Below are 57,671 nucleotides of genomic sequence, written 5' to 3' on the forward strand. Positions count from 1 at the left end.
TGGACTGCATTGGGCGTGGGCTCGGCGATTTTCCTGCACGTGGGGTACTCGTTGCTCGGCATCGGCTTGATCGTGTCCCAGTCCATCGTGCTATTCAACGCACTGAAATGGGCGGCGGCGGCGTACCTGCTGTACATCGGCTTCAAGGCCCTGCGCGCACAACCGGCCAAACCTGCCGCCGCAGGCGAGTTGCACCGCGAAGTTGGCGAGCGCACTCCGCGCGGGGCGTTTACCGCAGGCTTTGTTACTAACGGTTTGAACCCCAAGGCGACGTTGTTCTTTCTGTCGCTGTTTACCGTGGTGATCAACCCGCACACACCGCTGGCGGTGCAGGCGGGTTATGGCGTGTACCTGGCGGTGGCCACGGCGCTGTGGTTCTGCCTGGTGGCGATGTTGTTCAGCCAGCAGCGGGTGCGTGCAGGGTTTGCGCGGATGGGGCATTGGTTCGATCGGACGATGGGAGCGGTGTTGATTGCGATTGGGGTGAAGTTGGCGTTTACCAGTATGAAATGAGTCGAACTCTCTTACGACCGGCACCAAGATGGAATATGGTTTTGTCCTTGGCGGAACCAGCGGGTTCGAAAGCCAATTTTTGTATAGGCGGCATCACCAGCTCTTGTTGGGGAAATCAACTTCACGTACTGGATGGGCGCTCTCCGGTAAGGGGTCGGTAAGCCCCTCGACATCCGTCTTCTCCTCGAATATTTGACCGTTGTTACCGACCAGCCTATAGCTATACGAAGGCAGTCTTTTCCCCCATTCGTCCACAATGAGGTAGCGCCCAAACCCTGGCTTATCCGGTTCTGGGAGCCAGTCGGGTAACAGCTGCGGGCGGGGGTCCCGACAATCGGCATAACGCCAGCGTGAAAAGCACTCGGGGGCACGTCCTGTGCGCAGGCTTTGTAGTTTCCAGAAGTCTGGCGTCGATTGACCATCTGCCACGACATTGCCGTCGGGATAGGTGAAAACGGTGTGGTTTCCCTCTTTTTTTTCCTTTGGCCCCGCCGAATAAACTATGAAATCGGAATGTATGACTGGTTCGAAATATACCTGCCGCGCCTGTAATGCTTGGTAACTGAGGTAAATGCTGCCCTCGCCGGCCAAGCCCACAGTTTTTTTATAAGGCCCCAAAAACTCTTCATCCACCCAAGGGTAGTAATCCTTCTTGATCGTCAGATCGCCTTCAACCTTGATATCAGCTCCTCCCCGTGGCGAGTCGTTGTAGTCAAATATCACAACCACGCCCCCGCCTCCCCCAGAGGTCACATTCTCGCCAAAACGCGTTGGATCAGCATAAACCACACCAAATGTCACATTCGCCAGATGCCAGCGGCACGCGCCACCGCCATCTTTCGGAAGTTCCACTTGGTAGAGATCACTCTGCCCCTGGCGCTCCAGTTCCTTGTAAACCGAGTGATGACCATCCCGTTCAGTGCGCTGGCCGCTGGCGCCGTAGTCGACACGCTTACAAATGGGCGAGCGATACATCACCCACATGGTTTCGGTTTTCAGCTCCTTGGGCAGTTTTACGGTGACGGTTATTTTTTCGCTGTTAGCAGGCGGGGCCAGGCTGTGGTCCTGACGGCATCCACTGAGACTAAAAAACATCGCGCACACAACAGTGAGCAGGCGCAGAAACCGGATTTTGTTCTTTCGCGTGTTGATCGGCTTAACCATAGGTTTTCTCGTAATAAGCTTTTGGGTCGGCAATGGCGTTAAAGCGCCGCAGCGCCTCGGCGCCACCTGCTACTTGCTGGGTGATATGCAGGGCGTGGTCTACCAGGCGCTGTAAGTCGAGGAACACGCGATTGCGGGCCAGTTCTTCCTCGTGAATGCTCCCGTAGTAATCCTTTAGCTGTTGTTCGAACTTGCGCCGTTGGACCTGTCGCTCCAGCAACGGATCGCGCTCGGCGTCAATCGATTCCAGTAATTGGTTATGGATATAGGGTTGGTATTGCGACATGAAGTGATCGCCAATACGCAGCATTCGACCCGTCGCCGGGTTGCTGTAACGAGGGAAGAACCGGGCCCGGCTTTCGGCGTTCAACGACGTGTTCAGGCACTGCGTGGCCTGCTCGACCTGCAGGTCACCGTCCTCGCTCAGGCTGGGGACCAAATACAGCTTGGCTTTTTCCGGCAGTTCGTAGGCGATAGTGCTGCGATAGGGCGTGCCATCGGGTTTTCGGTAAGCAGGGTATGGAGTGATCTCCTGTTGCTGGTGTTGCTCGGCACGGAAAAACATGGCGATCTCACCGTGATGGCTGAACGGGTCTTCATGTTTGAATACTGCGCTGGAGACGGCTTGACGTAGCGACCAACTAAACCCAGCGAGCAGGCCGACAGGGCCATAGGCGTCATATAGGTAATTGTCCAACGCGGCCTCGGGGGGCACGCGAGGAATGGCGTCCATGTCGTTGACATGGCGAAAGTGCCATAGGTCGCCCAAAAACTGTACGGCGTGGAGGGTAAAGGTGCGGGGCATGCCGTAGGTGTAGAGCAGGGGGTTATGGTTTTTCAGCGAGGCCGCGTGGATGAGGCCGAGGGCGCCGCCCAGGCTATGGCCGCAGATGAACAATTTTTTATCGCGAGCACCACCAAGAATCGTCTTGCCAAAATCAGTATCAAAAACTCTTCTCGCCACCTCAAAGGCATCGCGAAAGCCAAGATGCACATTGCCCACAGCAGTAAGGTCAGGGCAAGGAACCTTGGGCTCGCAAATCGCAGCGATCTCCGGTTTCACAGGACGAAAGGTCGCATCGGTGATGAGGTCAGCAAGCCCTTCCATCTCAGTACCGCGCCACGCCACCAACACCTTGGATGCATTGATAGCGTAAAACAGCTGGGTGTGACCTTCCGGCACGTCTGCCTTAGCGGTATCCAAGACTTTGATCGTCAAATAACGATCACTAAAAGGCACATCAACCACCACGCAGGGCCATGCCTGGCCGTTATCCCAAACCCGAGGTGTACGTGACAAATCCAGGCATTGCTGCTCGAAAAACTCGTTGACGGAACCCAGTTCGCGTTCATCCCGCGTGCTATACGCCAGAATACTCATCAAACCCAGGTTGTAGGCATTGACCAGGCTGTACCCAGGCTGGTGATGCAACATCAGAGACCAGGCGCGAAATGGGCAGACTTCCAGCACATGACGACGGTCCAGTTCATCGCCACTGACGGTGAAGCCGTTGAACTTTCGTTCCGGGAAATGAAACGTCGGTAGCTGATTCGAATCATTCAAGGGGGGCTGGAAGGTTGGTTGTCGGTCACATAATTGACCGATTCGCAGATAGTGGTAACAGCGCCCCGCAGCCAACGCCTGCTTCTCAATCGGCGAAAAGCCTGAGCGTTGCGGGCCATACAGCGGTGTACGATCCCCGATAACCGGCCGAGGGGGCTCTGCGCGTTCAGCACGCAAACGACGCGTTTGCAGTTGATCGGCCAAAGGGTTGGCCTCCATCAACAACGTGATAGACAGCGGATGCAAGCCCTCGATGCGAATCACCCCCTCGGCATCGCTGCGGCCAAGAAACTCCGGCACAACACGCTCACGAGTGGCCTCATTCATCGCACGGTAAGGCAGGTTCGCCAGGGGCTCGCCCTGTTCATCCAGCAATTGGAACTCTATCCAATGCCGTTTCTGTTTGCCGCCGATGAATTCCTTGTTCGGGTTGAGTGTGTCCGTGCGGTGCATGGGATCGTTGTGCATAGCGGTCCTTTAGCGATGGGTGCGACGAAAGTCCAAAGCGTAAAGAGTTGCTATCCGTGACGAATGTCGGAAGGTTCGCCTTTCAGCGAAGGGTGCTTCCTGATCTTATTTGCTTATGTCCCGAAGCGGATGCTGGCTCAAAGCTAGCATTCACAGGAGGCTGCAAATCATTCCTTTGGCTGATTTGGCCAGCACATAACGTCTCTACAGTGCAGGTCTTCAAGCCAAGACCGTGCAGTCATAAAAAGGGATTCGTATGTTGCAGACCCGTGTTATCCCGCCCGCCGAAGGTGCGTACCAATATCCGCTGTTGATCAAACGCCTGCTGATGTCCGGGGCCCGTTACGAGAAGACCCGGGAAATCATCTACCGCGACAAACTGCGCTACACCTACCCGACCCTGATCGAGCGGGTTGCTCGCCTGGCCAATGTGCTCACTGACGCCGGGGTCAAGGCCGGTGATACCGTCGCTGTGATGGACTGGGACAGCCACCGCTACCTGGAATGCATGTTCGCCATCCCGATGATCGGCGCGGTGATCCACACCATCAACGTGCGCCTGTCGCCCGAACAGATTCTCTACACCATGAACCACGCCGAGGACCGCTTTGTGCTGGTCAACAGCGAGTTCGTGGGGCTCTACCAGGTCATTGCCGGGCAGCTCACCACCGTCGACAAAACGTTATTGCTGACCGATGCGGCGGAGAAAACCGCCGAGCTGCCCAATCTGGTGGGGGAGTACGAAACCTTGCTGGCCGCCGCCAGCCCGAAGTACGATTTCGAGGATTTTGACGAAAATTCTGTCGCCACCACCTTCTATACCACCGGTACCACCGGCAACCCCAAGGGCGTGTACTTCACCCATCGCCAATTGGTGCTGCACACCATCGGCGTGGCGACCATCATGGGCAGTGTCGACAGCGTGCGCCTGCTGGGCACCAACGACGTGTACATGCCGATCACGCCGATGTTCCATGTGCATGCCTGGGGCCTGCCGTATGTGGCTACCATGCTGGGCCTGAAACAGGTCTACCCCGGCCGTTATGATCCGGAATACCTGGTGGAGCTGTGGCGCAAGGAGAAGGTCACCTTCTCCCACTGTGTGCCGACCATCCTGCAGATGGTGCTCAATGCCAAGGCCGCCCAGGGCGTGGACTTTGGCGGCTGGAAGATCGTCATCGGCGGCAGCGCCCTCAACCGCACGCTGTATGAAGCGGCCAAGGCCCGTGGGATTCAACTGACCGCTGCGTATGGCATGTCCGAGACCGGGCCGCTGGTGTCCTGCGCCCATCTTAACGATGAGCTGATGGCCGGCACCGAAGACGAGCGCACCACTTACCGCATCAAGGCCGGTGTGCCCGGGCCCTTGGTGGAAGCGGCGATCATCGACAGCGACGGCCATTTCCTGCCCGCTGATGGCGAGTCCCAGGGCGAGTTGGTGTTGCGTGCGCCGTGGCTGACCGAGGGCTACTACAACGAGCCGCAAAAGGGCGCGGAGCTGTGGGAAGGTGGCTGGATGCACACCGGCGACGTGGCGACTCTCGACGCGTTTGGGGTGATCGATATCCGCGACCGCATCAAGGATGTGATCAAGACCGGTGGCGAGTGGGTCTCGTCCCTGGCCCTCGAAGACCTGGTCAGCCGCCACCCGGCGGTACGCGAAGTAGCGGTGGTCGGCATCGCCGACCCGCAGTGGGGCGAGCGCCCGTTTGCCTTGCTGGTGGTGCGTGATGGCCATGTGATAGGGGCTCGCGAGCTCAAGGAACACCTCAAGCCGTTCGTGGAATTGGGCCACTTGAGCAAGTGGGCAATTCCAAGCCAGATCGCCATTGTTACTGAAATTCCCAAGACCAGTGTCGGCAAGCTCGACAAAAAACGTATCCGCATCGACATCATCGAATGGCAGGCCAACAACAGCACGTTCCTGTCCACCCTTTGATACCCTTCGCCGTGCTCGTTCGGGCACGGCAATGCTCTATCTCGCGGCTTCACTTGTGATTTGCCGATTTTCAGCCATCCTTGCCGCGTCGGCCTTCGTCGACGTGGCGAAAGGGCTGTGGCAGACGGGTCGGTGATGCAAATCACACTTTAGAGGGATCAAGCGGTACCCCCTGCTGGCTATAGTCCCTCTCAGAGTTTTTCAAGGATGTTGCACTTCGAGCCACGGGGGCTCGGTTGCCGGAGCGGCATTGGAATCGTTGTATTTCGGCCGTTACATGCATCACAGAAAGAACTCACTGCCATAACAATAATGCACATGGAGTAGCGTCGATGACCTCAGTAAACCAGTTCTGGCGCCGGGCAAGATTGCCCCTGGCTGTCAGTCTCGCCTCTACGCTCGCCGGGCCGGCATTCGGCGTCAGTTTCAACATTGGTGAAATCGAAGGTAGCTTCGATTCGTCCCTTTCCGTGGGAGCCAGTTGGTCGACAGCCAACGCCAACCGCGACCTGATCGGCGTCAACAATGGTGGCAAGGGCTTGTCCCAGACCTCCGATGACGGCCACTTGAACTTCAAGCGCGGCGAAACGTTCTCGAAAATCTTCAAGGGTATCCACGACCTGGAGTTGAAATACGGCGACACCGGTGTGTTTGTGCGGGGCAAGTACTGGTATGACTTTGAGCTCAAGGACGAAAATCGTGAGTTCAAGGACATCAGTGACAACGGCCGTCCTATGGGCGCCCGGTCTTCTGGCGGGGAAATTCTCGACGCATTCATTTATCACAACTACTCGATTGCCGATGAGCCCGGTTCCGTGCGTTTCGGTAAGCAGGTTGTGAGCTGGGGCGAAAGTACCTTCATTGGCGGCGGTATTAACTCCGTCAACCCGATTGACGTGGCGGCGTTCCGTCGCCCTGGCGCCGAAATCAAGGAAGGCCTGATTCCGGTCAACATGTTCTATGTGTCACAGACTCTGACCGAAAACTTGTCGGCGGAAGGCTTCTATCAGTTGGATTGGGAGAAGACAGTCACCGATAACTGCGGAACATTTTTCTCCCAGGCGGACGTCATTACGGGCGGGTGCAATGACAACCTGCGGTTGCTCAGCAAGCGCTCTGTCATAACCGCGGGCGGTGGTTTGCCGCTGATGAATCGGTTTGGCGTCGACATTAACGAAGAAGGTGTACTGGTCAAGCGCGGCGCTGATCGTGACGCACGCGATAGCGGGCAGTTCGGCGTAGCCATGCACTACAACTTCGAGCCGCTGGACACTGAGTTCGGCGCTTATTTCATGAACTACCATAGCCGTGCGCCGATTTTCAGCGCCAAGGGCGCATCGGCGGCGACTTACGCCGCAGCTAACGCATTGACGTCCACGCCAGCCAGTAGTCTGCGTCCACTCATCGTGGCCGGTAACTCCAGCTACTTCGTCGAATATCCAGAAGACATTCGCCTGTACGGTTTGAGCTTCTCGACGACCTTGCCTACCGGCACAGCGTGGAGCGGCGAGATCAGCTACCGGCCGAACGCACCGGTTCAGCTCAACACCACCGACATCTTGTACGCGGGCGTTACACCGCTGATTGGCTTGAATGGCGCCTCCCCGCTCAAGGGCGCCGCAGGTCAGGATCTGAATGGCTACCGCCGCAAGGAAATTACCCAGATCCAGACAACCTTTACGCACTTCTTTGATCAGGTCATGGGCGCCAGCCGGCTGACGCTGGTGGGCGAAGTGGGGATGACCCACGTCGGTGGCCTGGAAAGCAGCTCGAAAGCCCGCTACGGGCGTGATCCGGTATTTGGCCCTGGGGAAGGCCCACTGTGTGCGACGCTTAACGCGGGAACCATTGCGGGAGCAGGCGCAGGTACTGACCGCAGTAATCTGACGGCCAACTGCAACAATGACGGCTTTACCACCGCCAACTCCTGGGGCTATCGCGGCCGGGCAATCTGGGAATACCCGGATGTGTTTGCTGGCGTGAACCTCAAGCCCAACGTGGCCTGGTCCCACGACGTCAGCGGTTATTCGCCAGGCCCAGGCGGCAACTTCGAAGAAGGTCGCAAGGCTGTCAGTCTCGGCCTGGATGCTGAATACCAGAATACCTACACCGCGAGCCTGGCCTACACCAACTTCTTCGGCGGTAAGTATTCCACTGTAGACGACCGTGATTTCATCGCCCTGAGCGTCGGCGCCAACTTCTAAGCACACTGCATTTCAGGAAGAACCAGAACATGAAAATAACTAAAAGTCTGTTGCACGTTGGTGTGCTTGGGCTGTCGATCCTGGCGAGCAACGTCATGGCGGCGGTATCGGCGGATGAGGCCGCCAAGTTGGGCACGACCCTGACCCCGATGGGCGCCGAAATGGCCGGTAACGCGGCAGGCACCATTCCTAAATGGTCGCCACTGGCAACGAATGCTGGCGCCGTCGACGCCCGTGGTTTCCTGGCCAACCCTTACGCCAGTGAGCAACCGCAATTCACCATCACCGCGCAAAACGTCGAGCAATACAAAGACAAGCTGGCGCCGGGGCAGTACGCGATGTTCAAGCGCTACCCGGAAACCTTCAAGATGCCGGTCTACCCGACCCATCGCGGCGCCACCGTACCGGCCGAGGTGTTCGCCTCGATCAAGAAGAACGCCACCACCACCAACCTGGTGTCCGGCGGCAACGGCCTGGAAAACTTCGAAACCGCCGTGCCGTTCCCGATTCCGAAAAGCGGCGTTGAAGTCATCTGGAACCACATCACCCGCTACCGTGGCGGCAGCGTGACCCGTCTGGTGACCCAAGCCACGCCGCAAACCAACGGTTCGTTCAGCCTGGTGTATTTCAAAGACCAGTTCGTGTTTCGCGACAAGATGAAGGACTTCGACCCGAAAAACCCCGGCAACGTGCTGTTCTACTTCAAGCAGCAAGTGACCGCGCCGGCGCGCCTGGCCGGTGGTGTGCTGCTGGTCCACGAAACCCTCGACCAGGTCAAGGAACCGCGCTCGGCGTGGGTCTACAACGCCGGCCAGCGCCGTGTGCGCCGGGCGCCGCAAGTGTCTTATGACGGGCCGGGCACCGCCGCCGACGGCCTGCGTACCTCCGACAACCTCGACATGTACAACGGTGCGCCGGACCGCTACGACTGGAAACTGGAAGGCAAGAAAGAAATCTACATCGCCTCCAACAGCTACAAGATCGACGATCCGAAACTCAAGTACGCCGACATCATCAAGGCCGGCCACATCAACCAGGACCTCGCACGCTACGAGCTGCGCCGCGTGTGGCACGTGGTCGCGACCCTGAAGGAAGGCCAGCGCCACATCTACGCCAAGCGTGATTTCTTCATCGACGAAGACACCTGGCAAGCGGCGGTGATCGATCACTACGACGGTCGCGGCCAACTGTGGCGCGTCGCCGAAGCCCATGCCGAGAACTACTACGACAAGCAAGTGCCGTGGTACGCCCTGGAAACCCTTTACGACCTGCAGTCTGGCCGTTACCTGGCCCTGGGCATGAAGAACGAAGAGAAGCAGGCGTATGACTTTGGCTTCACCGCCACCACCAGCGACTTCACCCCAGCGGCCCTGCGCCAGGACGGTGTTCGCTAAGCTGTACGCGTAGCCAAATGTGGGAGGGGGCTTGCCCCCGATAGCGGTCTGACTGCCAATAAATTTATTGGCTGACCCAGCGCAATCGGGAGCAAGCCCCCTCCCACATTTTTTGTAGCAGTTCTTTTTCAGGCAAATGTTGCAAAGATCTACAAAGCCGCCGCTTTTACCGCTAGTCTGCGGACATCTGCAATGCCGACAACAGCCTTCTACAAGAGCCCGGCGATGACTGATTTGTCCCGAATCCAGGGGTCTGCCAGCGCGGTAATCCCGACCCTGGAAGGTCGCTTCTACAGGCCTCCGTTGCCTGACGGCTACGTGCTGCGACCGCGCCTGTGCGAACGGCTGAGCGCCGGCCTGGAAGGGCGATTGCTACTGGTCTGCGCACCCGCGGGGTTCGGCAAGAGTTCGCTGGCTGTCGAGTTCTGTCAGAGCCTGCCGGCCCATTGGCAAAGTCTTTGGTTGGGCCTGAGCCCACGGGATAACGACCCCGGCCGTTTCCTCGAGCGTCTGCTTGACGGCTTGCAGCAATATTTCCCGCAGTTGGGTGCCCAATCCTTGGGCCTGCTGAAAATGCGTCAGCGTCACCAGCCGTTTGCCTTTGAAGAATGGCTCGATGGCTTGCTCGATGAGCTGGCGCTGCATTTGTCCACGCGTGCGCCTTTGTTGCTGGTGCTGGATGACTACCATTTGGCCCAGGGCCCGGTGCTTGATCGCTGCCTGCAATTTTTCCTCAATCATTTACCTGATGGCCTGCTGGTGCTGGTTACCAGTCGCCAGCGCCCAGACTGGCACCTGGCGCGCTTGCGCTTGTCTCGGCACCTGCTGGAGTTGCATGAGCAAGACCTGCGCCTGACCCACGCCGAATCCTTGGCGGTGTTGGATCGCCACAGCAGTTCGCTGCGCGGCGAGGCGCTGGATAACTTGATCCGGCGCAGTGAAGGCTGGGTCGCAGGCTTGCGTTTCTGGCTGTTGGCGGCCTCCGAAGCCGGGAATGAAGGCGCCTTGCCGCAAAGCCTGCACGGCGGTGAAGGGTTGATACGCGACTATTTGCTGGAGGAAGTGATTGATTGCCTGCCGGCGGAAGTCCAGGCGTTCCTCTACGAAACCGCCTCGCAGGAACGCTTTTGCAGCGAACTGTGCGACGCCATACGCGACGCTCATGACAGCGCGGAAATCCTGCGTTACTTGCAGGCTCACCAGGTATTTCTGGTACCGCTGGATGAGCAGGGGCACTGGTTCCGTTATCACCATTTGTTTTCCGACCTGCTGCGCACCCGGCGCGCGAATAGCGCCGCGCTGCCGCCCGCCAGCCTGCACCTGCGCGCCTGTCGCTGGTTCAACGCCCAAGGGCTGATCGATGAAGCGGTCGAGCAGGCGTTGCGCGCCGGCCATCTGGATGTGGCGGCGAGCTTGGTGCAGAACCTGTCCGAGGAACAACTGCTGGCCGAGCAGAACGTCGGCATGCTCTTGCGTTGGAAAATGGACTTGCCCGACAGCCTGCTGATCAGCACACCCCGGTTGATCGTGCTGTATAGCTGGGCCTTGGGCCTGGCGTGCCAGTTGGATGCGGCGGAAGAACTGTCCGGCTACCTCAGCCGTTTCCTGCCGGCGCCATCGGCCACCGCGCAGAAGTCGATGCTGGCGCAGTGGCTGGCGCTGAGCGGGATCATCGCCCGGGGTCGAGGTGACCGCGAGTTAACCCAGCGCTATTGCAGCGAAGCCTTGGAAAGCCTGCCGCAGCGCCGTTACGGCCAGCGCCTGATGTGCCTGTCGACTCTCTCCAACCTGGCGATCGTCGACGCCGATCTATGGCGCGCCCGTGGCTTGAACCGCGAATCCCTCGAGTTGGCGCAGCGTGTCGGCAACCCACTGTTCGAGGCCCTGGCCCATTACGACCGCGCCCGGGTCTTGCAGGCGCGCGGTGAAATCCTGCGCTCGCTGGATGAAGTACGCCAGGGCCTGCAGCGCTTGCACGACCTGTCGCCCCAGCGGCTATACGCCGTGCGCGCCCGATTATCGCTTTACGAAGGCTACCTGCTGCTGGCGCGTTATCAGCCGGAAGCCGGCCTGGACCGCCTGCGCGCCGGCCTGGCCGAAGCCCGTGCTTGCCGGGATATCAGTGTGCTGATCGGCCATTGCGTGATTGCCAACGTCGAAGGGCGTCGCGGCGATTTCGCCAAAGCCTTCGCCGAATTGGCTGAGGCCGAGCGCCTGATGCACATCTGGGACGTGCCGCCGATTTACTACCTGGCAATGATCACCCTGATCAAATGCGAGCTCTGGTTAGCCCAGGGGCGTACCGACCTGGCCGATGCCTGGCTGACCCGCCTGGGGCAAACCTACAACGGTGAACACGCGGCGGCCGCCCCGGAGTTTCATCCGCATCTGCCACAGCATATCGAGCTGCAGCAGGCCGCGCTGGATGCCATCCGCCATCAACCGGCGGCGGCACTCCAGCGGCTCGAAGACCTGGCGCAACACGCCCACAGCAGCGGGCGCCAGATGATTGCCCTGATGGCGCTGACCCAGCAGGCGCAGTTGCTGCTGGAGAACGGCCTGGAGGCCAAAGCGCGAGAGGTGTTGGCCCGCGCACTTGAAGCCGGCGCCGGGGGGGCGCTGCAACCCTTCCAGCGATTGCTTGAAGGGTATCCCGACTGGATGCGCGATCAACTCGGCCAAGATCCCCATGGGGTATTGAGCCAGTGCCTGTTGGGGTTGCTGCCGGCCGTCGCGGTCAGCGAGCCGGCGCCCAACCATCAAACCCTGAGCGTCCGCGAGCTGGCGGTACTGCAACTGATCGCCCAAGGCTGTTCGAACCAGGAAATCAGTAAGCGACTCTTCATTTCCCTGCACACGGTCAAGACCCACGCCAGCCATATCAACAGCAAACTGGGGGTGGAGCGGCGCACCCAGGCGGTGGCGCGGGCGCAGGAGCTGCGGTTGATTGGTTAAAGAGTGAACGCCGTGACGAGCGAGCTTGCTCGCGGTGGGCTGCGAAGCCACCCCAGTCTGGTTTAATAGTGCAATTATTCTGGCGAGATTCGTCCGAAACTACCCTTCATTTGCACCCGAGGCCCGTTCATGGACACCGCAAAGCCGACCCTCATCCGCGAAACCTTCCCCGTCGGCCCGTTGCAGTGCAACTGCACCATCATCGGCGACCCCATCAGTAAAAAAGCCATCGTAGTCGACCCCGGCGGCAATCACGAACTGATCCTGGCGCGGCTCGATGCGCTGGGTCTCAAGGTGGTGAGCATCATTCACACCCACGCCCACCTGGATCACTTCCTGGCTTCCGGCCAGTTGAAGGAGAAGACCGGTGCAACCCTGCACCTGCACAAGGCCGACCAGTTTCTCTGGGACAACCTGGAGATGCAGTGTCAGATGTTTGGCGTGCCATATACGCCGGTGCCGTCCCCGGACCGTTGGCTGGCCGACGATGAAGAGCTGGCCTGCGGTTGCGGCGTAGCATTGCATACGCCGGGGCACACGCCGGGGTCGATGAGTTTCTGGTTTGCCGACGCCAAACTGCTGATTGCCGGGGATACGCTGTTTCGCCGGGGCGTGGGCCGCACGGATTTGTGGGGCGGGGACCAGGCGGCGATCGTGCGGTCGATCAAGCAGCGGTTGTATACGTTGGATGAGGCTGCGACGGTGGTGACCGGTCACGGGCCGGATACGCGACTGGGTGATGAGATGCGTGAGAACCCCTTTGTGCGCGCATGACTGCAGTGCAAGCGGTCAAGCCCTGTAGCAAAAAACTCAGCATGTGTTCAGCGTGCGTCTGCTACGGTTTGTGCCGCGACGGTAGTCCTGAATCTTTTGTTACAGGTCGGGATGTGTCCACGGAATTTTTACCGTTTGTCGCGTTCAAACCTCGGCAAAGATCCATTGTCCATGTCCTCTGCACCACAGAGTGCAAAAGTAGGAGCTCCTCCATGTTCACTCCGCGTCGTCTGCTAGTTGTCGCTACTGCCGTAGCCTTGTTATCTGGCTGTGCTTCACCTAATCCGTATGACGGTAGCAGTCAGGGACAGGCGAGTAATGAATCCGGTGGCATGAGCAAGACCGCCAAGTACGGCGGCCTCGGTGCCCTGGCCGGTGCGTTGGCCGGTGCGGCCATCGACCATAACAACCGTGGCAAGGGCGCGCTGATCGGTGCGGTCGTCGCGGGGGCAGGCGCAGCGGGTTATGGCTACTACGCCGACCAGCAGGAAAAGAAACTGCGCGAAAGCATGGCCAATACCGGTGTTGAGGTTCAGCGCCAGGGCGATCAGATCAAACTGATCATGCCGGGTAACATCACCTTTGCCACCAACTCGGACGCGATCTCCAGCAGTTTCTACATGCCGCTGAACAACCTGGCCAACTCGCTCAAGCAGTTCAGCCAGAACACCATCCAGATCGTGGGTTACACCGATAGCACTGGCAGCCGCCAACTGAACATGGACCTGTCCCAACGCCGTGCGCAGAGTGTGGCGAATTACCTGACATCCCAAGGCGTCAGCGCCGCCAACCTGAGCGCTCGCGGTGCCGGTCCGGATAATCCGATTGCCAGCAATGCCGACGTCAACGGTCGCGCTCAGAACCGGCGTGTAGAAGTGAACCTGGGCCCAATCCCAGGCCAGCAGTACGGCCAGCCTGCTGCCCAGCAACAGGCGCCACAGCAGAACAACCAGTTCCAGGGCAACCCGTACTCGCAATACCAGTAATCACCCGCTAATAAAAAGGGCGCCCTGCAGTGAATGCAGGGCGCCCTTTTTTATGGCTGTCGGTTACATCAATCGATGTACTCGAACACCTTCACGATCCGCTGCACGCCGGATACACCCTGTACCAGGTTCGCCGCACGGGTCGCTTCCGCCTGGGTCAGCAGGCCCATCAGGTAAACGATGCCGTTGTCGGTGACGACTTTGATGCGCGAACCGGGAATTGCGTTATCGGTCAGCATCTGCGCCTTGATCTTGGTGGTCAGCAGCGCGTCGTTGCTGATGGCCAGCAGGGTGATCGGGTCCATCACCTGCAATTCGTTGTGGACCTTCTTGACTCGCTGCACGGCCGAGGCGGCTTGTTCGGCCTGGGCCTTGAGGTCGGCACGCGGCGTTTGGCCGGCGAGCAGCACCACGCCGTTGAAGCTGGTCACGACGATGCGCGACGCGCCATTGCCCAGGTCCGTAGCGGCCTTGGCGACGTTGACCTCGACCTTGGTTTCGATCAGCGAGTCGTCAATCTTGCTGCCGAAGGTGCGGGTGCCCTTGTCGTCCTGGATAGGGGTGTCACGTGTCGCGGTGATTGCCGTGCTGCAGCCGCTGATGCCGAGGCACAGCGCGATCGCCAATAGGCTGAGGCGTTTAACGGTCATTCTTCACTCCCGAACAGTTGGCTGTCGATCAGATCGCACAGGCAGTGGATCGTCAGCAGGTGGACTTCCTGAATACGTGCGGTGACATTGGCCGGGACGCGAATCTCCACGTCCTCGGGCAGCAGCAATGAGGCCATGCCGCCGCCGTCGCGACCGGTCAATGCTACGACAACCATTTCGCGATCATGTGCGGCCTGGATCGCCTGAATAATATTCGCCGAGTTGCCGCTGGTGGAAATCGCCAGCAGCACGTCGCCCGGTTGGCCCAGGGCGCGGATCTGCTTGGAGAAGATTTCGTTGTAGCTGTAGTCGTTGGCGATCGAGGTGATCGTCGACGAGTCGGTGGTCAAGGCAATGGCCGGCAGGCTAGGACGCTCGCGCTCGAAGCGGTTGAGCAACTCGGACGAGAAATGCTGGGCATCGCCGGCCGAGCCGCCGTTGCCGCACGAAAGCATTTTGCCCTCGTTGAGCAAGGCGTTGACCATGACCTGACTGGCTTGCTCGATGTGCGGTGCAAGTACGTCCATCGCCTGTTGCTTGGTGTCGATGCTGGCCTGGAAAAGCTGGCGAATTCGGGATTGCATGTCCATCTGTGTGACCTTAAGTAGCGCGGCTATTTGGCACAGGAATGTGCAGCCCGCAAAGCAAAGAGCAAAAGTGTGTGGTGAAGATGTCCGGCGAATCAGCTGTCGAAGGCATCTTTGAGCCAGTTCAAATCAGCTTTGCCAGACGGTGTGCTTTCAATGGCAACCACATCGAAACGGCAGGGGGAATCAGCCCAGCGATGCTCCTTGAGCAGGAAAAACTGCGCGGCGAGTATCAGCTTCTGACGCTTGCGCCCATCGATACTGGCGAGCGCGCCACCCCATTGTGCGTGTTTTCTGTAGCGGACTTCGACGAATACTACTGTATCGCCGTCAAGCATGACCAGATCAAGCTCGCCGCGGTTACACAACCAGTTCTGCGCCAGAAGGCGCAGACCCTGTTGTCGAAGGTACTCAAGTGCTTGGAGTTCGGCATCCTTGCCGCTTTGTGCGCTGGACCTCTCGGGCATCAGCGTGGGGTATCGGGCAGACGCTGGACTTCGCCTCCGACGAACTTCGCCCAGGGCATCTGGCGGTCAACGCGCTGGTTGGCGCTGATGCCCAGGCTGCCGGAGAGGCCGTCAATGCGTGTGTCTGGCAATGCCTTGAGTTGGCCCACGCGTGGCGCCAGGCGGTATGCATCGACGCCCATCGCGTACAGGCGGCCAAGGCTGCCATTGGCTTGTGGCCATTGTGCGGCAACCTGGTTGCGCAGCGGGTCGGTGGTGTTGAGCAGCCAAGGGGTCTCGCAGAACATGACGTTGGTCATGTCCAGGTACTGGTTTTTGTCGCCGCTGGCGCTGAACACGTGGGATGTCGCATACACCGGCACGTCACCGGCGTACTGGAAGTTCAGGGTCGGCTTGATCTGCTGGGCCAGTTGCGGGGGGACGGCCATGAAGATGAACTCGATGTCCTGGCGACGCGAAGGCTGTGCGGCGACGTCGGTGCCGACGGCGCTTTGCAGGCTCTTGGCACGGCCTTCGCTTTTACGCAGTTGGAACAGATCGGCAATTTGCTGGGCGAGGGCGACCGGTTGGTCGACGTACTCGACGCCGACAACGGTGCCGCCGTTGGCTTCCCAATCCTGACGGAAGGCCTTGTAGACACGCTCACCCCATTCGCCACGGGGCACCATCGCGGCGGCGCGGTGCAGGCCGTCGGCACGGGCGCGGCGCGAGACTTCGCGAGCTTCGTCTTCAGCCGCCAGGCCGAACTGGAACAGTTGCGCCGGGTTTTGATCGGTCTCGCTGTAGTTCAATGCCAGGGTGGTAATCGGCAATTGCGGGCGCGCGCTGAGCTGTTTGACCAGCGGTTTTTCCAGCGGGCCGACGACCAGTTGCACGCCGGCGGCCTTGGCCTTGGCGTAGAAATCGTCGAGGGACGTCAGGCGCGAGCTGTCATAAAACTCGATGACCGGCGGCTTCTGCCCGGCTTGTTCAGCCTGGTAGTGCGCGGCCATGAAGCCTTCGCGTAGCGCTTTGGCAACGGCGGCCAGTGGGCCTTCCTGCGGCAGCAGCAGGGCGATCTTGTTCAGCGGCTGGCTCGCCAGCTCCTTGAGTTTGGTCAGCGGCGTCGGCAGTTGCACGGCCGCCGGGTGGCCTGGGTTTTGCGCGCGCCACGTGTCAATGGCGGCTTGCTGTTGCTCCAGCGTGCCGGCGCCCTTGACCGCCTGGGCCAAGGTGATCCAGCCGTCGAGCGTCGGGTTGCCGCTGGCTTGCAGTTGTTCGGCCGGCAGCGCGGCAATCAACGCCCAGATGGCTTCATGGTTGCTCTTCGCGGCGTCGCCTGTCAGCAGTGGCGCCATGGCCACACGCTCACGAGCGGCGGCCAGGGTCTGGCCGTCGGCTTCATAAGCACGCGCATGTACGGTGCCGGTGCGAACCTGCTGTTCGGCCGGCAGCTCCTTCAGGTTTTGCAGGCTGGGGTGGTTCAACGCCGTCAGCGCGGCCTTGGGCTGGTTGCGCGCCATGGCCAGTTCGGCGGCCAGGGTGCTGGCGAATATCTGCGCGGCGGGCTTGAGAGCATCCAGTGGCACCTGCGCAAGAATCTGCGACGAGCGGCCTGCGTTGTTCTGGTGGTAGGCCATGTCCGCCGCACTCAGGCGCAGCAGCGCAGCTTTTTCGGGCGTGTTGGCGGTGGTCGCCTGTTCGAGCAGTTGTTCGATACTGGCGTCCGGGGTCCGTGGCAGGTCGCCAAGGCTGGACGAGGGCGAGCTGGCACAGGCGCCCAGCAAGGCAGCGAGGCAGAGGGCGGAGAGCAGCCGCAGACAAGGGATCATGTAAATGTTCCTGATACCGATCAAATTAGCGTGGAATTGTACCCAAGCACTGGCCCAGGCGCGATGTTACTGGCGTGAAACCGTCAATTTAGATGGTGCAAATGTTGCGTTTGGGTGGGTGCGCCCGACCGACGGCTGAAACGGCATCCATCTCGATGGCATATTTCCAGGGCGCCTACGCGCTACAATGTGGCTTTTGCCAACCATCGAGGTGTGCGTTTTGACTGCTCCAGGTCCTTTGAATTCCACTGCAGGCTCGCTTTTTGTCGTGGCGACGCCCATTGGCAACCTGGACGACATCAGTGCCCGGGCGCTTAAAGTGTTGCGCGACGTTAAATTGATCGCGGCGGAAGACACTCGGCACTCACAGCGTTTGATGCAGCATTTTGGAATCAGCACGCCATTAGCCGCCTGCCACGAGCATAACGAGCGCGAAGAAGGCAGCCGTTTTATCACCCGCCTGCTGGCCGGTGACGATGTGGCGCTGATCTCCGATGCTGGCACCCCGCTGATTTCCGACCCCGGTTACCACCTGGTGCGCCAGGCGCGTGCCGCCGGTATCAATGTAGTGCCTGTTCCGGGCGCATGCGCGTTGATTGCGGCGTTATCCGCCGCGGGGTTGCCATCGGATCGTTTTATCTTCGAGGGTTTCCTGCCTGCCAAGGCGGTGGGGCGTCGCGCACGTCTTCAGGCGCTTAAAGAAGAGCCGCGCACGCTGATCTTCTATGAAGCCCCGCATCGTATCCTCGAATGCCTGCAGGACATGGAGCTGGTGTTCGGTGGCGAACGCCTGGCGCTGCTGGCCCGTGAGCTGACCAAGACCTTCGAGACACTCAAGGGGTTGCCGCTGGAAGCGCTGCGCGCGTTTGTCGAGGGTGACAGCAATCAACAGCGTGGCGAGTGCGTGGTGCTGGTGGCGGGTTGGACGGCGCCGGAACATGAAGACGCAGTCGGTGGCGAAGCCATGCGTGTCCTGGATCTGCTGCTCAAGGAGATGCCCCTTAAGCGAGCGGCCGCGCTGGCGGCGGAAATTACCGGCGTGCGCAAGAATGTGTTGTATCAGGCCGCACTGGATAAACAGAAAGCCGAATAGTTCCGGGGTTAGGCCGGTATTCCGTCTGGACGTGATGGCATTGCTGCACTTTTAATACTTGTCCTAAGCCCGTCGTGCCGTTAACCTTCGCGGCGGAGAGTCGATTGGACAGTCGCTGCCTTCTATGAAAATTAGGGGGGGGAGGAAAGTCCGGGCTCCATAGGGCGAAGTGCCAGGTAATGCCTGGGAGGCGTGAGCCTACGGAAAGTGCCACAGAAAATAACCGCCTAAGCACTTCGGTGCCGGTAAGGGTGAAAAGGTGCGGTAAGAGCGCACCGCACGTCTGGCAACAGTTCGTGGCTAGGTAAACCCCACTTGGAGCAAGACCAAATAGGGTCCCAAGGCGTGGCCCGCGCTGGGACCGGGTAGGTTGCTAAAGATGTCCAGTGATGGCCATCGTAGACGAATGACTGTTCAAGACAGAACCCGGCTTATAGATCGACTCTCCACCTTTTTTCCTTCTGTCCGAATCTCGGACAGAAACCCGGTAGTAACGCAAGAATCCTTCCCTGCCAAATGATTGGCAGATGCATCTTCGTAATACCAAAAAAATCTTACTCTTAATAAATTACTTTAACTTTGAGCCATAGCTCTTTGAGCTATTAGTGCTTATTGAGCCAAAAATACCGCCGAACTCTGGTTTCTCCTCCTTTTACGCTCCTAAATCTCCGTTCTGTAAGGCTTTTCCTTGAATCCGCGCCTTGACGGTGTGGTGGGCGCATTCCTATAGTGTGCGCAAGTGGCGGAAAGTGGCACAAAGTGGGTTTTTTGAACGTAAAACGCTAAAATTGGGAGAAACGCATCTGTGTTTCGCGGAGCCAACGCTATTAGTCTCGATGCAAAAGGCCGTCTCGCCATGCCGAGCCGGTATCGTGACGAGCTCATTTCGCGAAGTTCCGGACAGTTGATCATCACTATCGATGCCGTTGACCCTTGTTTGTGTGTTTACCCCCTCGATGAGTGGGAGTTGATTGAAACCAAGCTGCGCGCCCTGCCTTCATTGCGTGAAGAAAACCGCCGTCTGCAGCGTTTGCTGATTGGTAATGCCGTCGACCTCGAGCTCGATGGCAGCGGTCGTTTCCTGGTGCCACCGCGTCTGCGCGAGTACGCCAAACTCGACAAGCGCGCAATGCTGGTGGGCCAACTGAACAAGTTCCAATTGTGGGACGAAGATGCCTGGGATGCTGTTTCTGCAGCTGACCTGGCTGCTATTCAACAACCGGGCGCCATGCCTGATGAACTGCGTGATTTGATCCTGTGACTATTGATAGCGGCTTTAACCACATCACCGTACTGCTTGACGAAGCCGTTGAGGCTCTCGCCGTACGCGCGGATGGCTGCTATTTGGATGGCACCTTCGGCAGGGGCGGGCACAGTCGGTTGATACTTAGCCAGCTCGGGTCCGACGGTAAACTCCTCGGGTTCGACAAAGACCCCCAAGCGATTGCCACCGGGCAAGCGCTAGCGGCCGAAGACGGCCGCTTTGTCGTTGTACAACGCAGCTTTGCCGAGCTGGGTGCCGAAGTCGCCGAGCGCGGCATGGCAGGCAAGGTGGCCGGGGTTTTGCTCGACCTGGGCGTGTCTTCGCCACAGCTCGATGACCCGGAGCGCGGTTTCAGTTTCATGAACGACGGTCCGCTCGATATGCGCATGGACCCCACCCGTGGTGTCAGTGCAGCCCAGTTCATCGCCACCGCACCGGTGGAAGAAATCGCCCGTGTGTTCAAGGAATACGGTGAAGAGCGCTTTGCCGGCCGCATGGCGCGTGCTGTGGTCGAGCGCCGGGAAATCCAGCCGTTCGAGCGCACCGCCGACCTGGCCGAAGTGCTGAAAGTCGCCAACCCTGCCTGGGAAAAGGGTAAGAACCCCGCCACCCGTGCGTTCCAGGGCCTGCGCATTCACGTCAACAACGAATTGGGCGATCTGGAGGCGGGCCTCGATGCCGCGCTGGAAGCCTTGGAAGTGGGTGGTCGCCTGGTGGTGATCAGCTTCCACTCCCTGGAAGACCGCATCGTCAAGCTGTTCATGCGTCGCCTGGTCAAGGGCGAATCCGACAACCTGCCGCGCAACCTGCCGGTGCGTTTCGAAGCCTTCGTGCCGAAAATCAAAGTCCATGGCAAACCGCAGTTCGCTTCCGAAGCTGAACTCAAGGCCAACCCACGTTCCCGTAGCGCCGTCATGCGCGTCGCAGAGAAGTTGCGGTGAGCAGGCTTTTCGCCAAGCCCCTCCCGGGCGGTAGCTTCTTTATGTTGCTGCTGTATATCGGCGTGTTGGTGTCTGCGATTGCGGTGTCCTACAGCGCCCATTACAACCGCCAACTGCTCAATACCCTGTACGGGGAATTGAGCGTGCGCGATAAAGCGCAGGCAGAGTGGGGCCGGTTGATCCTCGAGCAAAGCACCTGGACTGCCCACAGCCGCATCGAAATACTCGCCACCGAACAGCTGAAGATGCACATCCCGAGCGCGGCCGAAGTGCGAATGGTGGCGCCATGATGAAACTCGAAGGCGCACTTTACCCGTGGCGCTTCCGTCTGATGCTCGGCTTGCTGGCCTTGATGGTCGGCGCAATCGCCTGGCGGATCATTGATCTGCAGGTAGTCGACCGCGACTTCCTGATCGGCGAGGGCAATGCCCGTAGCCTGCGGCATATTCCGATTCCTGCACACCGCGGCCTGATCACCGACCGTAACGGTGAGCCCCTGGCCGTCAGCACACCGGTGACCACGCTGTGGGCCAACGCCAAGGAATTGCAGGTGGCCAAGGACAAGTGGCCACAACTGGCTGCCGCGTTGGGTCAGGACCCGAAAGCCTTGGCCGAGCGCCTGGAAGCTCAGGCCAATAAAGAATTCATCTACCTGGTTCGCGGCCTCACCCCCGAACAAGGCCAGCAAGTGCTCGACCTAAAAGTCCCCGGTGTCTACGGCATCGAGGAGTTCCGCCGCTTCTATCCGGCCGGTGAAACCACCGCGCACATGGTTGGCTTTACCGACATCGATGACCATGGTCGCGAAGGTGTGGAGCTGGCCTACGATGAATGGCTGGCCGGCGTGCCTGGCAAGCGACAGGTCATCAAGGATCGACGCGGCAGACTGATCAAAGACGTCCAAGTCACCAAAAACGCCAAGGCCGGAAAGCCCTTGGCGTTGTCGATTGACCTGCGCCTGCAATACCTGGCCAACCGCGAGCTGCGTAACGCGATCATCGAGAACGGCGCCAAGGCTGGCAGCCTGGTGATCATGGACGTGAAGACCGGCGAGATTCTCGCCATGGTCAACCAGCCGACCTATAACCCGAACAACCGTCGCAACCTGCAACCGGCGATGATGCGCAACCGCGCGATGATCGACGTGTTCGAACCGGGTTCGACCATGAAAGCCATCTCCATGAGTGCCGCCCTGGAAACCGGGCGCTGGAAGCCCAGCGACAAGGTCGAGGTCTACCCAGGCACCTTGCAGTTGGGCAAATACACCATTCGTGACGTGTCCCGTACCGAAGGTCCGGTGCTGGATCTGACAGGTATCCTGATCAACTCCAGTAACGTGGGCATGAGTAAGGTTGCCTTCGATATCGGCGGCGAAACCATCTACCACCTGGCGCAAAAGATCGGCCTGGGCCAACCCACCGGCCTGGATTTCCCAGGTGAGCGCGTGGGCAACCTGCCTAACTACCGCGACTGGAAAAAGGCCGAGACCGCCACGCTCTCCTATGGCTATGGCCTGTCGGTGACAGCGATCCAACTGGCTCACGCTTTCTCTGTATTGGCCAATAACGGTCGAATGGTTCCTTTGAGCCTGATCCACGTCGACGAAGCGCCGAAAGCGACCCAGGTGATTCCGGAAAACGTCGCCAAGACCATGCAAGGCATGCTGCAACAAGTGATCGAAGCACCGCGCGGCGTATTCCGTGCCCAGGTGCCGGCGTATCACGTGGCTGGCAAGTCGGGTACAGCGCGTAAAACCTCGGTCGGCACCAAAGGCTATGCCGAGAACTCCTACCGCTCGCTGTTCGCCGGCTTCGGTCCGATGAGCGACCCGCGCTACGCGATCGTCGTCGTGATTGATGAACCTAGTAAAGCGGGCTACTTCGGTGGCCTGGTGTCGGCGCCGGTGTTCAGCAAAGTGATGTCCGGCACCCTGCGCCTGATGAACGTCACGCCGGACAACTTGCCGCCGACCCAACAAGCGAACGCCGGACCGCCGGCCGCCGCAGTAAAAGCCAATGGAGGGCGCGGCTGATGTCTCTTAGCCTGAACAAGATTTTTGCCCATGCCGGTCGCGATCTGCTGATCCGCGAGCTGAGCCTGGACAGTCGTAATGTACGCGCCGGGGACCTGTTCCTGGCGGTGCCTGGCGGCAAATACGATGGTCGTGCGCATATCGCCGATGCCCTGCAACGCGGCGCCGCAGCCGTTGCTTATGAAGTGGACGGCGCCACCGTGCTGCCAATCACCGACGTGCCGTTGATTCCCGTCAAAGGCCTGGCCGCGCAACTGTCGGATATCGCCGGGCGTTTCTACGGCGACCCGAGCCGCCACCTGAACCTGATTGGCGTGACCGGCACCAACGGCAAGACCAGCGTGACCCAACTGGTCGCCCAGGCCCTTGACCTGCTGGGTCAGCACTGTGGCATTGTCGGCACCCTGGGCACCGGTTTCTATGGCTCGCTGCAAAGCGGCCTGCACACCACGCCGAACCCGATCGCCGTGCAAGCGACCCTGGCCGACCTGAAAAAGGCCGGTGCCAAGGCGGTTGCCATGGAAGTGTCGTCCCACGGTTTGCACCAGGGCCGCGTTGCCGCACTGGCCTTCGATGTGGCGGTGATGACCAACCTGTCCCGCGATCACCTGGACTACCACGGCACGATGGAGGCCTACGGTGCCGAGAAGGCCAAGCTGTTTGCCTGGAATGACCTGAAGTGCCGCGTGGTGAACCTGGATGACGCGTTCGGCCGCGAGCTGGCTGCCCAAGACAGCGAAGCGCGCCTGATCAGCTACAGCCTGGAAGATTCCCGCGCCTACCTGTATTGCCGCGAAGCCCACTTCAGTGACGAGGGCGTGCGCGCCACGTTGGTGACGCCGCAGGGCGAGCACCATTTGCGCAGCACCCTGCTCGGCCGCTTCAACCTGAGCAACGTGCTTGCCGCCATCGGTGCCTTGCTCGGCCTGGACTACGCCCTCGATGAAATCCTGCAGGTGCTGCCGAAGCTGGAAGGCCCGGCTGGACGCATGCAGCGTTTGGGTGGCGGTTCGCAGCCGCTGGTGGTGGTCGATTATGCCCACACCCCGGACGCACTGGAAAAAGTCCTCTTGGCCCTGCGCCCGCATGCTAAAGGCAAGTTGCTGTGCCTGTTTGGCTGTGGCGGTGATCGCGATCGCGGCAAGCGTCCGTTGATGGCCGAGATTGTCGAGCGCCTGGCCGATGGCGTGCTCGTCACCGACGACAACCCGCGCAGCGAAGAGCCAAGCCAGATTTTCGACGACATCCGCGTCGGCTTTAAAGACGCGTCCAAGGCCAGCTTCGTTGCCGGTCGCGGCGCGGCCATTGCCCAATTGATTGCCAGTGCCAGTGCCGACGATGTCGTGGTCCTGGCCGGTAAAGGTCACGAGGATTACCAGGAAATCAACGGCGAACGCCATGCCTTCTCCGACCTGGTCGAGGCCGATCATGCCTTGACCGCCTGGGAGGTCGCCCATGCTTAAAGCGATGAAATTCAGCGAACTGACCCAGGCCCTCTCGGCGCGCATGCTGTCGGGTGATTGCAGTTTCAATGGCGTCAGTATCGATAGCCGCGCGATCAAGCCAGGCCAACTGTTTGTCGCTCTGGCCGGTCCGCGTTTCGACGGCCATGACTATCTGAATGACGTTGCCGCCAAAGGCGCGGTTGGTGCCCTGGTGCAGCACGAAGTGGCAGATTCGACCTTGCCGCAATTGCTGGTGGCCGATACACGCCTGGCCCTGGGTCAACTTGGCGCGCTGAACCGTGCTGCCTTCGATAAGCCCGTGGCAGCCATCACCGGCTCCAGCGGCAAGACCACGGTCAAGGAACTGCTCGCCGGTGTCCTGCGCACGCGCGGGCCGGTGCTGGCCACCCGTGGCAACCTGAACAACGATTTCGGCGCACCGCTGACCCTGCTCGAACTGGCCCCGGAACACACGGCGGCCGTGATCGAGTTGGGTGCTTCGCGTGTCGGCGAAATTGCCTATACCGTGGCGCTGACCAAGCCTCACGTGGCAATTATCAACAACGCCGGAACTGCCCACGTCGGTGAGTTCGGTGGCCCGGAAAAAATCGTCGAAGCCAAGGGCGAAATCCTCGAAGGCCTCGATGCCTCGGGCACTGCTGTTTTGAATCTTGACGACAAGGCCTTCGAGACCTGGCGTGTACGCGCCGCCGGTCGCAAGGTGCTGACGTTCGCCGTGCTGAATGCAGCGGCCGATTTCCACGCGTCGAACATCACGCTCGACGCCCGTGGTTGCCCGTCCTTTACCCTGCATACGCCGCAAGGCGAAGAGCCCGTGCAGTTGAATCTGCTGGGCAACCATAACGTCGCCAACGCCTTGGCGGCTGCGGCTGCGGCTTACGCCCTGGGCGTGTCGCTGTTCGGTATTGCCACCGGCCTGGGCGCGGTGCAACCGGTCAAGGGCCGTACCGTCGCGCAATTGGCCAGCAACGGCATGCGTGTGATTGACGACACTTACAACGCCAACCAGTCCTCGGTCTGCGCCGCCATTGACCTGCTCAAGGGCTTTGATGGGCGCAAGGTGCTGGTGCTGGGCGATATCGCCGAACTGGGCGACTGGGCCGAACAGTCCCATCGTGAAGTCGGCGCTTACGCTAGCGGCAAAGTCGACGCGTTCTACGCTGTCGGCCCGAACATGGCCCATGCCGTCGATGCCTTCGGCCCCGGAGCGCGGCATTTTGCGACCCAGGCTGAGCTGATCCAGGCGCTGCGTGCGGGCGAACAAAATAAACACACAACCATTTTGATCAAGGGATCGCGCAGCGCGGTGATGGAAAACGTCGTCGTGGCCTTGTGTGGCTCAAGTACGGAGAAACATTAATGCTGCTGCTGCTGGCTGAGTATCTGCAACAGTTCCACAAAGGCTTCGCGGTCTTTCAGTACCTGACCCTGCGCGGGATTCTGGGTGTGCTGACCGCGCTGTCGCTGTCGCTGTTCCTGGGGCCGTGGATGATCCGCACCCTGCAGAACCTGCAAATTGGTCAATCGGTTCGCAATGACGGCCCGCAGTCGCACCTGTCCAAATCCGGCACCCCGACCATGGGCGGCGCGCTGATTCTGTCGTCCATCGGTATCAGCACCTTGCTCTGGGCCGACCTGCACAACCGCTACGTCTGGGTAGTGCTGGCGGTGACCTTGTTGTTCGGCGCCATCGGCTGGGTCGATGACTATCGCAAAGTGATCGAGAAAAACTCCAAGGGCCTGCCAAGCCGCTGGAAGTATTTCTGGCAATCGGTCTTCGGCCTGGCTGCGGCGATCTTCCTCTACACGACTGCTCCAAGCGCGGTCGAGACTACCTTGATTATCCCGATGCTCAAGGATGCGAGCATTCCGCTGGGCATCGGCTTCGTTGTGCTGACCTACTTCGTCATCGTCGGCTCCAGCAACGCGGTGAACCTGACCGACGGCCTCGACGGCCTGGCGATCATGCCGACGGTGATGGTGGGCGGTGCGCTCGGCATCTTCTGCTACCTGTCGGGTAACGTGAAATTCGCTGAATACCTGTTGATCCCGTATGTGCCGGGCGCCGGTGAACTGATCGTGTTCTGCGGCGCGCTGATCGGTGCAGGCCTCGGCTTCCTGTGGTTCAACACCTATCCCGCACAAGTGTTCATGGGCGATGTCGGCGCACTGGCGCTGGGCGCGGCCCTGGGCACCATCGCGGTGATCGTCCGCCAGGAAATCGTGCTGTTCATCATGGGCGGTGTGTTCGTGATGGAAACCCTGTCGGTGGTCATCCAGGTGGCGTCCTTCAAATTGACCGGGCGCCGCGTGTTCCGCATGGCGCCGATCCACCACCACTTTGAACTCAAGGGCTGGCCTGAACCGCGTGTGATCGTCCGATTCTGGATCATCACCGTGATTCTCGTACTGGTCGGCCTTGCCACCCTGAAACTGAGGTAGAAACGAGTGTCCCTGATCGCTTCAGACCACTTCCGCATCGTTGTCGGCCTCGGCAAGAGCGGCATGTCCCTGGTTCGCTTCCTGGCGAACCGGGGCACGTCGTTTGCTGTCGCCGATACGCGGGAAAATCCACCGGAGCTGGTCACGCTGCGCCGTGACTACCCGCACGTGGAAGTGCGTTGTGGCGAGTTGGATGTCGAGTTTCTGTGCCGTGCCGACGAGCTTTACGTAAGCCCCGGCCTGGCCCTGGCGACACCGGCCCTGCAAGCCGCAGCGGCGCGTGGCGTAAAACTGTCCGGCGATATCGACCTGTTCGCGCGCAACGCTAAGGCGCCGATCGTGGCGATCAGCGGTTCCAATGCAAAAAGCACCGTGACCACCCTGGTTGGTGAGATGGCGGCAGCGGCTGGCAAGCGCGTGGCCGTGGGCGGCAACCTCGGTACCCCGGCGCTGGACCTGCTCAGCGACGACGTCGAGCTGTACGTGATGGAGCTGTCGAGTTTCCAGTTGGAAACCACCCACGACCTGGGCGCTGAAGTGGCCACCGTGCTGAATGTCAGCGAAGACCACATGGACCGCTACAGCGGCCTGCCGGCCTATCACCTGGCCAAGCACCGGATTTTCCGCGGTGCCAAACAAGTGGTGGTCAACCGCCAGGACGCCTTGAGCCGTCCGTTGATGGGCGAGGGCCTGCCGTGCTGGACCTTTGGCCTGGGCAAACCCGACTTCAAGGCTTTCGGCATTCGTGAAGAGAACGGCGAGAAATACCTGGCCTTCGAATTCCAGAACCTGATGCCTGTGCGCGAGCTGAAAATCCGTGGTGCGCACAACCAATCCAATGCCCTGGCGGCTCTGGCCCTCGGGCATGCCGTTGGTTTGCCGTTCGACGCCATGCTCGCGAGCCTGCGCACCTTCGGCGGCCTTGAGCATCGCTGCCAATGGGTACGCGACCTGAATGGCGTCAGCTATTACAACGATTCCAAGGCCACCAACGTCGGTGCCGCATTGGCCGCCATCGAAGGCCTGGGTGCCGATATCGACGGCAAGCTGCTGCTGATCGCCGGTGGCGACGGCAAAGGCGCCGATTTCAAGGACCTCAAGGGGCCGGTGGCCGCCCATTGCCGCGCCGTGGTGCTGATGGGGCGCGATGCCGACTTGATCGCCGCCGCCCTCGGTGATGCGGTGCCGCAAGTGCGCGCCAGCTCCCTCGACGACGCGATTGCCCAGTGCAAAGCCTTGGCCCAGCCGGGTGATGCGGTGTTGTTGTCGCCGGCGTGCGCCAGTTTCGACATGTTCAAGAACTACGAAGAGCGCGGCCAGCTGTTCGCCCGCGCCGTGGAGGCCTTGGCATGAATCTCAACTTCCGTAACATCATCAAGCCGTATCCGTCGCCGATCATTACCGGGCGCGGCATCGACCTCGACTTCCCGATGCTCGCCGGTTGCCTCGCGCTGCTGGGCCTGGGGCTGGTGATGATTACGTCGGCGTCTTCCGAAGTGGCTGCCGTGCAGTCGGGCAACACCTTGTACATGATGATCCGTCACCTGGTGTACCTGGTGATCGGCCTCGGCGCGTGCATCGTCACCATGATGATCCCCATCGCCACCTGGCAGCGCCTGGGTTGGCTGATGCTGATCGGGGCATTTGGCTTGCTGATCATGGTGATCCTGCCCGGCATCGGCCGCGAGGTGAACGGTTCGATGCGCTGGATCGGCTTCGGTGCGTTTAACGTGCAGCCGTCGGAAATCGCCAAGGTGTTCGTGGTGATCTACCTCGCCGGTTACCTGGTACGTCGTCAGAAGGAAGTGCGCGAGAGCTGGATGGGCTTCTTCAAGCCGTTCATCGTGCTGCTGCCCATGGCGGGCCTGTTGCTGATGGAACCCGACTTCGGGGCCACCGTCGTGATGATGGGCGCCGCCGCAGCGATGCTGTTCCTCGGCGGGGTCGGGCTGTTCCGCTTCACCTTGATGGTGGTGCTGGCGGTAGCCGCCGTGACCGTGCTGGTGCAGGCGCAACCGTACCGGATGGCCCGTCTGATCACCTTTACCGACCCGTGGTCCGACCAGTTCGGCTCCGGCTACCAGTTGACCCAGGCGCTGATCGCCTTCGGTCGCGGCGAGTGGCTGGGCGTGGGCCTGGGCAACAGCGTGCAGAAACAATTCTACCTGCCGGAAGCGCACACTGACTTCGTGTTCTCGGTGCTCGCCGAAGAGCTGGGCGTGGTCGGCTCGCTGTGTACCGTCGCGCTGTTCGTGTTCGTATGTGTGCGCGGCATGTACATCGGCTTGTGGGCCGAGAAGGCCAAACAGTATTTCGCTGCGTATGTGGCGTATGGCTTGTCGTTCCTGTGGATCGGCCAGTTCCTGATCAATATCGGCGTGAACGTCGGCTTGCTGCCGACCAAGGGCCTGACCTTGCCGTTCCTCAGTTACGGCGGCAGTTCGTTGGTGATCTGCTGCGCCTGTCTCGGCTTGCTGCTGCGCATCGAGTGGGAGAGTCGAACCCACTTGGGCAGCGAAGAGATGGAGTTCAGCGAAAGCGACTTCGCCGAGGAGCCGACTCATGGGCGCTAACGTGCTGATCATGGCAGGCGGCACCGGGGGCCACGTGTTCCCGGCCCTGGCCTGCGCGCGTGAGTTCCAGAACCGTGGCTACACCGTGCATTGGTTGGGGACGCCGCGCGGCATCGAAAACGAATTGGTGCCGAACGCCGGCTTGCCGCTGCATCTGATCAACGTCACCGGCCTGCGCGGCAAGGGCAAGCTGTCCCTGCTCAAGGCGCCGTTCGTGTTGCTCAAGGCGGTGTGGCAGGCGCGCAACGTCATCCGTGAATTGAAGCCGGTGTGTGTCCTCGGTTTTGGCGGTTATGTGACCGGCCCCGGCGGCGTTGCGGCCAAACTCGCTGGCGTGCCGGTGATCGTGCATGAGCAGAACGCTGTCGCCGGCACCGCCAACCGCTTGCTGGTGCCGCTGGCGGCGCGGGTCTGCGAAGCGTTTCCGAATACCTTCGGCGCATCGGACAAGCGCCGCACCACGGGTAACCCGGTGCGCACCGAATTGTTTATGGACATCGCCCGTGAAGCCTTGGCCGGGCGCAAGGCGCACGTGCTGATCCTGGGCGGAAGCCTGGGCGCCGAGCCGCTGAATAAATTGCTGCCGCAAGCGCTGGCGCAACTGCCTGTGGACTTGCGCCCTGAGGTCTTCCACCAGGCCGGCAAGAACCACGATGAAGTGACCGCCACGCGTTATCGCGAGGCCGGTGTAGAGGCTGATGTGCAGCCCTTCATCAAAGACATGGCCCAAGCCTATGGCTGGGCCGACCTGGTGGTCTGTCGCGCTGGTGCGTTGACCGTCAGTGAATTGGCCGCCGCCGGTCTGCCGTCCTTGCTGGTGCCTTTGCCCCACGCGATTGACGATCACCAGACCCGCAACGCCGAATATTTGGCCGGGGAGGGCGCTGCCTTCCTGCTGCCGCAAAGAACGACTGGCGCCGCCGATTTGGCCGCACGCCTGACCGAGGTTTTGATGCAACCGGAACGACTCAACAGCATGGCGAGCACCGCACGCCGCCTGGCCAAACCTGACGCAACCCGCACCGTGGTCGATATCTGCCTGGAGGTGGCCCATGGTTGAGAATCAGAAAGCCATGCCGCAACCGGAAATGCGCCGTATCCGTCGTATCCACTTCGTCGGGATCGGCGGCGTGGGCATGTGTGGTATTGCCGAAGTGTTGCTGAACCTGGGCTACGAGGTGTCCGGCTCTGACTTGAAAGAGTCGCCGGTCACCGAGCGGCTGAAGTCCTTCGGTGCGAAAATCTTTATCGGCCACCACGCCGAGAACGCTACCGAGGCCGACGTGCTGGTGGTGTCCAGCGCCGTGAACACCTCTAACCCAGAAGTGGCCACCGCCCTTGAGCGCCGCATTCCCGTGGTGCCCCGCGCCGAAATGCTGGCCGAGCTGATGCGCTATCGCCATGGTATTGCCGTCGCCGGCACCCACGGCAAGACCACCACCACCAGCCTGATCGCCTCGGTGTTCGCCGCCGGTGGCCTGGACCCGACCTTCGTGATCGGTGGCCGCCTGAATGCAGCCGGCACCAATGCCCAGTTGGGCACCAGCCGCTACCTGATCGCCGAAGCTGACGAAAGCGATGCCAGCTTCCTGCACCTGCAACCGCTGGTGGCCGTGGTCACCAACATCGACGCCGACCACATGGCGACCTACGACGGTGACTTCAACAAGTTGAAGAAAACCTTCGTCGAGTTCCTGCATAACCTGCCGTTCTACGGTTTGGCGGTGGTGTGCCTGGATGACCCGGTGGTGCGTGAAATCCTGCCGCTGGTCAAGCGTCCTACCTTGACCTACGGCTTCAGCGAAGACGCCGACGTGCGTGCGATCAATGTGCGCCAGCAAGGCATGCAGACGTTCTTCACTGTGCTGCGCCCGGACCGCGAACCGCTGGACGTGTCGGTGAACATGCCGGGCAACCACAACGTACTCAATTCCCTGGCGACCATCTGCATTGCCTCCGACGAAGGCGTCAGCGATGAAGCCATTGTCGAGGGCCTGTCGGGTTTTGCCGGCGTTGGCCGGCGCTTCCAGGTCTATGGGCATCTGCCGGTGGAAGGTGGTGACGTGATGTTGGTGGACGACTACGGTCACCACCCGACTGAAGTCGCCGCCGTGATTAAAGCAGTGCGCGGTGGCTGGCCGGATCGTCGCCTGGTGATGGTCTACCAGCCGCACCGCTACAGCCGCACCCGCGACCTGTATGACGATTTCGTCAATGTACTGGCCGATGCCAACGTGCTGCTGCTGATGGAAGTCTACCCGGCTGGTGAAGAACCGATCCCCGGGGCGGACAGCCGCAAGCTGTGCAACAGCATCCGTCAGCGTGGCCAGTTGGACCCGATCTACATCGAACGCGGTGTGGACCTGGCGCCGATCGTCAAGCCGCTGCTGCGTGCCGGCGACATCCTGCTGTGCCAGGGTGCTGGTGACATCGGTGGCCTTGCGCCTAAATTGCTGGCGAGCCCCTTGTTCGTCAAAGAAGCGTTTGCCGTAGAAAAGGGGAAGTCGAAATGACCACCCACTACGGCTCCCTGTTCTCCACCATCGCCCCCGCCGACTTCGGCCGCGTGGCCGTGCTGTTCGGCGGCAAGAGCGCTGAACGCGAAGTGTCACTCAAGTCCGGCAATGCCGTGCTCGAAGCGCTGCAGAGTGCGGGCGTGAATGCGTTCGGTATCGACGTGGGCGACGACTTCCTCGCCCGCCTGCAGGCCGAGAAGATCGACCGCGCCTTCATCATCCTGCACGGCCGTGGCGGTGAAGACGGCAGCATGCAAGGCCTGTTGGAGTGCGCTGGGATTCCTTACACCGGCAGCGGCATCCTCGCGTCGGCGCTGGCCATGGACAAGTTGCGCACCAAGCAGGTCTGGCACAGCCTGGGGATTCCAACCCCGCGTCACAGCGTGTTGTGCAGCGAAGACGATTGTATTTCTGCAGCCAAGGAACTGGGCCTGCCTTTGATCGTCAAACCAGCCCATGAAGGCTCCAGTATCGGCATGGCTAAAGTGAACTCGGCCGCCGAATTGATCGACGCATGGAAAGCGGCAAGTACCTACGATTCGCAAGTGTTGGTGGAACAGTGGATCCAAGGTCCCGAGTACACCATCGCCACCCTGCGTGGCCAGGTATTGCCGCCCATCGCCTTGGGCACGCCCCACACTTTCTACGACTACGACGCCAAGTACCTGGCTTCCGATACCCAGTACCGGATTCCCTGTGGCCTTGACGTAAGCAAAGAACAGGAACTGATGGACCTCACGGCGAAAGCCTGTGAGGCGCTGGGTATCGCCGGTTGGGCGCGGGCAGACGTGATGCAGGACGACCAAGGGAATTTCTGGTTCCTGGAAGTCAACACCGCACCGGGCATGACCGATCACAGCCTGGTCCCGATGGCCGCGCGCGCAGCCGGTCTGGATTTCCAGCAGTTGGTGCTGGCAATCCTGGCGGCCAGCGTTGCCGGTGAAGAAAGGCAGCGAGGCTAAGACATGAAAGGCGCATCGCTTCGTCATCAGCCCCCACACGCACCCGGCCGCAAGCCGGTGCCACGGGGTGCCAGCCGGATGGTGGCTAAAGAGCCGATGTCGGCGCGCCTGCCGAAAGCCAACTTTGGTTTCCTCAAGGCGCTGTTCTGGCCGGTGTTGCTGGTGGTGTTGGGCTTCGGTACTTATGAAGGCGCGCAGCGTCTGTTGCCTTACGCCGACCGGCCGATCACCAAGATCAGCGTACAGGGCGACTTGAGCTACATCAGCCAGCAAGCGGTACAGCAGCGCATCGGTCCGTTCCTGGCGGCGAGTTTCTTCACCATCGACCTGGCCGGTATGCGCCGGGAGTTGGAGCAGATGCCGTGGATCGCCCACGCCGAAGTCCGCCGTGTATGGCCGGACCAGGTGACGATCCGCCTGGAAGAACAACTGCCCGTGGCCCGTTGGGGTGATGAAGCGCTGTTGAACAACCAGGGCCAGGCGTTCACCCCGCGTGAGCTGGCCAACTACGAGCACCTGCCGCAGCTGTTCGGGCCGCAGCGGGCGCAGCAGCAAGTGATGCAGCAGTACCAGGCCTTGAGCCAGATGCTGCGGCCGCTGGGCTTCTCCATTGCACGCCTGGAATTGCGTGAACGGGGCAGCTGGTTTTTGACGACCGGGGCAGGCAGTTCCGGCCCGGGCATCGAGTTGTTGCTGGGACGCGACCGCTTGGTGGAAAAGATGCGCCGCTTTATTGCCATCTATGAAAAGACCTTGAAAGAACAGATTACGAACATTGCGAGCGTCGACCTGCGTTACGCCAACGGCCTTGCCGTCGGCTGGCGTGAACCGGCTGCGCCCACGGCAGCGCAACCCGCTGTCGCGAAGAATTAAGAAGAGGCAGGACCCATGGCAAACGTGCAAAGCGGCAAAATGATCGTCGGTCTCGATATCGGCACCTCCAAAGTGGTGGCGCTGGTGGGCGAGGTCGGGGAAGACGGCACGATCGAAATCGTCGGTATTGGCACGCATCCGTCCCGGGGCCTGAAGAAGGGCGTGGTGGTGAACATCGAGTCCACCGTGCAATCGATCCAGCGCGCCATTGAAGAAGCGCAGCTGATGGCCGGTTGCCGGATTCACTCGGCGTTCGTCGGCGTGGCGGGCAATCACATCCGCAGCCTGAACTCCCATGGCATCGTGGCGATCCGCGACCGTGAAGTCAGTGCGGCCGACCTTGAGCGCGTACTCGACGCGGCCCAGGCCGTGGCGATCCCGGCTGACCAGCGCGTGCTGCACACCCTGCCGCAGGACTACGTGATTGACAACCAGGAAGGCGTGCGCGAGCCCCTCGGCATGTCGGGCGTGCGCCTGGAAGCCAAGGTCCACGTGGTGACCTGCGCGGTCAATGCCGCACAGAACATTGAAAAGTGCGTGCGCCGCTGCGGCCTGGAAATCGACGACATCATTCTCGAGCAACTGGCTTCGGCCTACTCGGTACTGACCGATGACGAAAAAGAACTGGGCGTGTGCCTGGTCGACATCGGCGGCGGCACCACCGACATCGCGATCTTCACCGAGGGTGCGATCCGTCACACCGCCGTGATCCCGATTGCCGGCGACCAGGTCACCAACGACATTGCCATGGCGTTGCGCACACCGACTCAGTACGCCGAAGAGATCAAGATCCGTTACGCCTGCGCCCTGGCCAAACTGGCCGGTGCCGGTGAAACCATCAAGGTGCCAAGCGTGGGCGACCGTCCACCGCGCGAGCTGTCGCGCCAGGCTTTGGCCGAAGTGGTCGAGCCGCGCTACGACGAGCTGTTCACCCTGATCCAGGCGGAACTGCGCCGCAGTGGCTACGAAGATTTGATCCCGGCCGGCATCGTGCTGACCGGTGGCACCTCGAAGATGGAAGGCGCGGTCGAACTGGCCGAAGAGATCTTCCACATGCCGGTCCGCCTGGGCGTGCCCCATGGCGTCAAAGGCCTGGGCGACGTGGTGCGCAACCCGATTTATTCCACCGGTGTGGGCTTGCTGTTGTACGGGCTGCAAAAGCAGACCGACGGCATTTCCCTGTCGGGCCCGAGCATCCGCGACAGCTACCGCGGCGACGACGAAGCGAAAGCACCGTTGTTCGAACGGTTGCAGGCTTGGGTCAAAGGCAATTTCTAACGATTTACCGCAGCACCGCACCACTGTTGTAGAAGCATGCAGTAGGCGAAAAAACTAGAGAAAACGAAAGGAGAGGGAACATGTTCGAACTCGTAGACAACATCCCCGCAAGCCCGGTCATCAAAGTGATCGGTGTCGGCGGTGGCGGCGGCAACGCTGTCAACCATATGGTCAAGAGCAACATCGAAGGCGTTGAATTCATCTGCGCCAACACCGATGCCCAGGCGCTGAAGAGCATCGGCGCGCGGACCATCCTGCAATTGGGCACCGCCGTGACCAAGGGCCTCGGCGCCGGCGCCAACCCAGAAGTCGGCCGTCAAGCCGCCCTGGAAGACCGTGAGCGTATCGCTGAAGTGCTGCAAGGCACCAACATGGTGTTCATCACCACTGGCATGGGCGGCGGTACCGGTACCGGTGCAGCGCCGATCATTGCCGAAGTGGCCAAGGAAATGGGGATTCTGACGGTCGCTGTCGTGACCCGTCCGTTCCCGTTCGAAGGTCGCAAGCGTATGCAGATCGCCGACGAAGGTATCCGTCTGCTGTCTGAAAGCGTCGACTCGTTGATCACCATCCCCAACGAGAAGCTGCTGACTATCCTGGGCAAGGACGCGAGCCTGCTGTCCGCGTTTGCCAAGGCTGACGATGTACTGGCCGGTGCCGTTCGCGGTATCTCCGACATCATCAAGCGTCCGGGCATGATCAACGTCGACTTCGCCGACGTGCGTACCGTGATGAGCGAAATGGGCATGGCGATGATGGGCACTGGCTGCGCCAGCGGTCCGAACCGTGCGCGTGAAGCCACTGAAGCGGCCATCCGCAACCCGTTGCTGGAAGACGTGAACCTGCAAGGCGCACGCGGCATCCTGGTGAACATCACCGCCGGTCCTGACCTGTCCCTGGGTGAGTACTCCGACGTGGGTAGCATCATCGAAGCCTTTGCTTCCGAGCACGCGATGGTCAAAGTCGGTACGGTTATCGATCCGGACATGCGCGACGAACTGCATGTAACCGTGGTTGCGACCGGCCTGGGCGCAAAAATCGAGAAGCCTGTAAAGGTCATCGACAATACCGTTCACACCAGTCACAGCAGTCACGCCAGCCAAGCGGCTGCCGCTCCAGCGCCTTCGCGCCAGGAACTGCCGTCGGTGAACTACCGTGATCTGGACCGTCCGACCGTGATGCGCAATCAGGCTCAGGCCGGTGCTGCGGCGTCCCGTAGCCCGAATCCGCAAGATGACTTGGACTACCTGGACATCCCGGCATTCCTGCGTCGTCAGGCCGATTAATGGAATGTATCAGGGCTATGAAGGTGATTGGTGTTCAGCAAAGGTCTGGTCTGCTATTATCGCCAGCCTTTGTTGATACCAGTTCGCAATTTGCGCTGAAGCGGTCCAAGCCATGATTAAACAACGCACCCTGAAGAATATTATTCGTGCCACAGGTGTAGGTCTGCACTCCGGGGAGAAGGTATACCTGACCCTCAAACCTGCACCTGTCGACACCGGCATCGTGTTTGTTCGTGCCGACCTGGACCCTGTGGTGCAGATTCCTGCTCGCGCGGAAAACGTCGGCGAAACCACGATGTCGACCACATTGGTCAACGGTGACGTCAAAGTGGACACGGTGGAGCACTTGCTCTCGGCCATGGCCGGTCTGGGCATCGATAACGCCTACGTCGAGCTCTCCGCGTCCGAAGTCCCCATCATGGATGGCAGCGCTGGTCCCTTCGTATTCTTGATTCAATCTGCCGGCCTGGAAGAACAGGACGCAGCCAAGAAGTTCATTCGCATTCTGCGGGAAGTGACAGTAGAAGACGGCGACAAGCGCGCCACCTTCGTCCCGTTCGAAGGCTTTAAAGTGAGCTTTGAGATCGATTTCGATCACCCGGTATTTCGTGACCGCACCCAAAGTGCAAGCGTGGATTTTTCCAGCACTTCGTTCGTAAAAGAAGTCAGCCGCGCCCGTACCTTTGGTTTCATGAGTGACATCGAGTACCTGCGCAAGCACAACCTCGCACTCGGCGGCAGCGTTGAAAATGCCATTGTGGTCGACGCGGATGGTGTACTGAACGAGGACGGCCTTCGTTATGAAGACGAATTCGTGAAGCACAAGATCCTCGATGCAATCGGTGACCTCTACCTGCTGGGCAATAGCCTGATAGGTGAGTTCAAAGGCTTCAAGTCGGGCCACGCCCTTAACAACCAGCTACTGCGCAAGTTGATTGAGCAGACAGATGCTTGGGAAGTCGTGACCTTCGAAGATGCCAGCACCGCACCGATCTCTTACATGCGTCCCGTTGCGGCGGTGTAAGTAACAACTCTCTTTCTTTAGTTTTAAGGGCTGCCTTCGGGTGGCCTTTTTTATTGCTATGGCTCGCTCGCCACAATGGCCTGCTCGCTTCAGTCATCGTTACTGTGCATCCACGATGCGATTGCGCCCCGTGTGCTTGGCCTCATACAGCGCCTGGTCCGCACTGAGCATCAAATCCTCCAGGGACATGCCACTGCGCTTTTCCCAGGTACTCAGGCCGATGCTCACGGTGATCGGCCGTTCATCTCCCGCCACCCGTGGCAAGTGCTCGACGCCACTGCGGATATGCTCGGCAATCAGCCATGCGCCTCGGTCATCGGTAGCCGGCAACACCACGGCGAACTCTTCACCGCCATAACGTGCGGCCAGGTCGGCTGGGCGACGGATGTTGCTGCCGATCACCTGGGCGACGTTGCGCAACGCCTCATCGCCGCCGTGATGGCCGTGGCGGTCGTTAAATGCCTTGAAGTGGTCGACGTCGATCATCAACAGCGTCAGCGGTTCGGCAGAGCGCTGAGCGCGGTCCCATTCCAGGCGCAGGCGGTGGTCCAGTTTGCGCCGGTTGGCCAGGCCGGTGAGCGCGTCGGTGGCTGCCAGTTCTGACAGCACCTTCTCTGCGCGATAACGGCGTCGCAGTTCCCGGCGCAGCATCCAGGTCAGCCATAGAAGGCCCAGACACAGGATGCCCGTGGCGCCGCTTGTCAGCATCGCCGCGCGTTTCCACGGCGCGAACACATCGTCGCTGGACAGCGCCACCACCACAATCAGGGGCAGCTCACCGACATTGGTGAAGGTGTACAGGCGCTCCTTGTCGGTGATGGCTGAGATGGCCCGAAAGCTGCCGCTCCCATCGCGCAGCATGCGCTTGAAGTTGGGGCGATCACTCAGGTCCTTGTCGATCATGTCGCGCTCCAGCAGCGGTTGCTGGGCCAGGAGAATGCCGCGGTTGTTCAACAGGTTGACCGAGCTGCTATGGCCGATGGTCAGGCCTTTGAACAACTGATCGAAGTACGCCAGGCGCATGGTGGCCACGGCGACCCCGGCAAACTCGCCGTTGGCGCCGGTGACGCGGCGGCTGAATGCGATGCGCCAGACCTGCTCGCAATTGCACTCAACCCTGAACGGCCGGCTGATGAACAGGTCGGTCTGGCCGGCGTTCTTATGTGCGATGAAGTAGTCGCGGTCAGCGAAATTGCGCGGGGTTGGCTTGAGCGTCGAAGAGTCAGCGATGACGGCGCCCTTGGCGTCCAGCAACAGCACTTCGCCTTTGAACGGCGCGGCCGCTGACCGCTCAAATTGCACCAGGTGTCGGATGTCCGCTGATACCCGGGACAAATCCTTGCGCTGGGTGGCCGCGATCAGCCCTTGCAGTGCGAGGTCATAGAGTTCGACGTTACGCAGCACATCGGCGTTGATCAGTTGCGCGATGTTGGTGGTTGAGCGTTTGGCCGCCTCCAGAGCACTGGCGTGTTCGCGGATCAACAGCACCGAGACCATGATCACGATCAGCGCGACGGTGAGGCCACTGCCCAGCATCAGCAACAGCTCTGGGCGTTCAGGTGGTGTACGGACGGGGCGTTGACTCATCGGGCAGACTTCGACGATAAAGATGCTGGCAGTTTAGTTCTACCCGATGAAAATTGATTGATGGGTTAAAAAGAAAGATCTGCGCTTTAGAACACGTTGATCGGATAGTCGACGATCACCCGGTATTCATCCACATCCCGATCCACCGCCGAGTAGCCATTGCTGCCGCGGTTGGTCGCCCATTGCAGGCGCAGCGACAGATCCTTGGCCTTGCCGCCCTGCACCACGTATTTCATATCGATGTCCCGTTCCCAGTGCTTGGCGTCCTGGCCGTCGGCGCTGTACCAGGCGCTGTAGCCCCGGCTATTGGGGTCGACTTTGCTCAGGTCGGTCTTGCCGCTGCTATAGGACACGGCAGTGGTCAGGCCGGGCAGGCCGAGGCCGACAAAGTCATAAGCGTACTTGAGCTTCCACGAACGCTCGTTGGGGCCGTTGAAGTCCGAGTATTGCTGGGAGTTGTCCAGGTACACGCTGTCGCCCTGGGTGATGTAGTCGAACGGTGTGTTGCCGTTGACCCGCTGGTACGCGGCCGTGACGCTGTGGTTGCCCACGCCTACGGTGAAATGCAGGCTGTAGGTGTTGTTGTCGATGTTACCCAGCAGCGACTGGCCGCTGTCCTGGGTGTGGTAGTAGTGCAGGCCGGGGTTGAGGCTGACCAGATCGTTCAGTGCGTAGGTGTAGTCGAGGTCGTAGTAGTACTGGTGCCACACATCCTTGAGTTCGGAGGCGTACAGGTTGCTGGTCAGGCCCGGGATGCCGCTGAACGACACACCGGCCCAGTCCAGGTGCTGGCTGTCGGCGTGCTCCGGCAGTACGCCGTAGCTGGTGCCGATGCGCCCGTGGCCGCTCTGGTTATAGAGTTTGGTGAAACTGGCTTGGCCGCCTTCGATCATCCAGCCGTCAACGCTGTGGTTGGTCAGGCTCACGCCGCGAAAGGTCTGGGGCAGCATACGGGTCATGCCGCCGGCGATCACCGGGTTGTTGAGGAACAGGTCACCGGCTTTCAGTTCCGTGTCGAACGCGCGCATCTTCAGCGTGCCGCCAGCGGTGGAAAACGACCCCGGCGCCTTGCCGCTGCCGTCACTGTTGCCATACGGCAGGATGCTGGAACCGTCGGTGCCGCCACCGCCGTCGAGCTTGAGGCCGAGCATGGCGTGGGCATCCAGGCCGAAGCCGACAGTGCCCTGGGTGTAGCCGGATTCGAAGATGCCGAGAAAGCCCTGGCCCCATTCTTTGCTGTCATCGGTGTGGATGTCGCGACGGTCGCGGTTCATGTAGTAGTTGCGGGCGTTGAGCTTGAGGCTTGCGCCTTCGACGAAACCGTCGGTGGTGGAGGTGTCTGCCGCGTGGGCGAGGGGGGCGATCGTTGCTGCAATCGCGAGGAATAACGGGGTGAACGTCAGCGAGTTCTTCACCGGTGGAGCTCCTTTGGTCAAACGAAAACGGCCAATGTCGTGGGGGTGTGCCTGGCCTTTTTTACGGCAAAAAAAAAGCCGCTGAAGTCAGCGGCTTTAAGACTGTTTCCCAGTGTAGAGCCCTGGAAAAAAGTCGAGGGAAATTCGGGTAAGCGGGTCAGCTGTCTTTGCCGTCGCGCTCATCGATGCGTCAAATTAACGCAGGCGAGCGCTGCGATACAGAGTGTAACAAGATAATGACTGTTGCCCAAATCGCAACAGTCAGAGATTTGGCGCAAGCGGCGCGGTGCAGTGTGGGAGGGGGCTTGCTCCCGATAGCGGTGTATCAGTCACTGAAGTACTGACTGATCTGCCGCTATCGGGAGCAAGCCCCCTCCCACATGGGTCTGAAGTGTTCTCAAGATTTAGACGGGCAGGGTAATACCGAAGGTGTTGCCGCCCGCGTCACTGCGCACGAACACATCGCCGCCATGCATCAGCGCAATCGCCTTGACGATGGCCAGCCCCAGCCCGTGGTTGGCGCCGCTGTTGCTGCGTGATGCATCCACCCGATAGAAGCGCTCGAACAGTCGAGGCAGGTGCTCGCTGGCAATCGCGGCGCCGGGGTTGGTCACGGCGATCGCCACCTGATGCTCCTGCACGTCGATGTTCACCGCGATGACCTGCCCTGGCGCGGTGTGCTGTACGGCGTTGCTCAGCAGGTTGATCAGCGCGCGGCGCAGGTGGGCTCTTTCGATCTGTACCTGGGCGTCGCCGTGTACTTGCACCCGGACCTGGGCGTCTTCGAGGATGAAATCCAGGTAGTCGAGGGTGGTCGCCACTTCGTCGGCCAGGGAGCTTTCGATCAGCTTGGTGGCCTTGCTGCCCTGGTCGGCGCTGGCGAGGAACAGCATGTCGTTGATGATCGAACGCAGGCGCTCCAATTCTTCCAGGTTGGACTGCAGCACCTCGAAATAATGCTCGGCCGAGCGCCCGCGTGTCAGCGCGACCTGAGTCTGGCCGATCAGGTTGGTCAGGGGTGAGCGCAGTTCATGAGCGACGTCGGCGTTGAATGACTCCAGGCGCGAGTAGGCCTGTTCTACCCGGTCCAGGGTGGCGTTGAACGAGTTGACGAACTGACTCAACTCCGGCGGCAGTGGCGACAGTTGCAGGCGCCCGGAGAGTTTCGGCGGCGCGAGTTTCTGCGCCTCATCCGAGAGTTTGCCCAGCGGCTTGAGGCCGATGCGCGAGACCCAGAACCCCAGCAGCGCCGCCAGGACCACGCCGATGAACGCCAGGCTGATCAGCGCCACCAGCAAGTGGTGCTGGGTGGCGCGGAAGTTTTCGGTGTCGATGGCGATCATGAAGCGCAATGGCGGACGCTGGTCCTGGGCGGGGAACTGGCTCACCAGCACTTTGAACGGGTCGTTATGGCCGGCCAGGCGTAAGTCGCGTTTGCCGGTCGGGCCGGCGGCGAACGTGCGGATCTGCGCGTCCGGGCTGCCGTATTCGTAGTTCGGGTCGCTGCTCACCACCCAGAAACGGATGCGCTTGTCTTCCTCAGCCAGCAACTTGAGTTTGGCCTTGATCTTGGTCCAATGCTCCGGCGTGCCGAAACGCGTCACCGACGACTCCAGCACGCTGTAGCGCGCATCCAGTTCGGCCTCCGGTAACAGGCCCAAGCCTTGGTCCACTTGCTGATAGAGCGCGCCGCCGATCAACAGGAAGATCAGCAGCGCCACCAGGGTGAACATGCCGCTCAAGCGCAGGGCGATGGAATTAGCTGACACTGCGGCTCTCCAGCACATAGCCCATGCCGCGGATGGTGTGCAGCAGCTTGTGTTCGAACGGCCCGTCGAGCTTGGCGCGCAGGCGTTTGATCGCGACTTCGACCACGTTGGCGTCGCTGTCGAAATTGATGTCCCAGACCATCTCCGCGATGGCGGTCTTGGACAGGATCTCACCCTGGCGCCGCGCCAATACGCTGAGCAGCGAGAACTCCTTGGCGGTCAGGTCCAGGCGCACGCCGTTGCGGCTGGCCTTGCGGCTGATCAGGTCGATCCACAGGTCGGCGACGGTCACCTGCACCGGTTCGTGCCCGCCACTGCGGCGGGTCAGGGCTTGCAGGCGCGCCACCAGTTCCAGGAAGGAAAACGGCTTGCCCAGGTAATCGTCGGCGCCTTCACGCAGGCCGCGAATGCGGTCTTCCACGCGTTCGCGGGCGGTGAGCATGATCACCGGCGTTTGCTTGCGCGCACGCAGGGCGCGCAGTACGCCAAAGCCGTCGAGACCGGGCAGCATCACGTCGAGCACGATCACCGCGTAATCGTTTTCCAGCGCCAGGTGCAAACCCTCGACGCCTTCACGCGCCACGTCGACGGTGTAGCCTTGCTCCGTCAGGCCGCGATGCAGGTAGTCTGCGGTTTTTTCTTCATCTTCAACGATCAGGACGCGCATGACCCCGCCTTAATGTGTGGTCGCCAACGCGGGCGTTGGTGTGGGCCTGTGGAAAAACTTCTCAAGGTACAAGTATATGACCGGCGTGGTGAACAACGTCAGCGCCTGGCTCACCAGCAAGCCGCCGACCACCGCGATCCCCAGCGGTTGGCGCAGTTCCGCGCCGGGGCCTGCGCCGAGCATCAGCGGCACGGCGCCGAGCAGGGCGGCGAGGGTGGTCATGATGATCGGCCGGAACCGCGTGACACAGGCTTCGTAGATCGCTTCCTGCGGCGGCAGGCCTCGGACCCGCTGCGCTTCGAGGGCGAAGTCGATCATCAGGATGCCGTTCTTCTTGACGATGCCGATCAGCAACACCAGGCCGATCAGGGCCATGATCGAGAAGTCCTGGCCCAGCAGCCACAACATGATCAACGCGCCCAGGCCGGCCGAGGGCAAGGTGGAAATGATCGTCAGCGGGTGGACGAAACTTTCGTACAGCACGCCGAGAATGATGTAGACCGCCACCAGCGCCGCCAGGATCAGCCACGGCTGGCTGGCCAGCGAACTCTGGAACGCCTGGGCCGCGCCCTGGAAGTTGCCGAGGATGCTGGCCGGCATGCCGATTTCGTTTTTGGCCTGGTTGAGCATGATCACCGCATCCCCCAGCGCCACGCCGGGCGCCAGGTTGAACGACAGGTTGGCGGCCGGGAACATGCCGTCATGGCTGATGGACAACGGGCCCACGCTGGGCGGGTCGACCTTGGCCAAGGCCGACAACGGCACCATCTCACTGGTCAGCGGCGAGCGCAGGTAGAAATAATTGAGGCTTTCGGCTTTACCGCGTTGCTGGCTGTCGAGTTCCAGCACCACTTGGTACTGGTTGATCTCGGTCTGGAACTCGTTGATCTGGCGCTGGCCGAACGCGTCATACAACGCCTGGTCGACATCGGTGGCGGTCAGGCCGAAGCGCGCGGCGGCCTGACGGTCGATACTGATGTGGGTAATGCTGCCGCCCAGTTGCAGGTCGTTGGACAGGTCGCGAAACGCCGGGTTGGCGCGCAGTTTTTCGGTGAGGCGCTGGGTCCAGGTATTCAGTGTCGGGCCGTCGTTGCTCTTGAGCACGTACTGGTACTGGGCGCGGCTGGGGCCGGAACTGAGGTTGATGTCCTGGCCGGCACGCAGGTACAGCACGATGCCCGGCACCTTCGCCAGTTTCGGGCGGATGCGGTCGATGAACTGGCTGGCGGACACATCGCGATCGCCGCGGTCTTTCAAGGCGATCCAGAAGCGGCCGTTGGCGATGGTCTGGTTGCTGCCAGTGACGCCCACCGAGTGGGAAAAGTCTGCCACCGCCGGGTCATCCTTGATGATCTCGGCCAGGGCCTTGTGCTTGGCGACCATGTCCGGGTACGACACATCGGCCGCCGCTTCGCTGGTGCCGAGCACGAAGCCGGTGTCCTGCACCGGGAAGAAACCCTTGGGGATGAACACGTAGCCGAGCACCGCCAGCGCCAGCGTGACCACGAAGATCGCCAGCATGCTGCGTTGATGGGCCAGGGCGCGGCGCAGGTTGCGTGCATAAGCGGCCAGCAGGCGTTCGCTGAAACTAGGCTTGGCGTTGGCGGGATGGGTCGGGGCGCGCATGAACAGTGCCGCCAGGGTCGGCGCCAGCGTCAGCGAGACCACCACCGAAATCAGGATGGTCGAGGTCGCCGTCAGCGCGAACTCCTTGAACAAGCGCCCGACCACGCCGCCCATGAACAGCAGCGGAATGAACGCCGCTACCAGCGAGAAGCTGATGGACACCACGGTAAAGCCAATCTCGCTGGCGCCCTTGATCGCCGCTTCGCGCTTGCCCAGTCCGGCTTCGAGATGGCGGTGAATGTTCTCCACCACCACGATCGCATCGTCCACCACAAAACCCACGGAGATGACGATCGCCACCAGGGTCAGGTTGTTCAGGCTGAAGCCCATCAGGTACATCAAGGCGAAACTGGCGATCAGCGACACCCCGAGCACGCTGGACACAATCAACGTCGCCGACAACTGGCGCAGGAACAGCGCCATCACCGCCACCACCAGCAACACGGCGATCAGCAGGGTCACTTCCACTTCATGCAGGGAGGCGCGGATGGTCTTGGTGCGGTCGCTCAACACACTGACCTGCACCGACGCCGGCAACATGGCCTGCAGGCGCGGCAGTTGCGCTTGAATGCGGTCGACGGTTTCGACGATGTTCGCGCCGGGCTGGCGCGAGATCACCAGGTTGACCCCCGGCGTATCGCCGGACCACGCCTGTACGTAGGCGTTTTCCGAACCGTTGATGACTTTGGCGATGTCGCGCAGTTGAACTGGCGCGCCATTCTTGTAGGACACGATCAGTTGGGCGTAGTCCTCAGGCTGAAACAACTGGTCGTTGGTCGACAGGGTCGACACGCTGTTCTCCCCGTAGATCGCGCCTTTGGCCAGGTTCAGGCTTGACTGCTGGATCGCCAAGCGGATGTCGGCCAGGGTCAGGCCGATGGCCGCGAGTTTGTCGGGCGAAGCCTGCACGCGAATCGCCGGGCGTTGCTGGCCGGTGATGTTGATCTGGCCGACGCCGTCGATCTGGCTGATTTGCCGTGCCAGCAGGGTTTCCACGTAATCGCTCAGCTCGGTGCTGGGCATGCTGGCGGAACTGACGCTGAGGATCAGCACCGGGCTGTCCGCCGGGTTGACCTTTTTCCAGGTCGGCAGGTTCGGCATATCGCTGGGCAGCTTGCCGGAGGCGGTGTTGATCGCCGCCTGGACTTCCTGGGCGGCGGTGTCGATGCTCTTGTTCAGGGTGAATTGCAGGGTCAAGAGGCTGGAGCCCAAGGCGCTGCTGGAGGTCATCTGGGTCATGCCGGGGATGGCGCTGAATTGCACCTCCAGGGGCGTGGCCACCGACGAAGCCATGGTGTCCGGGCTGGCGCCGGGCAGTTGCGCGGTGACCTGGATCGTCGGAAATTCCGCTTCCGGCAGCGGGGCGATGGCCAGTTGCGGGAAGGCAATCAGCCCGAGCAACACCAGGGCAAAAGTCAGCAGCAGCGTCGCGACCGGGTGGTCGACGCACCAGGCTGACGGCGAGCGGCTGTCGTTCATGGTTGCACCTTGGCGTCGACGGTCTGGATCACTTGCGGTGGCTCTTTGAGCACCTCGACCTGAGCGCCGGCCTTGAGCCGCGATTGGCCGTCGCTGACCAGCACATCACCGGCCTGTACGCCCTTGATGAGCGTCACATCGCTGTTCTGGTAGGTGACCTGCACCGGTACCACCTCCACCTTGTCGCCGTTGACCCGGTACACAAAGTGCGCATCCAGCCCGCGTTGCACCACGGTCGGCGGCACCACCAGGGCGTTCTTGTCGAGGCCGGTCTGGATCTTGATGGTCACCAGTTGCCCCGGCCACAGGCGCTGCGTGGCGTTATTGAACTCGGCCTTGGCGCGCAGGGTGCCGGTGGTGGAACTGATCTGGTTGTCGATCAGGCTCAAGTGGCCTTCGCCGAGCAGGTCGCCGGTCTGGCCGTCGGTGTCAGCGCCCAGGTAGGCGTCGACGCTGGCTGGGACGGGGGCCGCGATCAGGCCTTGCAAGGTGGGCAACATCTGTTGCGGCAGGGAAAACTCGACGGCAATCGGGTCGATCTGCGTGACCGAGAACAGGCCCTGGGTATCGCTCGTGCGCAGGAAGTTGCCTTCATCCACGGTGCGAATCCCCACGCGGCCGCTGACCGGTGAGCGAATCTGAGTGTAGGAAAGCTGCACCTTTTCCGCATCAATCGCGGCCTGATTGCCCTGGGTGGTGGCCTTGAGCTGGTTGACCAGGGCTTGCTGCTGGTCATAGGTCTGCTTGGACACGCCGTCGTCGACACTCAATGCCTTGTAGCGCTGGAGGTTGATCAGCGCCACTTGCAGTTGCGCCTGGTTTTCTCCCAGCAGGGCCTTGGCCTGGTCGAGGCTGGCGCGGATCGAGCGGTCATCGATGGTCGCCAACAGATCCCCTGCCTTGACCCGCTGGCCTTCCTTGACCAGCAATTGGGTGAGGATGCCGTCGACCTGCGGGCGGATCACCACGCTGTGCAACGACAGCACCGTGCCAATGCCGCTGACGAAACGCGGGATGTCCTGTTGCGCCACGCTCACCACCCGTACCGGGATCGCCGTCGGCGCCGCCAGCCTGGTTTTGGCCGGTCGCGTCAGCGCCCAGGCTGCAATCGCCAGCACCAGCAGGACACCCACGATCAGGGCAGTTTTTCGTTTAATTTGCATGGGGGTGAGGCGCCAGGGCAAAGGAACGGAAGAGTGAGGTGTCTTTATAGCCCGTCAACCCGGTCAGCAAGGTGACTGCTAACTGACAGCGCTGTCAGTAAACGCCGACCATTCGTACAGGCAGTGGTTAAAGATCCGAAGGGCGCAGGTATACTGCGCGCCAGTGTGGGCCGCAAGCTGGCCCCGCATCATTTTTTGCATGCTCCGGAGCTTCCATGACTTCCCCGACACAACCCCCTGTTGAAGCGGCCGACCTCGTCGATCCGGCCAGCGCCGAAGGCGTTGAAAAAACCGAGGTCCCGGCGTTTAAGTTTCCGTTCAAACCGGGTGAACTGGCCGGGGCCAAGAATGCCGCCCAGCCTTGGTACAAGAATGGCGCGAAGAACGGGCACACCAAGTCCCCAGGCATGGCGCCGCCGGGCACCCGTCGTTCGATGGGTAAACGCTGAGAGTAATACGTCGCACGCTGTGTCGACTACGTCCTACAACGTCCGCTGATATTTCTGATTGTAGAGCCACGACTGTTTCTTGAAAGCTTGCACAGCCTGCGCTGCGCCCCGGCTTTTTCCGCCGGGGTGGGATGGCTGAGGCTGGACTTTTCGGAAAAGGACGTTTCCTGTGGCTCTGATACACATGTGTGCAGTGCTCGCGTTATTGCTGTCGGTTGATAGCGTTGCCGCCAGTGATCCGCCACGGCGTGAAATTCGCTTTGCCGTTGCTGCGCAATTCTCCCCGTTCCAGAGCCGCAACCCGCAAGGGCAACTGGTCGGCCTGAACATCGACCTGGGTAACGCGCTATGCGTGCAGTTGAATGTGCGCTGTACCTGGGTCGATCAGGTGCTGGTGGAAAATTTCCCCGCCCTCGAAGCCCGGCAATTCGACGCAATCATGGGCATGGCGCCCACGTCGATACGTCGGCGCTGGGTGAACTTCACCGATGAACTCTATCCGTTCACCACGCGCTTGGTCGCCCACAGAACATCAGGCCTGATGCCGACCGTGCGCTCGCTCAAGGGCAAGCGTGTCGGGGTGTTGCTGGGTAGTAATCGCGAAGCCTTCGCCCATGCGCAGTGGGCGCCCAAGGGCGTTATTGTCAAGAGCTTCTGGCTCAATGACGAACTGATTCGCAGCCTGGTGGCGGGGGATATCGATGCGACCCTGCAAGGTACCGTGGAAATTCGCGAGGCACTGCTCGATACCGTCGATGGCCAGGACTTCGACTTCCTCGGCCCCGCGATTTCGGCCGAGCTATTGGGCAGCGGCGTGGCAATCGCGGTGCGCAAACCCGATACCGCCCTGCGCAATGCACTCAACCGCGCCCTTGAACAGCTGGTGCAGAACGGCGAATACCAGCGGATCATTCAGCCCTACCGCCTGGATACAGTCCCCGTTGCGCCAAAAGACTAGGCTGTGCGCAGCGGAATAAACGCATAGTTGGCCGGCACCTCGGTGGCAAGCTGTGCCCCCGCATCCAGCAACTGCTCGGCGATGTCCATCCCGGACACATGAAACACCCACTCATTCGCCACGCAAGGCTGGCTCGCCGCCAGCTCGATCGCCTGGGCAAAGGCATCCATCTGCGGCAGGTACGCAGTAAAACCATCGCCCTTGAGCGCTGTGGTGCGAATCCCCAGCAGGGTGCACACCGCTTCTTTGGTCTGTACATCGTCGCGGTCGGCCTGGCGTGAGCGGCGGATCAATTCAGCCAGTTCTTCATCCATCAGTTCGCCACCGGCAATCAACACCGGGCCCTGTTCCCACGACTCCGGCGGGCATTCCTTGGCGGCAGGGTTGAACGGGATGTGCGGGTTGATCTCCATCGGATAGATGCGGCAGACCAACGGCCGGCGGTCATAGATGCGGCACAGGTTGTCTTCGTCAAGATTCCGGCAGCGTCCGGGGTTGTAGGCGGCAAAGGTGATGGCCACGAATGCCTGGGTCTTACCGCTGGGTACCAGCACCGAACGGCGTTCGGCATGCTCGCGTTGTTGCAGCGGCAGGCCAAGGCCGTTGCCGAGAAAACCTTCCACCAGAACGATCACGCTGCCGCCGTCAGCCGCCCATTGGCGGGCTTCTTCGAGGGTCAGGGGCACATGGTGGTCGGTGCAGCATTTGCCACAACCGACGCAGGAAAAATGAGTGTTCATGGCAGATCTGTCACCAGGCTAGGTCAGAGGGCACGCTCGAACGGTGACGGGTTTTCGCCTCTTTTCAGCGTTCAAGGGCACTGAAAGCAAGTTGTGCGCCAGTGCCCGTCAGTCCTCGGTGACCGCATCGCGCAGCACAAACGTCATGCCGGCGCTTTCATAGAGCTGCCGGGCACGTTGGTTGCTTTCCAGGACCTTGAGGTCCACACAGGGCTCGCCGCGCTGTTTGAACACCTGGAAGGCGTGCAGCAACAAGGCGCGCCCCAGCCCCTGGCCCTGGGCGCAGGGATGGACGGCGAGGTTCTTGATGAAGGCGCTGGTCCAGCACTGGGCCACGCCGAGGATGCCTTCGGCATTGCTCGCCACCAGGCACAGCGTGGGGTCGAACTCGGCATCGGTCACGAATTGCTGCCGCCAGGTTTGCAGGTTGGCGACGCGGCCGCCGCCTTGTGCCTGGGTCATGCACAACACTGCATGAATCGCCGGGGCCCATTCGTCGCGGAAGTGATCCAGCTGTGTACCGGCCGGCCACTGCGGCGCGGGCAGGTCACGGGTGAGGTCGCGGCGTAGCAGTTGGAAATACTCGGTCACCGGTTACAGGCCTTTTTGCGCCACGGTCTGGGCGGCCACCACTAGGCATTTGGTCAGCTCGGGTGAGGAGAATTTGGTTAGCACGGCGTCGGCTCCGGCCACACGTGCTTTTTCGCTGTTCATCGCGCTGTCCAGGGAGGTGTGCAACAGCACGTAGAGGTCCTGGAAATCGGGGGTTTCGCGCAGGGTGCGGGTGAGGGCGTAACCGTCCATTTCGGACATTTCGATGTCCGACACCACCACGTTGATTTGCCCGGCGGTGCCCTGCAACTCCAGCAATACGTCGATGGCTTCCTTGGCGCTGCGCGCGGTGTGGCAGGTCAGGCCCAGGTTGCGCAGGGTGTGTACCGACTGTTGCAAGGCGACCTGGCTGTCATCCACCACCAGGATGCGCGCATTGCCCAGGACTTCGGCCTCTTCCATGGTCAAGTCGGTCGGCGCCATTTCAATCGGCACCGGCGCGATGGCGTGGATGACTTTTTCGATATCCAGCACCTGCACCAGGCCGCCTTCTACCTGGGTGACCCCGGTGATGAACGAGCGGTTACCGCCGGCGCCGAAGGGCGGCGGGCGGATATCGGTGGTCAGGCAATGCACGATCTTGCTCACCGCCTGCACATGCAGGCCCTGTTTGGAGCGGCTGACGTCGGTGACGATCAGGCAACCGCCGTCCGGGTCCACCAACGGCATTTCGCCGAGGGCGCGACTCAGGTCGATCACCGACAGCGAGGTGCCGCGCAGCATGGCGATGCCTTTGACGTGGGGATGAGACTCCGGCAGCTTGGTCAGCGGCGGGCAGGGGATGATTTCGCTGACTTTCAGCAGGTTAATGGCCATCAACTTGCCGCTGCGCAAGGTAAAGAGCAGAAGCGAGAGTGAGTCTGCGCGGGCTTTAGAAGTGGACATAAAAACCTTCTGTGGATCAGGGGGGATCATCTATGGAAGGTTATCGACTTCATCGGCCCAGGCTTTAGGGGCATGCGCCGATGAAGTCGGCTTATCTCAGCCCTTCCACACCTGTGGGTTGATCAGGTCCTGCGGGCGTTGGCCGAGCAGGGCGCTGCGCAGGTTGTCCAGGGCGCGGTTGGCCATGGCTGCGCGGGTTTCATGGGTCGCCGAGCCGATGTGCGGCAGGGTCACCGCATTGCTCAGTTGGAACAGCGGCGACTCGGCCAGCGGCTCCTGTTCATACACGTCCAGCCCCGCCCCGCGAATACGCTGGGTTTGCAGGGCTTCGATCAGCGCCGGCTCGTCGACCACCGGGCCGCGGGAAATATTGATCAGGATCGCGCTGGATTTCATCATCCCCAGCTCGCGATGGCTGATCAGGTGCCGGGTCTTTTCGCTCAACGGCACCACCAGGCAGACGAAATCCGCTTCAGCCAGTAACTGCTCCAGGCTGCGCATCTGCGCGCCCAGTTCCTGTTCCAGTGCGGTCTTGCGGCTGTTACCGCTGTACAGAATCGGCATGTTGAAGCCCAGGCGCCCGCGACGGGCGACGGCGGCGCCGATATTGCCCATGCCGACGATGCCCAATGTCTTGCCGTGTACGTCGCCGCCGAACAACGACGCGCCGACGCTGGCTTTCCACTGGCCGGCCTTGGTCCATGCGTCCAGCTCGGCGACCCGGCGTGCGCTGCTCATCAGCAGGGCGAAGGCCAGGTCGGCGGTGCTTTCGGTGAGGACGTCGGGGGTGTTGGTGAGCATGATCCCGCGTTCGTTGAGGTACGCCACGTCATAGTTGTCGTAGCCCACCGACACGCTGGACACCACTTCCAGTTGGCTCGCGCCTTCGAGCTGCGCGCGGCCCAGCTTGCGACCCACGCCGATCAGGCCGTGGGCGTGGGGCAGGGCTTCGTTGAACTGTGCGTTGATGTCGCCCAACTTGGGGTTGGGCGCGATCACCTCGAAATCCTGTTGCAGGCGTTCGATCATTTCCGGGGTGACGCGGCTGAAGGCGAGGACAGTCTTTTTCATTGCAGGCGGGCTCATCGACTACGGGAGAATGCCAAGCAAGCTAACATTTATCCCGTTAACGCAACACCACTGCAGGAGCGAGTTTGCTCGCGAAAAACGCCAAGACACCACGTAGGATCGTTCCTATGCGTGGGAACGCATACGGTGACGCTCTGCGTCCCGGCTTCACGAGCGAGACGCAGAACGTCCGGGCCTCACTCCCCCGCTGAGCGTGGGAACGATCAATAAACGGATCACCGACCATGCCAGTAGTAAGGTAATGGCCCGCCCGAGCACGCCACATCGCAGTTGTTGCTCAAGGTTGCACCCACGGGGTGGCCAGTTGGAAAGTGATTAGGTAGCGCTCTTCGTCGGGGTTTCGGTAGTCATGGAAGCGACGAACGCCCACCATCAGCTGATACTGATCACCTGCTTGCCAATAGAACGTCCCGCCACCGTCAGAATCTCTCAGTTTGGCACGCCACTCAGGCGTATCGGCCAGCTCCGGGTTGCTCGCTTCATGAATGAGCACCCAGCCACCCTTGCGCCATTGCCCCTGTAGGTCCATTACAACCTTGAGTGTGTCATCCAGAAGCAACGGTTCTACTTGAGGGGACATCGTAATGTTCTCGACCCGCTCGCGATTGAATGCCACCGTGAAAAAACGTGCCATTGGCGTCACGAAACCATATTGAGGATCGATGAAGCGAAGGCGTGCATCGGTACGCGTTTGCCTCCCCCAAAATGTTCCGGGGATGGCGGGATCGATTTCTGCACTGGACCGCTGGCGCATGTCCTCCCATGGCTCGCCAAGCATCACTGCGATTTCAGGTTCGTCGGCGTAGAGGCTGATCGCTGACCACGCCAGTAATAAGATGATGACCAGCCCGAGCACTCCACGTCGCCGGTTTGTGCTCAAGCTCATGGTTGCACCCACGGGGTGGCCAGTTGGAAAGTGATTAGGTAGCGCTCTTCGTCGGGGTTTCGGTAGTCATGGAAGCGACGAACGCCCACCATCAGCTGATACTGATCACCTGCTTGCCAATAGAACGTCCCGCCACCGTCAGAATCTCTCAGTTTGGCACGCCACTCAGGCGTATCGGCCAGCTCCGGGTTGTAATTGACCCGGATGGGAATCCATCCGCCTTTGCGCCATTGCCCCTGTAGGTCCATTACAACCTTGAGTGTGTCATCCAGCAGCAAAGGTTCTACTTGAGGGGACATCGTAATGTTCTCTACCCGCTCGCGATTGAATGCCACCGTGAAAAAACGTGCCATTGGCGTCACAAAACCATATTGAGGATCGATGAAGCGAAGGCGTGCATCGGTACGCGTTTGCCTCCCCCAAAATGTTCCGGGGATGGCGGGATCGATTTCTGCACTGGACCGCTGGCGCATGTCCTCCCATGGCTCGCCAAGCATCACTGCGATTTCAGGTTCGTCGGCGTAGAGGCTGATTGCTGACCACGCCAGTAATAAGATGATGACCAGCACGAGCACGCCACGTCGCCGGTTTGTGCTCAAGCTCATGGTTGCACCCAAGGGTTTGCCAAGGCCAACTTGATAAGATAGCGCTCTTCTGTGGGGTGTCGATCATCCTTGAATCGATTGACTACCAGCATGACCTGATATTGATCAGCTACTTGCCAGTAAGATGTTCCACCGCCCATCACGTCTCGTAGCTGATCACGCCACTGCAGAGTATCGGCGAAAGGCGGATCGCTCTTTTCATGAATGGGTATCCAGCCACCCTTGCGCCACTGCTCCTGTAAGTCCAATACGACCTTGAGCGTGTCATCGAGCAGTAAGGGTTCGATTTGCGGGGACATTCGTACACCTGTGACGCGTTCTTCGCCGAAACTTATGCTAAAAAATCTAGCCAATGGCGTCACGAATCCGTATTGAGGATCCATAAAACGAAGGCGGGCATCAGTCCTTGTTTGTCTCCCCCAGTAGTGCCCCGCAATCGCCGGGTCGATATCCGCGCTGGAGCGTCGACGCATCTCTTCCCAAGGTTCGTCCAGTAGCAGCCTGATTTCGGGATCGTCTGCGTTTAGGCGGGCCGCCGTCCATGCCAGTAATAAGGTAATGACCAGCCCGAGCACGCCACGTCGCCAGCCTAATGTCGCCAGTCGGCTCATTGCAGGTTCCTGCCAAAGGCGATGTCGTCGATAGACTGTTCGATACGAATGCGTTCGGCGCTTTGCAGTAGCTCGTTGAACCGGGCTGCAGCTTTGAGCACAAAAGTCATGCGTTGTTGAATATCGGACAGGTCGGCGAAAGGGGAGTTGCTGAAGCTGACGCTACGCCCGTCATGGGTTGGGCTGCACTGGCTGGTCAGCGTCAGTTCGATTGCCTGCGCGACCCCAGAAGGTATGCCTGTAACGTAGGATAGATGGATGGCTCGCAGCAGATTGACCAGTTTTGTGTCGCTGTAGAGGGTTGGTTGGAGGATATTACGCTGTTCGTGCCAAGCCAGATAAACAACGCCTTCAGCGATATCGTCGACTTCGATAGCTTGGAACGCTTGCAAGATTTCGTTATAGCTTTCTCCGAATTTCAACGTCCGGTGTCCAACCGGCCATAGCACCGAATGGCCACTCCCGTAAATGTTCGCGCGTAAAGGCAAGCACGTCTCCAATTCCGCCAACCCCCGCTCCCTAAAAAACAAATGCAGCGCATACACATCTAAAAACAGCGTGGTATTGCCCATCGCCATCATTTCGTACACATGCTGGTAAAGCTGCTGTACCGCAGAAAACGGTTCCTGCTCTTGTCGCCAGTCGATACCGGGCACCGGGTTGTTGCGCCGGGCCTGTTCATAGTCGCGTTGGCGCTGTTCGTACTCGCCCAGCTTGGTGCGCCGTTCACGCTCTTCAGTGCTGAACAGCCCCCAGAAACCTTTTCTTGCATCTCTCTTCAGTTGCTCTTGTGCCTCATGTTCAGCCTGAATGCCTTCAATTGATTGCGCCGCATGCAGCAATCCACAGCCCACCTGCTTGGAGGCGAACGCCGCGAGGCCCGCCCACTGAAAGCGTGGGTCCGCACGCCACAGTTGGGCGTAGGCTGAGTTGATGGCGCGGTTACGCGCCTTCGGATCGGCGATCAGTACACCGTTGGGTGCCACGATAGCTTCGGCTCTGTCCTGGTACTGACGCCAAAGGTTTTCGCAGGTTGGCGCAGGCGTTTTGTTGGCGCTTGTTGAGAGCGGCGTCTGCGGGGATTTGGCAGCAGAAGGCGACGCACTTTTAGTGGGTTCTGGTGCTGCTGCTGCACGGCTTCGAGGCTGCGCGGAGGGCGGTGCCACGTCAATAATCTGTGAGCTGATGGTCTGATGGGCAATCAGCCGAGGCGGCGGGTCGCACTTGCAGCGACAGATATCGCCGTCCAAGGCCGTGTTGACACCGTTTATTGTATCTACCAGCCGTGGCCCTTCGCAGACGATAACGCCGACTGTTTTGCAGGCAGGGCAATAGACCTGATCGCCTTCGCACGCTTGAGCCTGGTCGATAATGCTGCTGAGATCGCTACCGCTGCGCACGATACCGCCAGCTGTGGTTCTGTCCCCTACCGTGATGTGAAAGCGCTCCATCCCAGATATATCCCTTTGTAATCCTCAGGAAGGGCCACGGTAGGGAGGGTGGGATGAAGCGAAAAGTCAGACGCTTCCTGGTCTGGTGTAGGTGAGCTCCGTAATGATCGTTCTCTGCGTCGGAGCGGTCAGTTTCAGTTCGCCAACCGCACGCCGCCCAGGCTGCCGCTCAACTCATACGCGACCAACTCAGCCTGATGCGCCGCGAGAATTTCCGGCAGCGAGCCGCGCAGGTATTCCACCCAGGTCTTGATCTTCGCATCCAGGTACTGACGCGACGGGTAAATGGCGTACAGGTTCAGTTCCTGGGAGCGGTAGTTGGGCATCACCCGTACCAGCGTGCCGTTGCGCAGGCCTTCGATGGCGGCGTACACCGGCAACAGGCCGACGCCCATGCCGCTGGTGATGGCGGTTTTCATCGCATCGGCCGAGTTCACCAGGAACGGTGATGTGTTGATCGCGACACTTTCCTGGCCGTCGGGGCCGTTGAAGCTCCATTTGTCCAGCAGGACCACCGGGCTGACCAGGCGCAGGCAGGCGTGGTTGAGCAAATCGTGGGGCCGTTGCGCGCAGCCTTTGGCCTTGACGTAGTCCGGCGAGGCGCAGGCGATGCTGTAGGTGATGCCCAGGCGCTGGGACACGAAGCCCGAGTCCGGCAGTTCGCTGGCCAGCACGATGGACACGTCGTAGCCCTCATCGAGCAAGTCCGGCACGCGGTTGGCCAGGGTCAGGTCGAAGGTCACGTCCGGGTGAGTGCGGCGGTAGCGCGCAATGGCGTCGATGACGAAATGCTGGCCGATACCGGTCATGGTATGCACTTTCAACTGGCCGGAGGGGCGTGCGTGGGCGTCACTGGCTTCGGCCTCGGCTTCCTCGACATAGGCCAGGATTTGCTCGCAGCGCAATAAATAGCGTTTACCTGCTTCGGTGAGCGCAATGCGACGGGTGGTACGGTTGAGCAAGCGGGTTTGCAGATGGGCCTCAAGGTTGGAGACCGCGCGCGAAATGTTGGCGGTGGTAGTGTCCAGTTGTGCGGCCGCGGCGGTGAAGCTGCCGGCCTCGGCCACACAACTGAAAGCGCGCATGTTTTGCAAAGTGTCCATGGGGTGTTCTCAAGGGAGATGACAAATTGTGACAGAAAGTTACGTAGACCAGTGATCCCTACGAAGGGATTATCGCCTTAACGGTAATAAAGATTCACAGGAATACCAGCTTATCGCCATTCCCCTTGCGTCCTAGAATTGTGTCACCTACCCCGCATCACCCACCTCAGGAATTCGCAGCAGTGCCGCGTCGCATCAGCAGAGAGCTGAAGACTCTCAGTGTTTGGGCCTTATCGTTAGCAATCAGCGGCTGCATCGGAACCGGAGGAATTGCCCCCCAAGACCAGGCCCTCAACGCCAATACCCTGGCTACCGACGAGGCGATTCAGAGCGCCGCCCGGGACGCCCACTGGCCCACCGCACAATGGTGGCAGGCCTACGGTGACGCCCAACTCAACCGTTGGGTCGAACTCGCCACCCATGACAGCCCGAGCATGGCCATGGCCGCCGCACGTGTGCGTGAAGCGCGGGCCATGGCCGGGATTGTCGAGTCGGCCGAGTCGTTGCAGATCAACAGCGACACCACCCTCAAACGCCACAACTGGCCGAACGATCAGTTCTACGGCCCGGGTGCATTGAGCGGTTCCAACACCTGGGACAACAATACCTCCCTGGGTTTCAGCTACGCCCTCGACCTGTGGGGCCGCGAAAGTAACGCCAGCGAGCGTGCCGTCGACCTGGCGCACATGAGCGCGGCCGAAGCACGCCAGGCCCAGCTCGAACTGCAGAACAACGTGGTGCGCGCCTATATCCAGTTGTCGTTGCATTACGCCAACCGCGATATCGTCGAGGCCACGCTGGCCCAGCAACAGCAGATTCTCGATTTGGCGAATACACGCCTGAACGCGGGCATCGGTACGCATTTCGATGTAAGCCAGGCCGAAACCCCGTTGCCCGAGACCCATCGCCAGCTCGATGCCCTGGACGAAGAGATCGCCCTGAGCCGTAACCAGTTGGCGGCATTGGCGGGCAAAGGCCCGGGCGAGGGCGCGCACCTGCAACGTCCGACCCTATCCCTCGGCGCGCCGCTTAAATTGCCGTCCAGCTTGCCCGCGCAATTGCTCGGTCAGCGCCCGGACGTGGTCGCCAGCCGTTGGCAGGTGGCAGCGCAGGCGCGTGGCATCGATGTCGTGCACGCCGGCTTCTACCCCAACGTCGATCTGGTCGGCAGCCTCGGCTACGTGGCCACCGGCGGCGGCATGCTGGGGTTTCTGGCCGGCAAGAAATTCAACTACAGCGTCGGCCCGGCCATTACCCTGCCGATCTTCGACGGCGGCCGCCTGCGTTCGGAGCTGGGTGAAGCCAGCGCCGGCTATGACGTCGCCGTGGCGCATTACAACCAGACCCTGG

General features: G+C 60.8%; 48 protein-coding genes and 1 other RNA gene (2 of these 49 running past the window's edge). 28 read left to right on the forward strand and 21 right to left on the reverse strand.

The features are described from left to right. A protein-coding gene (locus ACS5Q8_RS04680) for a LysE family translocator (protein ID WP_247404134.1) crosses the window boundary here: on the forward strand, positions 1-513 show its 3' portion. The gene continues 120 nt to the left of window position 1, outside the view; the window shows 513 of its 633 coding nt (coding positions 121-633); the start codon falls outside the window, past its left edge; its stop codon occupies positions 511-513. A gap of 93 nt (positions 514-606) precedes the next feature. On the opposite strand, the gene ACS5Q8_RS04685 is transcribed toward ACS5Q8_RS04680, so the two are convergent. Then, complete coding sequence (locus ACS5Q8_RS04685; protein WP_465159871.1) at positions 607-1,677, reverse strand: hypothetical protein; 1,071 nt, start codon at positions 1,675-1,677, stop codon at positions 607-609. Next, entirely contained in the window at positions 1,670-3,709 is a 2,040-nt protein-coding gene (locus tag ACS5Q8_RS04690; protein ID WP_465159872.1) for a lipase family protein, read from the reverse strand. Before ACS5Q8_RS04690 ends, ACS5Q8_RS04685 begins: the two co-directional genes overlap by 8 nt. Before the next feature lie 256 nt (positions 3,710-3,965). On the opposite strand from ACS5Q8_RS04690, the gene ACS5Q8_RS04695 reads away from it, so the two are divergent. From ACS5Q8_RS04695 to ACS5Q8_RS04720, 6 genes are all read left to right on the forward strand, one after another. Further along, positions 3,966-5,648, forward strand: a complete 1,683-nt coding sequence (locus ACS5Q8_RS04695) for a fatty acid--CoA ligase (protein ID WP_276196557.1) — start codon at positions 3,966-3,968, stop codon at positions 5,646-5,648. 332 nt (positions 5,649-5,980) lie between these two features. Then, on the forward strand, positions 5,981-7,852 hold the full coding sequence (locus ACS5Q8_RS04700) for a DUF1302 domain-containing protein (protein ID WP_276196558.1): 1,872 nt from the start codon (positions 5,981-5,983) through the stop codon (positions 7,850-7,852). 29 nt (positions 7,853-7,881) lie between these two features. Further along, the gene (locus tag ACS5Q8_RS04705) at positions 7,882-9,246 is read left to right on the forward strand and encodes a DUF1329 domain-containing protein (RefSeq protein ID WP_276196559.1); all 1,365 of its coding nucleotides are present in this window, start codon (positions 7,882-7,884) and stop codon (positions 9,244-9,246) included. Between the two features lie 225 nt (positions 9,247-9,471). Next, entirely contained in the window at positions 9,472-12,201 is a 2,730-nt protein-coding gene (locus ACS5Q8_RS04710) for a winged helix-turn-helix domain-containing protein (RefSeq protein WP_276196560.1), read from the forward strand. A gap of 129 nt (positions 12,202-12,330) precedes the next feature. Next, on the forward strand, positions 12,331-12,975 hold the full coding sequence (locus ACS5Q8_RS04715) for an MBL fold metallo-hydrolase (RefSeq protein WP_276196561.1): 645 nt from the start codon (positions 12,331-12,333) through the stop codon (positions 12,973-12,975). Between the two features lie 212 nt (positions 12,976-13,187). Next, positions 13,188-13,961 (forward strand): YiaD family glycine zipper/OmpA-like lipoprotein, encoded by a 774-nt coding sequence (locus ACS5Q8_RS04720; protein ID WP_276196562.1) that lies wholly within the window; start codon positions 13,188-13,190, stop codon positions 13,959-13,961. Between the two features lie 68 nt (positions 13,962-14,029). On the opposite strand, the gene ACS5Q8_RS04725 is transcribed toward ACS5Q8_RS04720, so the two are convergent. From ACS5Q8_RS04725 to ACS5Q8_RS04740, 4 genes are all read right to left on the reverse strand, one after another. Next, positions 14,030-14,611 (reverse strand): BON domain-containing protein, encoded by a 582-nt coding sequence (locus tag ACS5Q8_RS04725; RefSeq protein ID WP_247406343.1) that lies wholly within the window; start codon positions 14,609-14,611, stop codon positions 14,030-14,032. Beyond that, on the reverse strand, positions 14,608-15,201 hold the full coding sequence (locus ACS5Q8_RS04730; RefSeq protein WP_247406346.1) for a phosphoheptose isomerase: 594 nt from the start codon (positions 15,199-15,201) through the stop codon (positions 14,608-14,610). The genes ACS5Q8_RS04725 and ACS5Q8_RS04730 overlap by 4 nt, the downstream gene beginning before the upstream one ends. Before the next feature lie 92 nt (positions 15,202-15,293). Then, positions 15,294-15,665, reverse strand: a complete 372-nt coding sequence (locus ACS5Q8_RS04735; RefSeq protein WP_247406349.1) for a YraN family protein — start codon at positions 15,663-15,665, stop codon at positions 15,294-15,296. Next, positions 15,665-17,476, reverse strand: a complete 1,812-nt coding sequence (locus ACS5Q8_RS04740) for a penicillin-binding protein activator (RefSeq protein WP_276196563.1) — start codon at positions 17,474-17,476, stop codon at positions 15,665-15,667. The genes ACS5Q8_RS04735 and ACS5Q8_RS04740 overlap by 1 nt, the downstream gene beginning before the upstream one ends. A gap of 187 nt (positions 17,477-17,663) precedes the next feature. On the opposite strand from ACS5Q8_RS04740, the gene rsmI reads away from it, so the two are divergent. The 18 genes from rsmI (at position 17,664) to lpxC (ending at position 37,226) form a co-directional block, all read left to right on the forward strand. After that, positions 17,664-18,569: a 16S rRNA (cytidine(1402)-2'-O)-methyltransferase gene (gene rsmI, locus ACS5Q8_RS04745; protein WP_426099718.1), complete on the forward strand. Its 906-nt coding sequence runs from the start codon at positions 17,664-17,666 to the stop codon at positions 18,567-18,569. A 96-nt stretch (positions 18,570-18,665) separates the two neighbouring features. Then, an RNA gene (gene rnpB, locus ACS5Q8_RS04750) (RNase P RNA component class A) lies at positions 18,666-19,019 on the forward strand. Positions 19,020-19,374: 355 nt separating this feature from the next. Then, a complete protein-coding gene (gene mraZ / locus ACS5Q8_RS04755; RefSeq protein ID WP_003171868.1) occupies positions 19,375-19,830 on the forward strand; it encodes a division/cell wall cluster transcriptional repressor MraZ in 456 nt (151 codons plus the stop codon). Further along, entirely contained in the window at positions 19,827-20,774 is a 948-nt protein-coding gene (gene rsmH, locus ACS5Q8_RS04760; protein WP_425262724.1) for a 16S rRNA (cytosine(1402)-N(4))-methyltransferase RsmH, read from the forward strand. Before mraZ ends, rsmH begins: the two co-directional genes overlap by 4 nt. Beyond that, positions 20,771-21,064: a cell division protein FtsL gene (gene ftsL, locus ACS5Q8_RS04765; RefSeq protein WP_276196565.1), complete on the forward strand. Its 294-nt coding sequence runs from the start codon at positions 20,771-20,773 to the stop codon at positions 21,062-21,064. The genes rsmH and ftsL overlap by 4 nt, the downstream gene beginning before the upstream one ends. Then, the gene (locus tag ACS5Q8_RS04770; protein ID WP_276197900.1) at positions 21,064-22,806 is read left to right on the forward strand and encodes a peptidoglycan D,D-transpeptidase FtsI family protein; all 1,743 of its coding nucleotides are present in this window, start codon (positions 21,064-21,066) and stop codon (positions 22,804-22,806) included. The genes ftsL and ACS5Q8_RS04770 overlap by 1 nt, the downstream gene beginning before the upstream one ends. Continuing rightward, a complete protein-coding gene (locus ACS5Q8_RS04775) occupies positions 22,806-24,269 on the forward strand; it encodes a UDP-N-acetylmuramoyl-L-alanyl-D-glutamate--2,6-diaminopimelate ligase (RefSeq protein WP_276196566.1) in 1,464 nt (487 codons plus the stop codon). Before ACS5Q8_RS04770 ends, ACS5Q8_RS04775 begins: the two co-directional genes overlap by 1 nt. After that, complete coding sequence (locus ACS5Q8_RS04780) at positions 24,262-25,632, forward strand: UDP-N-acetylmuramoyl-tripeptide--D-alanyl-D-alanine ligase (protein ID WP_443699978.1); 1,371 nt, start codon at positions 24,262-24,264, stop codon at positions 25,630-25,632. The genes ACS5Q8_RS04775 and ACS5Q8_RS04780 overlap by 8 nt, the downstream gene beginning before the upstream one ends. After that, positions 25,632-26,714 carry a phospho-N-acetylmuramoyl-pentapeptide-transferase gene (gene mraY, locus ACS5Q8_RS04785; protein ID WP_247403613.1) on the forward strand — a complete coding sequence of 361 codons (1,083 nt, stop codon included), beginning with the start codon at positions 25,632-25,634 and terminating at the stop codon, positions 26,712-26,714. Before ACS5Q8_RS04780 ends, mraY begins: the two co-directional genes overlap by 1 nt. A 6-nt stretch (positions 26,715-26,720) precedes the next feature. After that, positions 26,721-28,067, forward strand: a complete 1,347-nt coding sequence (gene murD, locus ACS5Q8_RS04790) for a UDP-N-acetylmuramoyl-L-alanine--D-glutamate ligase (protein ID WP_276196568.1) — start codon at positions 26,721-26,723, stop codon at positions 28,065-28,067. Continuing rightward, complete coding sequence (ftsW, locus tag ACS5Q8_RS04795) at positions 28,064-29,287, forward strand: putative lipid II flippase FtsW (RefSeq protein ID WP_057004267.1); 1,224 nt, start codon at positions 28,064-28,066, stop codon at positions 29,285-29,287. The genes murD and ftsW overlap by 4 nt, the downstream gene beginning before the upstream one ends. Beyond that, on the forward strand, positions 29,277-30,347 hold the full coding sequence (murG, locus tag ACS5Q8_RS04800; protein ID WP_465159873.1) for an undecaprenyldiphospho-muramoylpentapeptide beta-N-acetylglucosaminyltransferase: 1,071 nt from the start codon (positions 29,277-29,279) through the stop codon (positions 30,345-30,347). The genes ftsW and murG overlap by 11 nt, the downstream gene beginning before the upstream one ends. Next, positions 30,340-31,800, forward strand: coding sequence for a UDP-N-acetylmuramate--L-alanine ligase (murC, locus tag ACS5Q8_RS04805; protein WP_465159874.1), 1,461 nt, complete (start codon positions 30,340-30,342; stop codon positions 31,798-31,800). The genes murG and murC overlap by 8 nt, the downstream gene beginning before the upstream one ends. Then, entirely contained in the window at positions 31,797-32,765 is a 969-nt protein-coding gene (locus tag ACS5Q8_RS04810; protein WP_443699977.1) for a D-alanine--D-alanine ligase, read from the forward strand. Before murC ends, ACS5Q8_RS04810 begins: the two co-directional genes overlap by 4 nt. Positions 32,766-32,768: 3 nt before the next feature. Beyond that, complete coding sequence (locus ACS5Q8_RS04815; RefSeq protein ID WP_276196572.1) at positions 32,769-33,638, forward strand: cell division protein FtsQ/DivIB; 870 nt, start codon at positions 32,769-32,771, stop codon at positions 33,636-33,638. Between the two features lie 15 nt (positions 33,639-33,653). Further along, positions 33,654-34,916 carry a cell division protein FtsA gene (gene ftsA, locus ACS5Q8_RS04820; protein WP_017845923.1) on the forward strand — a complete coding sequence of 421 codons (1,263 nt, stop codon included), beginning with the start codon at positions 33,654-33,656 and terminating at the stop codon, positions 34,914-34,916. An 80-nt stretch (positions 34,917-34,996) separates the two neighbouring features. Further along, complete coding sequence (gene ftsZ, locus ACS5Q8_RS04825; protein ID WP_247401408.1) at positions 34,997-36,202, forward strand: cell division protein FtsZ; 1,206 nt, start codon at positions 34,997-34,999, stop codon at positions 36,200-36,202. A 112-nt stretch (positions 36,203-36,314) separates the two neighbouring features. Further along, on the forward strand, positions 36,315-37,226 hold the full coding sequence (gene lpxC / locus ACS5Q8_RS04830; protein WP_003171886.1) for a UDP-3-O-acyl-N-acetylglucosamine deacetylase: 912 nt from the start codon (positions 36,315-36,317) through the stop codon (positions 37,224-37,226). A gap of 99 nt (positions 37,227-37,325) precedes the next feature. Here lpxC and ACS5Q8_RS04835 read toward each other — a convergent pair whose 3' ends face one another. The 6 genes from ACS5Q8_RS04835 to ACS5Q8_RS04860 form a co-directional block, all read right to left on the reverse strand. Beyond that, positions 37,326-38,813, reverse strand: a complete 1,488-nt coding sequence (locus ACS5Q8_RS04835; protein ID WP_276196573.1) for a sensor domain-containing diguanylate cyclase — start codon at positions 38,811-38,813, stop codon at positions 37,326-37,328. A gap of 86 nt (positions 38,814-38,899) precedes the next feature. Continuing rightward, entirely contained in the window at positions 38,900-40,228 is a 1,329-nt protein-coding gene (locus ACS5Q8_RS04840; protein ID WP_276196574.1) for an OprD family porin, read from the reverse strand. A gap of 404 nt (positions 40,229-40,632) precedes the next feature. Beyond that, a complete protein-coding gene (locus ACS5Q8_RS04845) occupies positions 40,633-41,997 on the reverse strand; it encodes a heavy metal sensor histidine kinase (protein WP_276196575.1) in 1,365 nt (454 codons plus the stop codon). Continuing rightward, positions 41,987-42,664, reverse strand: coding sequence for a heavy metal response regulator transcription factor (locus ACS5Q8_RS04850; protein WP_247401400.1), 678 nt, complete (start codon positions 42,662-42,664; stop codon positions 41,987-41,989). Before ACS5Q8_RS04850 ends, ACS5Q8_RS04845 begins: the two co-directional genes overlap by 11 nt. A gap of 9 nt (positions 42,665-42,673) precedes the next feature. Next, entirely contained in the window at positions 42,674-45,769 is a 3,096-nt protein-coding gene (locus tag ACS5Q8_RS04855; protein WP_426099714.1) for a multidrug efflux RND transporter permease subunit, read from the reverse strand. Beyond that, positions 45,766-46,932: an efflux RND transporter periplasmic adaptor subunit gene (locus ACS5Q8_RS04860; RefSeq protein ID WP_276196577.1), complete on the reverse strand. Its 1,167-nt coding sequence runs from the start codon at positions 46,930-46,932 to the stop codon at positions 45,766-45,768. The genes ACS5Q8_RS04855 and ACS5Q8_RS04860 overlap by 4 nt, the downstream gene beginning before the upstream one ends. Before the next feature lie 215 nt (positions 46,933-47,147). Between ACS5Q8_RS04860 and ACS5Q8_RS04865 the strand changes: the two genes are divergently transcribed. Both ACS5Q8_RS04865 and ACS5Q8_RS04870 read left to right on the forward strand, forming a co-directional pair. Then, the gene (locus tag ACS5Q8_RS04865; protein WP_247400083.1) at positions 47,148-47,381 is read left to right on the forward strand and encodes a hypothetical protein; all 234 of its coding nucleotides are present in this window, start codon (positions 47,148-47,150) and stop codon (positions 47,379-47,381) included. A gap of 169 nt (positions 47,382-47,550) precedes the next feature. After that, complete coding sequence (locus ACS5Q8_RS04870; protein WP_276196578.1) at positions 47,551-48,339, forward strand: transporter substrate-binding domain-containing protein; 789 nt, start codon at positions 47,551-47,553, stop codon at positions 48,337-48,339. Here ACS5Q8_RS04870 and ACS5Q8_RS04875 read toward each other — a convergent pair. The 9 genes from ACS5Q8_RS04875 to ACS5Q8_RS04915 form a co-directional block, all read right to left on the reverse strand. Beyond that, entirely contained in the window at positions 48,336-49,079 is a 744-nt protein-coding gene (locus ACS5Q8_RS04875) for a YkgJ family cysteine cluster protein (RefSeq protein WP_247400087.1), read from the reverse strand. The genes ACS5Q8_RS04870 and ACS5Q8_RS04875 overlap by 4 nt on opposite strands. 108 nt (positions 49,080-49,187) lie before the next feature. After that, positions 49,188-49,670 carry a GNAT family N-acetyltransferase gene (locus ACS5Q8_RS04880; RefSeq protein WP_247400089.1) on the reverse strand — a complete coding sequence of 161 codons (483 nt, stop codon included), beginning with the start codon at positions 49,668-49,670 and terminating at the stop codon, positions 49,188-49,190. Between the two features lie 3 nt (positions 49,671-49,673). Then, positions 49,674-50,576, reverse strand: coding sequence for a chemotaxis protein CheV (locus tag ACS5Q8_RS04885; RefSeq protein WP_247400090.1), 903 nt, complete (start codon positions 50,574-50,576; stop codon positions 49,674-49,676). 96 nt (positions 50,577-50,672) lie between these two features. After that, positions 50,673-51,647 (reverse strand): 2-hydroxyacid dehydrogenase, encoded by a 975-nt coding sequence (locus tag ACS5Q8_RS04890; RefSeq protein WP_247400092.1) that lies wholly within the window; start codon positions 51,645-51,647, stop codon positions 50,673-50,675. Between the two features lie 295 nt (positions 51,648-51,942). Then, entirely contained in the window at positions 51,943-52,551 is a 609-nt protein-coding gene (locus ACS5Q8_RS04895; RefSeq protein ID WP_247400094.1) for a hypothetical protein, read from the reverse strand. Beyond that, the gene (locus tag ACS5Q8_RS04900) at positions 52,548-53,156 is read right to left on the reverse strand and encodes a hypothetical protein (protein ID WP_426099711.1); all 609 of its coding nucleotides are present in this window, start codon (positions 53,154-53,156) and stop codon (positions 52,548-52,550) included. Before ACS5Q8_RS04900 ends, ACS5Q8_RS04895 begins: the two co-directional genes overlap by 4 nt. After that, a complete protein-coding gene (locus ACS5Q8_RS04905) occupies positions 53,153-53,767 on the reverse strand; it encodes a hypothetical protein (protein ID WP_426099710.1) in 615 nt (204 codons plus the stop codon). The genes ACS5Q8_RS04900 and ACS5Q8_RS04905 overlap by 4 nt, the downstream gene beginning before the upstream one ends. Continuing rightward, positions 53,764-55,218 (reverse strand): PAAR domain-containing protein, encoded by a 1,455-nt coding sequence (locus tag ACS5Q8_RS04910; RefSeq protein ID WP_465159875.1) that lies wholly within the window; start codon positions 55,216-55,218, stop codon positions 53,764-53,766. The genes ACS5Q8_RS04905 and ACS5Q8_RS04910 overlap by 4 nt, the downstream gene beginning before the upstream one ends. A 134-nt stretch (positions 55,219-55,352) precedes the next feature. Beyond that, positions 55,353-56,321, reverse strand: a complete 969-nt coding sequence (locus ACS5Q8_RS04915; protein WP_247400102.1) for a LysR family transcriptional regulator — start codon at positions 56,319-56,321, stop codon at positions 55,353-55,355. Positions 56,322-56,503: 182 nt separating this feature from the next. Between ACS5Q8_RS04915 and ACS5Q8_RS04920 the strand changes: the two genes are divergently transcribed. Further along, on the forward strand, positions 56,504-57,671 hold the 5' portion of the coding sequence (locus tag ACS5Q8_RS04920; protein WP_247400104.1) for an efflux transporter outer membrane subunit. 344 nt of this gene lie beyond the right edge of the window; the window shows 1,168 of its 1,512 coding nt (coding positions 1-1,168); its start codon is at positions 56,504-56,506; its stop codon lies off the right edge, out of view.

It is taken from the genome of Pseudomonas sp. PAMC25584, assembly GCF_058135675.1.

What these genes read in the sequence shown, in the direction of transcription:
- ftsA (WP_017845923.1), top strand. Translation starts at nt 33,654, where the DNA reads ATGGCAAACGTGCAAAGCGGCAAAATGATCGTCGGTCTCGATATCGGC.
- rsmI (WP_426099718.1), top strand. Translation starts at nt 17,664, where the DNA reads ATGTGGCTTTTGCCAACCATCGAGGTGTGCGTTTTGACTGCTCCAGGT.
- ACS5Q8_RS04875 (WP_247400087.1), bottom strand. Translation starts at nt 49,079, where the DNA reads ATGAACACTCATTTTTCCTGCGTCGGTTGTGGCAAATGCTGCACCGAC.
- ACS5Q8_RS04835 (WP_276196573.1), bottom strand. Translation starts at nt 38,813, where the DNA reads ATGAGTCAACGCCCCGTCCGTACACCACCTGAACGCCCAGAGCTGTTG.
- ftsZ (WP_247401408.1), top strand. Translation starts at nt 34,997, where the DNA reads ATGTTCGAACTCGTAGACAACATCCCCGCAAGCCCGGTCATCAAAGTG.
- ACS5Q8_RS04690 (WP_465159872.1), bottom strand. Translation starts at nt 3,709, where the DNA reads ATGCACAACGATCCCATGCACCGCACGGACACACTCAACCCGAACAAG.
- ACS5Q8_RS04775 (WP_276196566.1), top strand. Translation starts at nt 22,806, where the DNA reads ATGTCTCTTAGCCTGAACAAGATTTTTGCCCATGCCGGTCGCGATCTG.
- ACS5Q8_RS04885 (WP_247400090.1), bottom strand. Translation starts at nt 50,576, where the DNA reads ATGTCCACTTCTAAAGCCCGCGCAGACTCACTCTCGCTTCTGCTCTTT.
- ftsW (WP_057004267.1), top strand. Translation starts at nt 28,064, where the DNA reads ATGAATCTCAACTTCCGTAACATCATCAAGCCGTATCCGTCGCCGATC.
- ACS5Q8_RS04810 (WP_443699977.1), top strand. Translation starts at nt 31,797, where the DNA reads ATGACCACCCACTACGGCTCCCTGTTCTCCACCATCGCCCCCGCCGAC.
- ACS5Q8_RS04770 (WP_276197900.1), top strand. Translation starts at nt 21,064, where the DNA reads ATGAAACTCGAAGGCGCACTTTACCCGTGGCGCTTCCGTCTGATGCTC.
- ACS5Q8_RS04910 (WP_465159875.1), bottom strand. Translation starts at nt 55,218, where the DNA reads ATGGAGCGCTTTCACATCACGGTAGGGGACAGAACCACAGCTGGCGGT.
- ACS5Q8_RS04895 (WP_247400094.1), bottom strand. Translation starts at nt 52,551, where the DNA reads ATGAGCTTGAGCACAAACCGGCGACGTGGAGTGCTCGGGCTGGTCATC.
- murG (WP_465159873.1), top strand. Translation starts at nt 29,277, where the DNA reads ATGGGCGCTAACGTGCTGATCATGGCAGGCGGCACCGGGGGCCACGTG.
- ACS5Q8_RS04865 (WP_247400083.1), top strand. Translation starts at nt 47,148, where the DNA reads ATGACTTCCCCGACACAACCCCCTGTTGAAGCGGCCGACCTCGTCGAT.
- ACS5Q8_RS04715 (WP_276196561.1), top strand. Translation starts at nt 12,331, where the DNA reads ATGGACACCGCAAAGCCGACCCTCATCCGCGAAACCTTCCCCGTCGGC.
- murC (WP_465159874.1), top strand. Translation starts at nt 30,340, where the DNA reads ATGGTTGAGAATCAGAAAGCCATGCCGCAACCGGAAATGCGCCGTATC.
- ACS5Q8_RS04890 (WP_247400092.1), bottom strand. Translation starts at nt 51,647, where the DNA reads ATGAAAAAGACTGTCCTCGCCTTCAGCCGCGTCACCCCGGAAATGATC.
- ACS5Q8_RS04705 (WP_276196559.1), top strand. Translation starts at nt 7,882, where the DNA reads ATGAAAATAACTAAAAGTCTGTTGCACGTTGGTGTGCTTGGGCTGTCG.
- ACS5Q8_RS04850 (WP_247401400.1), bottom strand. Translation starts at nt 42,664, where the DNA reads ATGCGCGTCCTGATCGTTGAAGATGAAGAAAAAACCGCAGACTACCTG.
- ACS5Q8_RS04685 (WP_465159871.1), bottom strand. Translation starts at nt 1,677, where the DNA reads ATGGTTAAGCCGATCAACACGCGAAAGAACAAAATCCGGTTTCTGCGC.
- ACS5Q8_RS04725 (WP_247406343.1), bottom strand. Translation starts at nt 14,611, where the DNA reads ATGACCGTTAAACGCCTCAGCCTATTGGCGATCGCGCTGTGCCTCGGC.
- ACS5Q8_RS04735 (WP_247406349.1), bottom strand. Translation starts at nt 15,665, where the DNA reads ATGCCCGAGAGGTCCAGCGCACAAAGCGGCAAGGATGCCGAACTCCAA.
- lpxC (WP_003171886.1), top strand. Translation starts at nt 36,315, where the DNA reads ATGATTAAACAACGCACCCTGAAGAATATTATTCGTGCCACAGGTGTA.
- ACS5Q8_RS04720 (WP_276196562.1), top strand. Translation starts at nt 13,188, where the DNA reads ATGTTCACTCCGCGTCGTCTGCTAGTTGTCGCTACTGCCGTAGCCTTG.
- ACS5Q8_RS04905 (WP_426099710.1), bottom strand. Translation starts at nt 53,767, where the DNA reads ATGAGCCGACTGGCGACATTAGGCTGGCGACGTGGCGTGCTCGGGCTG.
- mraY (WP_247403613.1), top strand. Translation starts at nt 25,632, where the DNA reads ATGCTGCTGCTGCTGGCTGAGTATCTGCAACAGTTCCACAAAGGCTTC.
- ACS5Q8_RS04860 (WP_276196577.1), bottom strand. Translation starts at nt 46,932, where the DNA reads ATGCAAATTAAACGAAAAACTGCCCTGATCGTGGGTGTCCTGCTGGTG.
- ACS5Q8_RS04710 (WP_276196560.1), top strand. Translation starts at nt 9,472, where the DNA reads ATGACTGATTTGTCCCGAATCCAGGGGTCTGCCAGCGCGGTAATCCCG.
- ACS5Q8_RS04700 (WP_276196558.1), top strand. Translation starts at nt 5,981, where the DNA reads ATGACCTCAGTAAACCAGTTCTGGCGCCGGGCAAGATTGCCCCTGGCT.
- ACS5Q8_RS04915 (WP_247400102.1), bottom strand. Translation starts at nt 56,321, where the DNA reads ATGGACACTTTGCAAAACATGCGCGCTTTCAGTTGTGTGGCCGAGGCC.
- ACS5Q8_RS04815 (WP_276196572.1), top strand. Translation starts at nt 32,769, where the DNA reads ATGAAAGGCGCATCGCTTCGTCATCAGCCCCCACACGCACCCGGCCGC.
- ACS5Q8_RS04855 (WP_426099714.1), bottom strand. Translation starts at nt 45,769, where the DNA reads ATGAACGACAGCCGCTCGCCGTCAGCCTGGTGCGTCGACCACCCGGTC.
- ACS5Q8_RS04740 (WP_276196563.1), bottom strand. Translation starts at nt 17,476, where the DNA reads ATGATCCCTTGTCTGCGGCTGCTCTCCGCCCTCTGCCTCGCTGCCTTG.
- ACS5Q8_RS04900 (WP_426099711.1), bottom strand. Translation starts at nt 53,156, where the DNA reads ATGAGCTTGAGCACAAACCGGCGACGTGGCGTGCTCGTGCTGGTCATC.
- ACS5Q8_RS04780 (WP_443699978.1), top strand. Translation starts at nt 24,262, where the DNA reads ATGCTTAAAGCGATGAAATTCAGCGAACTGACCCAGGCCCTCTCGGCG.
- ACS5Q8_RS04730 (WP_247406346.1), bottom strand. Translation starts at nt 15,201, where the DNA reads ATGGACATGCAATCCCGAATTCGCCAGCTTTTCCAGGCCAGCATCGAC.
- ACS5Q8_RS04695 (WP_276196557.1), top strand. Translation starts at nt 3,966, where the DNA reads ATGTTGCAGACCCGTGTTATCCCGCCCGCCGAAGGTGCGTACCAATAT.